Source organism: Mycobacterium sp. NGS67, assembly GCF_059812185.1.
The window spans coordinates 111,977-169,647 of the sequence record NZ_JCALCF010000008.1; the positions used below are offsets into that span (position 1 = coordinate 111,977).

At 66.1% G+C, this 57,671-nt stretch carries 51 protein-coding genes (1 of these 51 cut by a window edge); 29 read left to right on the plus strand and 22 right to left on the minus strand.

The genetic code is table 11. The features are described 5' to 3' along the window. Window positions 1-8: 8 nt before the first annotated feature. Window positions 9-866 carry a proline iminopeptidase-family hydrolase gene (locus tag AC5Y4D_RS09745; RefSeq protein WP_500037043.1) on the minus strand — a complete coding sequence of 286 codons (858 nt, stop codon included), beginning with the start codon at window positions 864-866 and terminating at the stop codon, window positions 9-11. A 163-nt stretch (window positions 867-1,029) separates the two neighbouring features. Between AC5Y4D_RS09745 and meaB the strand changes: the two genes are divergently transcribed. Continuing rightward, complete coding sequence (meaB, locus tag AC5Y4D_RS09750) at window positions 1,030-1,902, plus strand: methylmalonyl Co-A mutase-associated GTPase MeaB (protein ID WP_500037044.1); 873 nt, start codon at window positions 1,030-1,032, stop codon at window positions 1,900-1,902. 7 nt (window positions 1,903-1,909) lie between these two features. Here meaB and AC5Y4D_RS09755 read toward each other — a convergent pair whose 3' ends face one another. Beyond that, window positions 1,910-3,529, minus strand: a complete 1,620-nt coding sequence (locus AC5Y4D_RS09755) for an FAD-dependent oxidoreductase (RefSeq protein ID WP_500037045.1) — start codon at window positions 3,527-3,529, stop codon at window positions 1,910-1,912. A gap of 13 nt (window positions 3,530-3,542) precedes the next feature. Further along, window positions 3,543-4,208: an IclR family transcriptional regulator gene (locus AC5Y4D_RS09760; RefSeq protein ID WP_500037046.1), complete on the minus strand. Its 666-nt coding sequence runs from the start codon at window positions 4,206-4,208 to the stop codon at window positions 3,543-3,545. A gap of 91 nt (window positions 4,209-4,299) precedes the next feature. Here AC5Y4D_RS09760 and AC5Y4D_RS09765 point away from each other — a divergent pair, with 91 nt between their 5' ends. The 8 genes from AC5Y4D_RS09765 to AC5Y4D_RS09800 are packed head-to-tail and all read left to right on the plus strand — an operon-like array spanning window position 4,300 to window position 13,420. Then, window positions 4,300-5,163: an alpha/beta fold hydrolase gene (locus AC5Y4D_RS09765; protein ID WP_500037047.1), complete on the plus strand. Its 864-nt coding sequence runs from the start codon at window positions 4,300-4,302 to the stop codon at window positions 5,161-5,163. Then, window positions 5,163-6,875, plus strand: coding sequence for a bifunctional 3-(3-hydroxy-phenyl)propionate/3-hydroxycinnamic acid hydroxylase (locus AC5Y4D_RS09770; protein WP_500037048.1), 1,713 nt, complete (start codon window positions 5,163-5,165; stop codon window positions 6,873-6,875). The genes AC5Y4D_RS09765 and AC5Y4D_RS09770 overlap by 1 nt, the downstream gene beginning before the upstream one ends. Beyond that, on the plus strand, window positions 6,823-7,740 hold the full coding sequence (locus AC5Y4D_RS09775) for a 3-carboxyethylcatechol 2,3-dioxygenase (RefSeq protein WP_500037049.1): 918 nt from the start codon (window positions 6,823-6,825) through the stop codon (window positions 7,738-7,740). The genes AC5Y4D_RS09770 and AC5Y4D_RS09775 overlap by 53 nt, the downstream gene beginning before the upstream one ends. After that, window positions 7,737-9,476 (plus strand): FAD-binding protein, encoded by a 1,740-nt coding sequence (locus tag AC5Y4D_RS09780; RefSeq protein ID WP_500037050.1) that lies wholly within the window; start codon window positions 7,737-7,739, stop codon window positions 9,474-9,476. The genes AC5Y4D_RS09775 and AC5Y4D_RS09780 overlap by 4 nt, the downstream gene beginning before the upstream one ends. A 1-nt stretch (window position 9,477) precedes the next feature. Then, window positions 9,478-10,779, plus strand: coding sequence for an LLM class flavin-dependent oxidoreductase (locus tag AC5Y4D_RS09785; RefSeq protein ID WP_499943467.1), 1,302 nt, complete (start codon window positions 9,478-9,480; stop codon window positions 10,777-10,779). Window positions 10,780-10,788: 9 nt separating this feature from the next. Next, window positions 10,789-11,604, plus strand: a complete 816-nt coding sequence (locus AC5Y4D_RS09790; protein ID WP_500037051.1) for a coniferyl-alcohol dehydrogenase — start codon at window positions 10,789-10,791, stop codon at window positions 11,602-11,604. After that, on the plus strand, window positions 11,604-12,593 hold the full coding sequence (locus AC5Y4D_RS09795) for a cyclase family protein (RefSeq protein WP_500037052.1): 990 nt from the start codon (window positions 11,604-11,606) through the stop codon (window positions 12,591-12,593). Before AC5Y4D_RS09790 ends, AC5Y4D_RS09795 begins: the two co-directional genes overlap by 1 nt. Further along, window positions 12,593-13,420 carry an alpha/beta fold hydrolase gene (locus tag AC5Y4D_RS09800; RefSeq protein ID WP_500037053.1) on the plus strand — a complete coding sequence of 276 codons (828 nt, stop codon included), beginning with the start codon at window positions 12,593-12,595 and terminating at the stop codon, window positions 13,418-13,420. Before AC5Y4D_RS09795 ends, AC5Y4D_RS09800 begins: the two co-directional genes overlap by 1 nt. Here AC5Y4D_RS09800 and AC5Y4D_RS09805 read toward each other — a convergent pair. After that, window positions 13,408-15,012: a multicopper oxidase family protein gene (locus AC5Y4D_RS09805; RefSeq protein ID WP_500037054.1), complete on the minus strand. Its 1,605-nt coding sequence runs from the start codon at window positions 15,010-15,012 to the stop codon at window positions 13,408-13,410. The two genes, AC5Y4D_RS09800 and AC5Y4D_RS09805, sit on opposite strands and share 13 nt — an antisense overlap. Before the next feature lie 240 nt (window positions 15,013-15,252). Between AC5Y4D_RS09805 and AC5Y4D_RS09810 the strand changes: the two genes are divergently transcribed. Beyond that, a complete protein-coding gene (locus AC5Y4D_RS09810; protein ID WP_500037055.1) occupies window positions 15,253-16,635 on the plus strand; it encodes an HNH endonuclease signature motif containing protein in 1,383 nt (460 codons plus the stop codon). 16 nt (window positions 16,636-16,651) lie between these two features. Here the strand turns inward: AC5Y4D_RS09810 and AC5Y4D_RS09815 are convergent, their stop codons facing one another. Then, a complete protein-coding gene (locus tag AC5Y4D_RS09815) occupies window positions 16,652-17,845 on the minus strand; it encodes a serine hydrolase domain-containing protein (protein ID WP_500037056.1) in 1,194 nt (397 codons plus the stop codon). A gap of 156 nt (window positions 17,846-18,001) precedes the next feature. Here AC5Y4D_RS09815 and AC5Y4D_RS09820 point away from each other — a divergent pair, with 156 nt between their 5' ends. Beyond that, entirely contained in the window at window positions 18,002-21,295 is a 3,294-nt protein-coding gene (locus AC5Y4D_RS09820; protein WP_500037057.1) for a helix-turn-helix transcriptional regulator, read from the plus strand. A gap of 7 nt (window positions 21,296-21,302) precedes the next feature. On the opposite strand, the gene AC5Y4D_RS09825 is transcribed toward AC5Y4D_RS09820, so the two are convergent. Continuing rightward, window positions 21,303-22,058, minus strand: coding sequence for an SDR family oxidoreductase (locus AC5Y4D_RS09825; protein ID WP_500037058.1), 756 nt, complete (start codon window positions 22,056-22,058; stop codon window positions 21,303-21,305). A gap of 141 nt (window positions 22,059-22,199) precedes the next feature. On the opposite strand from AC5Y4D_RS09825, the gene AC5Y4D_RS09830 reads away from it, so the two are divergent. Beyond that, window positions 22,200-23,009 carry an SDR family oxidoreductase gene (locus tag AC5Y4D_RS09830; protein ID WP_500037059.1) on the plus strand — a complete coding sequence of 270 codons (810 nt, stop codon included), beginning with the start codon at window positions 22,200-22,202 and terminating at the stop codon, window positions 23,007-23,009. A gap of 30 nt (window positions 23,010-23,039) precedes the next feature. On the opposite strand, the gene AC5Y4D_RS09835 is transcribed toward AC5Y4D_RS09830, so the two are convergent. The 5 genes from AC5Y4D_RS09835 to AC5Y4D_RS09855 all read right to left on the minus strand — a co-directional run bounded on the left by AC5Y4D_RS09835 (window position 23,040) and on the right by AC5Y4D_RS09855 (window position 29,225). Next, window positions 23,040-25,163 carry a catalase gene (locus tag AC5Y4D_RS09835; RefSeq protein WP_500037060.1) on the minus strand — a complete coding sequence of 708 codons (2,124 nt, stop codon included), beginning with the start codon at window positions 25,161-25,163 and terminating at the stop codon, window positions 23,040-23,042. 67 nt (window positions 25,164-25,230) lie between these two features. Then, on the minus strand, window positions 25,231-26,076 hold the full coding sequence (locus tag AC5Y4D_RS09840; RefSeq protein ID WP_500037061.1) for a glycosyltransferase family 2 protein: 846 nt from the start codon (window positions 26,074-26,076) through the stop codon (window positions 25,231-25,233). Continuing rightward, the gene (locus tag AC5Y4D_RS09845) at window positions 26,073-26,960 is read right to left on the minus strand and encodes a glycosyltransferase (RefSeq protein WP_500037062.1); all 888 of its coding nucleotides are present in this window, start codon (window positions 26,958-26,960) and stop codon (window positions 26,073-26,075) included. The genes AC5Y4D_RS09840 and AC5Y4D_RS09845 overlap by 4 nt, the downstream gene beginning before the upstream one ends. Next, entirely contained in the window at window positions 26,944-28,182 is a 1,239-nt protein-coding gene (locus AC5Y4D_RS09850) for a glycosyltransferase family 4 protein (protein WP_500037063.1), read from the minus strand. The genes AC5Y4D_RS09845 and AC5Y4D_RS09850 overlap by 17 nt, the downstream gene beginning before the upstream one ends. Then, the gene (locus tag AC5Y4D_RS09855; protein ID WP_500037114.1) at window positions 28,179-29,225 is read right to left on the minus strand and encodes a glycosyltransferase family protein; all 1,047 of its coding nucleotides are present in this window, start codon (window positions 29,223-29,225) and stop codon (window positions 28,179-28,181) included. Before AC5Y4D_RS09855 ends, AC5Y4D_RS09850 begins: the two co-directional genes overlap by 4 nt. Before the next feature lie 265 nt (window positions 29,226-29,490). Here AC5Y4D_RS09855 and AC5Y4D_RS09860 point away from each other — a divergent pair, with 265 nt between their 5' ends. The 10 genes from AC5Y4D_RS09860 to AC5Y4D_RS09905 all read left to right on the plus strand — a co-directional run bounded on the left by AC5Y4D_RS09860 (window position 29,491) and on the right by AC5Y4D_RS09905 (window position 40,955). Beyond that, the gene (locus AC5Y4D_RS09860) at window positions 29,491-30,330 is read left to right on the plus strand and encodes a glucose 1-dehydrogenase (protein ID WP_499990174.1); all 840 of its coding nucleotides are present in this window, start codon (window positions 29,491-29,493) and stop codon (window positions 30,328-30,330) included. A gap of 46 nt (window positions 30,331-30,376) precedes the next feature. Further along, on the plus strand, window positions 30,377-31,885 hold the full coding sequence (locus tag AC5Y4D_RS09865; RefSeq protein ID WP_500037064.1) for an FAD-dependent oxidoreductase: 1,509 nt from the start codon (window positions 30,377-30,379) through the stop codon (window positions 31,883-31,885). Between the two features lie 75 nt (window positions 31,886-31,960). Beyond that, window positions 31,961-32,632 carry a TetR/AcrR family transcriptional regulator gene (locus tag AC5Y4D_RS09870; RefSeq protein WP_499943449.1) on the plus strand — a complete coding sequence of 224 codons (672 nt, stop codon included), beginning with the start codon at window positions 31,961-31,963 and terminating at the stop codon, window positions 32,630-32,632. Next, entirely contained in the window at window positions 32,629-32,823 is a 195-nt protein-coding gene (locus AC5Y4D_RS09875) for a ferredoxin (RefSeq protein WP_499943448.1), read from the plus strand. The genes AC5Y4D_RS09870 and AC5Y4D_RS09875 overlap by 4 nt, the downstream gene beginning before the upstream one ends. 2 nt (window positions 32,824-32,825) lie before the next feature. Further along, window positions 32,826-34,064 (plus strand): cytochrome P450, encoded by a 1,239-nt coding sequence (locus AC5Y4D_RS09880; protein ID WP_500037065.1) that lies wholly within the window; start codon window positions 32,826-32,828, stop codon window positions 34,062-34,064. A 29-nt stretch (window positions 34,065-34,093) separates the two neighbouring features. Beyond that, window positions 34,094-35,251, plus strand: coding sequence for an amidohydrolase family protein (locus tag AC5Y4D_RS09885; protein ID WP_499943446.1), 1,158 nt, complete (start codon window positions 34,094-34,096; stop codon window positions 35,249-35,251). Then, window positions 35,248-36,474 carry a M24 family metallopeptidase gene (locus AC5Y4D_RS09890; protein WP_500037066.1) on the plus strand — a complete coding sequence of 409 codons (1,227 nt, stop codon included), beginning with the start codon at window positions 35,248-35,250 and terminating at the stop codon, window positions 36,472-36,474. The genes AC5Y4D_RS09885 and AC5Y4D_RS09890 overlap by 4 nt, the downstream gene beginning before the upstream one ends. Then, window positions 36,464-37,582 carry a M24 family metallopeptidase gene (locus tag AC5Y4D_RS09895; protein ID WP_500037067.1) on the plus strand — a complete coding sequence of 373 codons (1,119 nt, stop codon included), beginning with the start codon at window positions 36,464-36,466 and terminating at the stop codon, window positions 37,580-37,582. Before AC5Y4D_RS09890 ends, AC5Y4D_RS09895 begins: the two co-directional genes overlap by 11 nt. Before the next feature lie 2 nt (window positions 37,583-37,584). Then, window positions 37,585-38,559, plus strand: a complete 975-nt coding sequence (locus AC5Y4D_RS09900) for an enoyl-CoA hydratase/isomerase family protein (RefSeq protein ID WP_500037068.1) — start codon at window positions 37,585-37,587, stop codon at window positions 38,557-38,559. Then, window positions 38,559-40,955, plus strand: coding sequence for a CaiB/BaiF CoA transferase family protein (locus AC5Y4D_RS09905; protein WP_500037069.1), 2,397 nt, complete (start codon window positions 38,559-38,561; stop codon window positions 40,953-40,955). The genes AC5Y4D_RS09900 and AC5Y4D_RS09905 overlap by 1 nt, the downstream gene beginning before the upstream one ends. Here the strand turns inward: AC5Y4D_RS09905 and AC5Y4D_RS09910 are convergent. The 4 genes from AC5Y4D_RS09910 to AC5Y4D_RS09925 form a co-directional block, all read right to left on the minus strand. Continuing rightward, window positions 40,952-41,797: an SDR family NAD(P)-dependent oxidoreductase gene (locus AC5Y4D_RS09910; protein ID WP_500037070.1), complete on the minus strand. Its 846-nt coding sequence runs from the start codon at window positions 41,795-41,797 to the stop codon at window positions 40,952-40,954. The two genes, AC5Y4D_RS09905 and AC5Y4D_RS09910, sit on opposite strands and share 4 nt — an antisense overlap. A gap of 11 nt (window positions 41,798-41,808) precedes the next feature. Further along, window positions 41,809-42,648: a mycofactocin-coupled SDR family oxidoreductase gene (locus AC5Y4D_RS09915; protein ID WP_499943440.1), complete on the minus strand. Its 840-nt coding sequence runs from the start codon at window positions 42,646-42,648 to the stop codon at window positions 41,809-41,811. A 29-nt stretch (window positions 42,649-42,677) separates the two neighbouring features. Next, entirely contained in the window at window positions 42,678-43,892 is a 1,215-nt protein-coding gene (locus tag AC5Y4D_RS09920; RefSeq protein WP_500037071.1) for a cytochrome P450, read from the minus strand. 223 nt (window positions 43,893-44,115) lie between these two features. Beyond that, a complete protein-coding gene (locus tag AC5Y4D_RS09925) occupies window positions 44,116-44,769 on the minus strand; it encodes a TetR/AcrR family transcriptional regulator (protein WP_500037072.1) in 654 nt (217 codons plus the stop codon). Between the two features lie 212 nt (window positions 44,770-44,981). Between AC5Y4D_RS09925 and AC5Y4D_RS09930 the strand changes: the two genes are divergently transcribed. Beyond that, window positions 44,982-46,157: an acyl-CoA dehydrogenase family protein gene (locus AC5Y4D_RS09930; RefSeq protein ID WP_499990188.1), complete on the plus strand. Its 1,176-nt coding sequence runs from the start codon at window positions 44,982-44,984 to the stop codon at window positions 46,155-46,157. A gap of 72 nt (window positions 46,158-46,229) precedes the next feature. Here the strand turns inward: AC5Y4D_RS09930 and AC5Y4D_RS09935 are convergent, their stop codons facing one another. The 7 genes from AC5Y4D_RS09935 to AC5Y4D_RS09965 are packed head-to-tail and all read right to left on the minus strand — an operon-like array spanning window position 46,230 to window position 51,888. Next, the gene (locus AC5Y4D_RS09935) at window positions 46,230-46,997 is read right to left on the minus strand and encodes an acyl-CoA dehydrogenase family protein (RefSeq protein WP_499943670.1); all 768 of its coding nucleotides are present in this window, start codon (window positions 46,995-46,997) and stop codon (window positions 46,230-46,232) included. 28 nt (window positions 46,998-47,025) lie between these two features. Beyond that, complete coding sequence (locus AC5Y4D_RS09940) at window positions 47,026-48,129, minus strand: acyl-CoA dehydrogenase family protein (RefSeq protein ID WP_499943435.1); 1,104 nt, start codon at window positions 48,127-48,129, stop codon at window positions 47,026-47,028. After that, the gene (locus AC5Y4D_RS09945; RefSeq protein ID WP_499943434.1) at window positions 48,126-48,548 is read right to left on the minus strand and encodes a nuclear transport factor 2 family protein; all 423 of its coding nucleotides are present in this window, start codon (window positions 48,546-48,548) and stop codon (window positions 48,126-48,128) included. Before AC5Y4D_RS09945 ends, AC5Y4D_RS09940 begins: the two co-directional genes overlap by 4 nt. Beyond that, the gene (locus tag AC5Y4D_RS09950; RefSeq protein WP_499943433.1) at window positions 48,532-49,746 is read right to left on the minus strand and encodes a metal-dependent hydrolase family protein; all 1,215 of its coding nucleotides are present in this window, start codon (window positions 49,744-49,746) and stop codon (window positions 48,532-48,534) included. Before AC5Y4D_RS09950 ends, AC5Y4D_RS09945 begins: the two co-directional genes overlap by 17 nt. Window positions 49,747-49,749: 3 nt before the next feature. Next, window positions 49,750-50,073, minus strand: coding sequence for a hypothetical protein (locus tag AC5Y4D_RS09955; protein ID WP_499943432.1), 324 nt, complete (start codon window positions 50,071-50,073; stop codon window positions 49,750-49,752). Beyond that, the gene (locus AC5Y4D_RS09960) at window positions 50,057-51,334 is read right to left on the minus strand and encodes an aromatic ring-hydroxylating oxygenase subunit alpha (RefSeq protein ID WP_499943431.1); all 1,278 of its coding nucleotides are present in this window, start codon (window positions 51,332-51,334) and stop codon (window positions 50,057-50,059) included. Before AC5Y4D_RS09960 ends, AC5Y4D_RS09955 begins: the two co-directional genes overlap by 17 nt. Before the next feature lie 2 nt (window positions 51,335-51,336). Next, entirely contained in the window at window positions 51,337-51,888 is a 552-nt protein-coding gene (locus tag AC5Y4D_RS09965; protein WP_499943669.1) for a carboxymuconolactone decarboxylase family protein, read from the minus strand. Window positions 51,889-52,260: 372 nt separating this feature from the next. Between AC5Y4D_RS09965 and AC5Y4D_RS09970 the strand changes: the two genes are divergently transcribed. From AC5Y4D_RS09970 to AC5Y4D_RS09995, 6 genes are all read left to right on the plus strand, one after another. Then, on the plus strand, window positions 52,261-53,559 hold the full coding sequence (locus AC5Y4D_RS09970) for an amidohydrolase family protein (protein ID WP_499943430.1): 1,299 nt from the start codon (window positions 52,261-52,263) through the stop codon (window positions 53,557-53,559). 102 nt (window positions 53,560-53,661) lie between these two features. After that, complete coding sequence (locus AC5Y4D_RS09975) at window positions 53,662-54,828, plus strand: acyl-CoA dehydrogenase family protein (protein WP_500037115.1); 1,167 nt, start codon at window positions 53,662-53,664, stop codon at window positions 54,826-54,828. Between the two features lie 92 nt (window positions 54,829-54,920). Further along, window positions 54,921-56,066: a thiolase family protein gene (locus AC5Y4D_RS09980; protein ID WP_500037073.1), complete on the plus strand. Its 1,146-nt coding sequence runs from the start codon at window positions 54,921-54,923 to the stop codon at window positions 56,064-56,066. Window positions 56,067-56,157: 91 nt separating this feature from the next. Continuing rightward, window positions 56,158-56,775, plus strand: coding sequence for a TetR/AcrR family transcriptional regulator (locus AC5Y4D_RS09985; protein ID WP_499946443.1), 618 nt, complete (start codon window positions 56,158-56,160; stop codon window positions 56,773-56,775). Continuing rightward, on the plus strand, window positions 56,772-57,278 hold the full coding sequence (locus tag AC5Y4D_RS09990; protein ID WP_499946442.1) for a hypothetical protein: 507 nt from the start codon (window positions 56,772-56,774) through the stop codon (window positions 57,276-57,278). Before AC5Y4D_RS09985 ends, AC5Y4D_RS09990 begins: the two co-directional genes overlap by 4 nt. A gap of 107 nt (window positions 57,279-57,385) precedes the next feature. Further along, window positions 57,386-57,671, plus strand: partial view of a cytochrome P450 gene (locus tag AC5Y4D_RS09995; protein ID WP_499946441.1) — the 5' end (the start) only. Its footprint extends 992 nt past the window's final position; the window shows 286 of its 1,278 coding nt (coding positions 1-286); its start codon is at window positions 57,386-57,388; the stop codon falls past the right edge of the window.

Sequence of the window (57,671 nt, forward strand, 5' to 3'; positions counted from 1 at the left end):
GGCGGCCGTCAACTGTCGTGCTGTCGCAGGAAATCGCGCATCACCGCATCGAAGCGGTCCGGCTCCTCGATGAAGGGCAGGTGCGCGCTGTGCTCGAAGAACTCGAAGCGCGATCCTGGAATGAGTCGGTGCATCTCACGCATGTGCTCCGGTGAACACTCGTCGAACCTGCCGGACAGGAGCAGGGTCGGCAACGTGATCTCGGTGAGCCGGTCGACGACGTCCCAGTCCCGGATGGTCCCGACGATGCGAAAGTCACTGGGTCCGAACATCGTTTCGAAGATCTCGGTTCCCATGTTCTGGAAAGCCTCGAACAGATCCTTCGGCCACGGCAGCTTGCGGCACAGGAATGTCTGGGTCCACGTCGTCACCGCGGCACGGTACTCGGCGGAATCCGTGGTGCCGGCGGCCTCGTGACGGTCGATCGCGTCCTGGGTGGCCTGATCCAATTCCGCCTTCAGGCGAATCACGTTGTCGGCGAACACCGGTATGGACGCGGCACTGTTGGAAATGGTGAAGCTGACCGCCGTGCACGGCACATCCAGCACGTACTGCTGCGCCAGCATCGCACCCCACGAGTTCCCGAAGAGATGGAAGCCGTCGAGTTCCAGAGCTGTGATGACGGCGTCCATTTCGGCTACCGACCGCTGCATGGTCCATAGTCCGGGGTTAGACGGGTGCTCGGAATTACCGCACCCGAGCTGATCCCAGAAGACGACTTCACGCTCGTCCGCCAGGCGCTCCAGCGAACTCAGGTAGTAATGCGGCAGTCCCGGGCCGCCGTGTACTACCAGCAGCGGCCGGCGCGTCCCGCTGCCCACCCGCTTGAACCAGACCCGGCCGCCCGGGACCTCTATCGTTTTCACGCTGCCACAATTGTCTCTTGCGCGAGCGGACGCAAAGCCGCCTTGCAACTACGGCTCTCCGGCTGAGAGAATGTGGTTCTCGTGCCAGTGCCGTGTGACCCGAAGTGGAGAAAGTTGTGCCTGCAGGCGTGATCTTCGAAGTGCCTACCGGGTAAGCGCCGCCGTGGACGTCACCGAGTTGATCACCAAGGCGCGCAGCGGTTCTCCGCGAGCCGCCGGCCGCCTGCTGAGCCTCGTCGAAAGTGAGCGGCGTGACGAGGTGCTGGCCGGCATCGGCCCGGTGGAACCGGTCCGGGTTGTCGGTATCACCGGTCCGCCGGGCGCAGGGAAGTCCACGACGATCGGTGCCCTGGTCGGCGCCTACCGGGAGCGCGGCAGCCGGGTGGCCGTGCTGGCCGTAGACCCGTCCTCGCCGTTCAGCGGCGGCGCACTGCTGGGTGATCGCATCCGAATGACGGCCCACATCAACGATTCCGACGTGCTGATTCGCTCGGTGGCCAGCCGGGGTCATCTCGGCGGGCTGGCCGCGGCGGTCCCGGCCGCCATCCGGTTGGTGGGCGCCATCGGCTACGACGTGGTGCTGCTGGAGACCGTCGGCGTCGGCCAGTCCGAGATTGAGATCGCCGCCGTCGCCGACCCGACCATCGTCATCCTCAACCCGGGAGCCGGTGACGCGGTGCAGGCCGCCAAGGCCGGTCTGCTGGAAGTCGCCGACATCGTGGTGGTGAACAAGGCCGACCGCGACGGCGCCGAGCAGACTGTGCGGGACCTGCGGGCCGAGACCAAGGCGCCGATCGTCAGCCTCGTCGCCGCCCGCGGCGACGGTCTCACCGACCTGGTGACCGCGATCGACGCACACCACCGGGCCGACAACCGCGCCCGCCGGTTGGCCCGGGCCCGCGCGCAGATCCTGTCGCTGGCGCAGACCCGGCTGCGGTCACGCACCGACTTGGATCGACTCGCGGAGTCCGTCGTCGACGGTCACGACGACCCCTACCGGGCGGCCGAGCGGCTGCTCGCACCGCCGCCGGACTGAGCCGCTTTCAAGCTTTGACGGATTCGCCCGTGGCCGCCGCGTAGCCGGCGCGGTAGCCGAAAACCATTGCCGGACCGATGGTTCCGCCCGCGCCGCCGTAGGCGCGTCCGGTCGCGCCGGCCATGGCGTTGCCCGCGGCGAACAGCCCGGCGATCGGTTGACCGTTGACGTGCAGCACCCGGCCGTCGGGGTCGGTGCGCGGGCCGCCCTTGGTGCCCATCGACCCGATACTGATCGGCACCGCGTAGAAGGGCGCGGTGTCGATGGGTCCCAACGTCTTTCCGGCCAGCGTCGTGGCGCGCTCGTCACCCCAGTAGCCGTCGTAGGCACTGGAACCGCGGCCGAAGTCGGGGTCCGCGCCCGCGGTCACATTGCGGTTCCACTGCTCGACGGTGGCCGCCAATCCAGCGGCGTCAATGCCGGTCTTGGCGCTCAGTTCGACGAGATCGGCCGACTCGCAGAACCAGTCCGGAACCGCTTCGCCCGGCGCGACACCGAGAAAACCATACTCGCGCAGGTGAATCGAGTCGAAGACCATCCAGGCCCGGTCATTGACATAGCCCTTACCCGGGTGCAGGTACTGGAACGCGCCGGCCATCGAGTTGTACTCACCGGCCTCGTTGACGAACCGCCGCCCCGCCCGGTTGACGATGATGCTGCGGGGGCGGGTCCGTTCCAGTCGCACGCTGCGGCTGCGTTGCCTGCCATCAATGGTGTCGTCGGGGATCTGCACGATCGGCACCCACCACGCCTCACCCATGTTCGCCAGGTCCGCGCCCAGTGTCATCGCCATCCGCAACCCGTCCCCGGTGTTGTTCGGCGGCGACACGGCGCCGTGCATCGGCCCACGCAGGAAAGCCTGCGCCAGCAACGGATCCCATTCGAAACCGCCGGTGCCCAGGATGATCCCGCGGCGGGCGCGAACGTCCATGGTCTGTTCTGGTCCGGAAACCCGCACGCCGACAACACCGTCGGCGTCGGTGATGAGTTCGGTGGCCCGCGCGCTGGTGCACGGTTCGACCCCCATCTCCAGCAGGCCCTTGAGCAGCCCGGCGATCAGCGCGGTCCCGGCCACACAGACCTCGCCCTGCGCGTCGACGTCGGCGTGCAGACGCGCCCGGGTTTCGGCGTCGAAACCCACATTCGACCAGTCGGCCGGGAAGGCGGTGATCCGGGTCGCCCAGTCCCCCAGCTGGCTGAGATCGAAGGGCGCCGCACCCAGCGAACGACCCCCGGTCGGCTGGCCGCCGGGCAGCTCGGGCTGGTAATCGGGAAATCCCGCCGCGACCTCGAAACGCAGAGCGCTGTGGGACTCGACGAAGTCCAGCATCGACGGACCGGTCCGCACGAACGTCTCCACCAGTTCGTCGTCCATCGAACCGAACGACTGAGCGTGCAGGTACTGCAATGCGTCCGCAATCGTCAATTCCCGGTCGGGACAACGGTTGTGCGCCGGGATCCACGCGATGCCACCGGACACCGCGGTGGTACCGCCGACGGTCGCCGCCTTCTCGAACACCTGCACCGAGGCGCCGGTGGCCGCCGCGGTCAACGCGGCCGTCAAGCCGGCGGCGCCGCTGCCGAGCACCACGACGTCGTACTCGTCGTCCCAATTGTGTTCTGGCATAACGCGTGTCCCTTCAGCTCAACAGCGTGGACAACTTCTGCGCGGCCCGGATCACCGCGTCCTTGCCACGCATCACCACTTCTTCGCGGTGCGAGATGAGGTTGATGCAGGTGGGCGGCGACGGCGCCGGCCGGTGCACTGCCACCGCGAGGCCGTAGGTGTTCGGTTCGATCTCCCCGTGAGTGGTCACCCAGCCGCGCCGACGTGCGCCGGTCACCAGCTCCCGTTCTCCCGGCCGGGGCGGCATGCTCGCGAGCAGCGCGATCCCCGCCGCGCCGCGGTCCAGCGGATACCGGCTGCCCTCGTGGAACGCCAGCTGATAGGGCACCTGGGTCGGCACGATCACCGCCAGCGCGACCTGCTCCTCGGCCTCGGCCACCAACAACGACACGGTGGTGCCCAGCTCGTCGGCCAACCCCCGCAGCGTCGGCAGGCACAGCTGACGCACGTTGTGGTCGAAAGATGCGCCGAGGGTGGCCAGACCCGCCGCGGGCCGATAGCGGCCGTCCTCCCCCTTGGTCACCAGCCGGAACTGCGCCAACGTGGCCAACAGCCGGTAGGCGATGGTCCGGTGCACACCGACCTGGTCGGCGACCTCCTGCATGGTCAGCCCGGTTGGCGACGCCGCGACCAACTGCAGCGCGGTGAGGCCCCTGGCCAGCGTCTGCGAACCCGTCACGGTCTTGACAGACCTTCGCAGGAAAGCCAAGCTCTATAAATAACGCACATTAGCGTGCTATATTAGCACATAGAATTCTGCGGAAGGAACCGTGGCCGAGTTCGAAAGCGTGTGGAGCGACCTGCAGGGCGTGCCCTTCGAGCAGGGGTACCTCGACGCCGAAGGGGTACGCACCCGCTATCTGCGGGCGGGCGACCCGAGCCAACCCGTGCTGATCCTGCTGCACGGCTCCGGTGGTCACGCCGAAGCCTATGTCCGGAATCTGGCCGCGCATGCCGAGCACTTCTGGACCTGGTCGATCGACATGCTGGGGCACGGATACACCGACAAACCGGGTCACCCGCTCGAAATCCCGCACTACGTCGAACATTTGATGACCGTGGTACGCACGATCGGTGCCGACCGGATCAGGCTCAGCGGCGAGTCGTTGGGCGGTTGGGTGGCCGCGCGCGCCGCGATCGACCACCCCGACGTCATCGAACGCCTGGTACTCAACACCGCGGGCGGTTCCCAGGCCGACCCGATGGTGATGAAGCGCATCATCACCCTGTCGATGGCCGCCGCCGAGGATCCCACCTGGGAGACCGTGCAGGCGCGGATCAAATGGTTGATGGCCGACAAGACCAGGGGTTACGACGACCTGGTCGCCAGCCGGCAACGCATCTACCGGCAACCGGGATTCGTGGCTGCCATGCGCGACATCATGGCGCTGCAGGATCCGGAGATCCGGGCTCGAAACCTGTTGGGGCCGAACGAATACGGCGCCATCACCGCGCCCACGTTGGTGCTGTGGACCAGCGACGACCCCACCGCCGACGTGCCCGAAGGCCGGCGCATCGCCTCGATGATCCCCGGTGCGCGCTTCGAGGTGATGCCAGGGTGCGGTCACTGGCCGCAGTACGAAGACGCCAAGACCTTCAACCAACTGCACATCGACTTCCTGCTGGGCCGCTGATGGATGGCACCGGACCGGCTCAGGACGGCGCCGAGAACTTCGACGTGCTGGTCGTGGGCGCCGGTCCGGTCGGTCTGACCCTGGCCAATATCCTTGGCTTGCAAGGTGTTCGCACACTGATCGTCGAGGAACGCGCGACCCTGATCGACTATCCCCGCGGCGTGGGGCTGGACGACGAAGCGCTGCGCACCTTCCAGTCGATCGGCCTGGTGGACCAGGTGCTTCCGCACACCGTGCCGAACCAGATCCTGCGGTTCTACGACCGCAAACGCCGGGTGCTCGCCGAAATGGCGCCACCGGACGCGCGATTCGGCTGGCCCAAGCGCAACGGCTTCGTGCAACCACTGGTCGACGCCGAATTGCTGGGCGGTCTGGCACGATTCGAACATGTGCAGGTGCGCTGGGGACACCCGATGATCTCTTGCGCGCAGACCGACGATTCGGTGACCGCCGAACTCGGCGGCGGGTCGATTGTGCAGGCACGCTATGTCGTCGGCTGCGACGGCGGGCGCAGCGCCACGCGCGGCATGATGGGTGTGTCCTTCGACGGCACCACGTCACCCACCCGTTGGCTGGTCGTCGACATCGCCAACGACCCGTTGGGCCACCCCAACAGCGAGGTCGGGGCCGACCCGGAACGTCCGTACGCGTCGATCTCGATCGCGCACGGAATCCGCCGGTTCGAGTTCCTGATCCACGCCCACGAAACCGACGAACAGGCGGAGGATCCGGCATTCCTGACCCGGATGCTGGCCCGCATGGTGCCCCACCCCGATCGGGTCGACGTGATCCGTCGCCGGGTCTACACCCACCACTCGCGCATCGCCGGCGCCTTCCGCAGCGGTCGCATGCTGCTGGCCGGGGACGCCGCGCACCTGATGCCGGTGTGGCAGGGACAGGGCTACAACAGCGGCATCCGGGACGCCGCCAACCTGGGCTGGAAACTCGCCGCCGTGGTCAACGGCCAAGCCGGCGAAGCGCTGTTGGACAGTTACGACGTGGAACGACGCAAGCACGCGCGGGCGATGATCGATTTGTCGACCATGGTGGGTCGCGTCATCTCGCCGACGAATCGCCGGGTCGCCACCGCGCGTGACGTGCTGATCCGATCGGCGTCGGTGGTGCCGACCCTCAAACGCTATGTACTGGAGATGCGCTTCAAGCCGATGCCGCGCTACGAACAGGGCGCGGTGGTGCATTCGAAGACCGTTGGGCAGCAGTTGGATTCGCCAGTGGGCACGTTGTTCATCCAACCTCGGGTGGATACCCGCACGCAGCAGAACGTCCTGCTCGACGATGTGCTGGGCTCCTGGTTCGCGGTGCTGTGCTGGAACAACAACCCGCGCAGCATCCTCGGCGAGCGCGCCTTCGCGGACTGGAAGGCGTTGGGCGCCCGCTTCGTAGCCTTGCGGCCGCAGACCCAGCTGCACTGGGCCGGGCACGACGACCCCGACGTGCTGGTGGTGGGGGACCGGTCCGGCGCCCTGAAAGCCTGGTTCGACGTGCACCAGGAATCGGTGGTCTTCTTGCGCCCGGACCGGTGCATCGCCGGGGCGTGCATCGCGCAACGCTCACCGGAGTTGAGTGCCGCCCTCGTCGACGCGCTCGCGCTGACACCGCGAGGAGGTGAAGTCGACAGTGCCACTGGCTCTTTGCTGTATGTCCCACAGCCCGCTGCTGAATCTACCGGGGCCGCCGCGGGATCTGCTTGACGAAGTCGAAGCCGCGATCGCGCAGGCACGGGACTTCGTCGCCGATTACGACCCCGAACTCGTCGTCGTCTTCGCCCCGGACCACTACAACGGCTTCTTCTACAAGGTGATGCCGCCGTTCTGTATCGGGCTGCAGGCCAACGGGATCGGTGACTACGGCACCCATTCTGGTCCGTTGGACGTCGCCGAGGACATCGCCGGTGAATGCGCGCGGGCCATCCTCGGTGCCGGGGTCGACATCGCGGTGTCGACCAGCATGGACGTCGACCACGGCACCGTCCAGCCGTTGGAGAAACTGTTGGGCAGCGCCACCGCCTGTCCCGTGATCCCGGTCTTCATCAACGCGATCGCGGTGCCGCTGGGACCGTTGCACCGGTGCCGCGCCTTGGGCACCGCGGTCGGCGATTTCGTTGCAACCCTGGACAAGAGGGTGTTGCTGGTCGGGTCCGGTGGGCTTTCCCACAGCCCGCCGGTGCCGACGTTGGCGACGGCCGCCCCGGCGGTGCTGCAACGGATCGTGCACGGCGAACCGATGACCACCGAACAGCGCCAGGCCCGGCAGACGCAGGTCATCGAAGCGGCCAAGAGCTTCGCCGGCGGAGACAGTGACCTGCAACCGCTCAATCCGGCGTGGGATCACCGCTTCCTGGACCTGTTGGACAGCGGACACCTGGCCGATCTGGACCAATGGTCGAACTCGTTCGTGACCCACGAGGGCGGCAGTTCGGCACACGAGATCCGCACCTGGATAACGGCTTTCGCAGCACTGGCGGCCGCGGGCCCCTATCGCACCTCGCTCCGCTACTACAAGCAGGCGGCCGATCTGATCGCCGGTTTCGCCATCCGCACGGCGGTGCCGGCGTGAACTCGGCTGCGGACGACTTCGACCACCAGGTGGACGTGCTGGTCGTGGGATCCGGCGGTGGCGGCATGACGGCCGCGCTCACCGCGCACGCGTCCGGACTGGACACGCTGGTCATCGAGAAGTCACCGCAATTCGGCGGATCGACCGCACTGTCCGGCGGAGGCATCTGGATCCCGGGGGCGCCCGCTCAACGCAGGGCGGGCTACTCGCCGACACCGGATGGCGTCGTGGAATACCTGCGCCGGATCACCGACGGACTGGTCAGCGACGCACGGCTGCGGCAGTACGTCGAGTCGGGGCCACGCATGCTGGAATTCCTGGAAGAACTCAGCCCGTGGCTCGAATTCGTCTGGAAGCCAGGGTATGCCGACTACTATCCGGAGCTGCCCGGCGGATCCGAGCTCGGCAGCACCATCAACGTGCCGCCCATCGACCTGCGGGAACTTGGTGAAGATGAGCAACGGCTGCTGACGCCGTTGGCGTTGGCGCCCAAAGGAATCTGGCTGGGGCCGAAGGAATTGCGGTCCTTCTACCGGATCCGGCAGTCCTGGGAGGGCAAAGGGGTACTGCTGAAGCTGATCTCGCGGATGGTCCGGGCCAGGGTCCTCGGCGAGCGGATGGCGGCGATCGGTCAGTCGCTGGCGGCCCGGTTGCGGCTGGCAATGAAGGACCGCGGCATCCCGCTGTGGCTGGACACACCGATGACCGAATTGCTCACCGACGCCGACGGATCGGTGATCGGTGCGGCCGTGGACCGCGACGGCGAGCGCTGGCGCATCGGGGCGCGCCGCGGAGTGATCCTGGCCTCGGGCGGCTTCGACCACGACATGGCCTGGCGCAAAGAGCATCAACCCGTCGTCGACCAGGACTGGAGTTTCGGTAACCCGGCCGCCACCGGCGACGGCATCCACGCCGGCCAGCAGGTGGGCGCGGCCGCCGATCTGCTCGACGAAGCCTGGTGGTTCCCGGCCATCCAATGGCCGGACGGGCGAATGCAATTCATGCTCAACGAACGGATGATGCCCGCACAGTTCATCGTCAACGGCGCCGGTGAGCGCTTCATCAACGAGGCGGCACCGTACATGGATTTCGGTCACGCGATGATCGAAGGCCAGAAATCCGGCGTGACGCACATCCCGTGCTGGTTGATCACCGACCACCGATCCTTCAACCGCTATGTGGTCGGCGGTCATCTGCCGATTCCGAAGGTGCCGGGAGCCCCGGTGCCCACCGGACGCAGGGTGCCCGCCGCCTGGCTGGAATCCGGCGTCGTCAAGGCCGCATCGTCCTGGGAGGATCTTGCCGACAAGATCGGTGTTCCGGCACAACGACTTCGGGCCACCGCCACCCGGTTCAACGAGTTGGCCCACCGGGGACATGACGACGATTTCAACCGTGGTGACAGCGTCTACGACAACTACTACGGCGACCCGACGCTGCCCAACCCGAACCTGTATCCGCTGGGCGAGCCGCCCTATTACGCGTTCCGCATCGTGCTCGGGGACCTGGGCACCTCGGGCGGACTGCGCACCGACGAGTTCGCCCGCGTGCTGCGCGCCGACGATACCTTGGTGCGCGGACTCTATGCCGTCGGGAACGTCTCCGCACCGGTGATGGGACGCAGTTACGCCGGCGCCGGCGCCACGATCGGACCCGCCATGACTTTCGGTTTCGTTGCGGCGAAACACGTTGCCGCACAAGCCTTATCTAATACCCCAAGATCCTATAGGAGGTAACATGAAAATTTCCCTGTTCTACGAGTTCGCCCTGCCGCGGCCGTGGGTGCCCGACGACGAGCGCCAGATGCTGCAGGACTGCCTGGACGAAGTCGAGGCCGCGGACAAGGCCGGGTTTTCCACCGTCTGGCTGACCGAGCACCACTTCCTCGAGGAGTACTGCCATTCCACCGCACCGGAGATGTTCTTGGCGGCGGCCAGTCAGCGCACCAAGGACATCCGGCTGGGATTCGGCATCATGCATCTGCCGCCGGCGGTGAACCATCCGGCCCGGGTGGCCGAGCGCATCGCCACCCTGGACCTGATCTCCAACGGGCGAGTCGAATTCGGCACCGGCGAGTCCTCGTCGGTGGGTGAACTCGGCGGCTTCAACATCGACCCCGCCGACAAACGCTCACAGTGGGAGGAGGCGCTCGAGGTCTCGATCCGCTGCATGGTCGAAGAGCCGTTCTCCGGGTTCAAGGGCGAGCACATCGAGATGCCCGCCCGCAACGTCATTCCCAAGCCGCTGCAGAAGCCGCACCCGCCGGTCTGGGTTGCCTGCACCCGGCCGGCAAGTGTGCAGATGGCGGCCCAGAAGTGCATCGGCGCACTGAGTTTCGCCTACACCGGCCCCGGGCCGCTGACCGAGCGGGTCAACGGCTACTACAAGGAGTTCGAGGAGAACGGGGTGCCGATCACCCCGCAGATCAACCCGAACATCCTGGCCATCGGCGGCGACCTGTCGATGATGGTCGCCAAGACCGACGAGCAGGCGCTCGAGCGGCTCGGCAAGGGCGGCGGGTTCTTCTCGTTCGGCATCATGCACTACTACATGACCGGTGTGCACACCCCGGGGCGTACCGGGGTCTGGGAACGCTATCTGGAAGAGGTCGAGAAGGACCCCACGCTGGCCTACGGTCCCGGCCGCGGTGCGATCGGCTCACCGGCCACCGTGCGCGAATTCCTGCGTGGCTACGAGGAAAGCGGCGTGGACGAGATCATCCTGCTGCTCAATCCACGCAGCCATGAGGGAACCATGGAGTCCATCGAGCTGATGGGCAAAGAGGTGCTGCCGGAGTTCATCGAACGTGACCGCAAGGCCGTGGCCGACAAGGCCACACGGCTGGCGCCGATCATCGAGAAGGTCGAGGCCCGACGGCCCGAATCCACCATCCCGCCATTCGACGAGCACTACTCGTTCGGCGGCCTGCCGACCGGACGGGGTGGAAAGTTCACCGCCAGTGAGATTCCCGAGGCGATGGCCGAGATCAACGAGGGCCGCGTCCAGGCGGCGCAACGGCTGAAGGAACAGGGCAAGTGAGCTGAGGAGTTGACCCGAATCGACGAGCTGTGGCGTTACGACGACCGTCACGCCGTGGTCACCGGGTGCGCGTCGGGCATCGGTGCGCATGTCGTGCACCAGCTCAGCGAACTCGGCGCCCGGGTCACCGGGCTGGACCGGCGACGGCCCGCTGCCGAGCTCGATGAGTTCCACGAAGTCGACCTGGCCGATCCCGCCTCGATCGACCAGGCCGTCGCGGCCATCCCCGGACCCGTCGACGCCCTGTTCAACGTCGCCGGTGTCTCATCGGGAATCGGTGACCCGCAACTGATCGTCACCGTCAACTTCCTCGGTCTGCGGCAGCTGACCGAAGCGCTGCTGCCCCGGATGCCCGCGGGGGCATCGATCGTGAGCGTGTCGTCGCTGGCCGCAGCGGGCTACCGCGAGCATCTGCGTGATGTCGCGCCGCTGTTGCGCACTCCCACGATGCAGGACGGCATCGATTGGTGCGCACGGCATCCCGACACGTTGGGGACCGGTTATCAACTGTCCAAGGAAGCGCTGATCCTGTACACCATGCGTAGCGCCGTGGAGCTCGGCGCGCGGGGCATCCGGATCAACTGCACCGGACCGGGTGTCACCGAGACTCCCATCCTCGACCAGCTCCGCACCGCCTACGGGCCGCAATTCCTCGACGACATCCCCAAGCCGCTGGGACGGGTCTCCGATCCGGCGGAACAGGCCGCGGTGCTGCTGTTCTTGAACAGCCGCGCGGCAAGCTATATTTCGGGCCAAGTCGTGTGGGTGGACGGCGGGAACATCGGCGCTGCCATCGCCCGTGAACTCGAGGAAGGACGACCTTGATGGCCACCATGGCCGAATTCCGCCGCGTTGCGGCCGATCTGAGCAATTGGGGCCGTTGGGGCGACGACGACGAGCTGGGCACCTTGAACTTCATCACCGCCGACAAAATCCGGCAGGCGGCCGGTCTCGTCCGGCACGGCAAGGTCTTTCCGCTCGGAGTCGACTTCGGGTCGTCGGGGCCGCAAGGAGCATTCGGGTTCCGGCACAACCCGATTCACGTGATGACCGTCGACGGGGGTGACGCGTATACCCTGACCCAATACGGTCCCGGCTGGAAACAGAACCCGACGGCCGATCAGCTGAGCAGCTACCTCGCCGACAATCCGTTCCGCTTCAACGACGACATGATCATCATGCCGCTGCAGGCCGCCACTCAGTGGGACGCGTTGTCTCACGTGTACTACGAGGACCAGCTGTACAACGGGTTTCCCGCCGGCTCGGTGACCAGTCTGGGGGCCTACCACTGCGGCATCGACAAGGTCGACGTCAAGGGCATTACGTCGCGCGGGGTGTTGCTCGATGTGGTGCGCCATCGCGGCGCGGAGGTGTTCCTCGAACACGGAAACCCCATCACGCCAGAGGAACTGGACGAGGTGGCCCGTGCGCAGGGCGTCACGATCCAGAGCGGCGACATCGTGCTGGTCCGAACCGGCTGGTGGACAAGGTTTCTGATGACCGGGGACAAGGTCGAGCCCTATTCGGGACTGGACTGGCGTTGTGCGCAGTGGCTGCACGACAACGAAGTTGCCGCCGTGGCCGCCGACAACCTTCAGGTCGAGGACCCGGTTTCCGGTGTCGACGGCCTGTTCCTGCCTTTTCATCTGTTGTGCCTGCGCGACATGGGGCTGATGCTCGGCGAGTATTGGGATCTCACCGCGCTGGCGGCCGACTGTGCCACCGACGGCGTCTACGAGTTTCAGCTCGTCGCTCCGCCTCTGAGATTCACCGGCGCCGTGGGATCTCCGGTCAACCCGATCGCGATCAAGTGATGGAGGTTCATCGCCGAACCGTCGAGGTCGACGGGCTCGTCACGAGTTATCTCGAGGCGGGACAGGGTGATCCGGTGCTGTTGCTGCACGGCGGTGAGTTCGGTGCCAGCGCCGAACTGGGTTGGGAGCGCAATATCCCCGCGCTGGCAGCAAGGTATCGAGTGCTGGCGCCCGACCAGCTCGGGTTCGGTCAGTCCGCGAAGGTCATCGACTTCGTCAACAGCCGGGCGATGCGCATCCGGCATGTGGCCCGGTTCTGCCAGGTGCTGGGGATCGATTCGGCGCATTTCGCCGGGAACTCCATGGGCGCAATCAATCTGCTCACCGACGCGACGTCGGAAACGCCGCTGCTGCCGGTGCGCAGCATGGCGATCATCTGCGGCGGCGGGGAGATCCAGCAGAACCACCACTTCGATGCGTTGCAGCAGTACGACGCGACGCTGCCGGCGATGCGCAACATCGTCGAGGCGCTGTTCTGCGACCCCGGGTATCCGGCCGACGAGGACTACGTGTGGCGACGCTACGCGTCGAGCACCGCGCCAGGGGCATGGGAGGCGGTGGCCGCGGCACGCTTTCGCCGGCCCAATGCCGCCCCGCCGGCCACGCCGTCGAGCGCGCGGGCCTATGAGCGCATTGGCGTGCCGGTATTGGTGGTCGAAGGCGGCGCCGACAAACTGCTGCCATCCGGTTGGGCCGCTGAGATCGCCGGGCAGATCACCGGCGCTTCATCGGTGATCGTCGACAACGCCGGTCATTGCCCGCAGATCGAGCAGTCGTCGGTGGTCAACGAATTGCTGCTGGACTTCTTCGACTGCTACGCGAGGTAGTCCAACCGCGTCATCATGCCCGCGTGCTGGTGATAGGTGTTGTGGCAGTGCAGGGCCCAGGTCCCGGGGTTGTCGGCGGCCAGGACGGCGCGCATCTTCTGCTTGGGCAGCACGATCACCGTGTCCTTGCGGGCGCCCAGTGTCCCGTCCGGCCGGACCACCTGAAAGGTGTGCCCGTGCAGGTGAATTGGGTGATACATCATGGTCGGGTTGTCGAACGTCAGGGTCGGCCGCTGCCCCTCTCGAATGTGCAGCGGTTCGGTCCTGCTGTAGGGCTCGCCGTTGATGGTCCAGTCGTACTTGGCCATCGTGCCGCCGAGTACCACCGGCAAGTCCAGGTTGCCATCGGGTCGGCCGAGGTTGACCGACGTTGCCGCAATGAACTTGTCGACGGTGCCGACCCGCCGGTCGAGTTCCTGCGGCCTGAACTGGGGGTCCGGCGGACCGCCCTTTCCGGTGGAAAGCAGCGCGCGAGCCACGGCGTTCTTGCCTTCGGCGGCCGCGACCAGCGGGAACACCCCGTCTGCTGCGGTCACGACGACGTCGTAGCGCTCGGCCATGCCGATCAGCAATGCGTCGACCTGCATCGGGATCACCGGATAGCCATCGGTGTGGGTGACCGTCATCGAATGTCCGGCGAGCGCCACGCGGAATGCGGTGTCGGACGCGGTGTTGATGAAGCGGATCCGGATTCGCTGGCGCGGCTTGGCGGTGAAAGTTGTTGCGGCTTCCGGAATTCTGCCGTTGATCAGATAGTAGGGGTAGGCGATGTCCCCGGCGTCGCCGCCGAGCAGGGTACTGCTGCCGACCGCTCCGGTGGCCGGCATTCCCGGCATCCCGCTGGTCGGACTGGCCGGACTGGACGAGGTCGTCGAGGTCGTCGCCCGTGTCGGGGTAGTCGTGGTGGGCGAACGGGTCGGTGTGGCCGAAGCCGACGGTGATGTGGTGGCGGGCGACGGTTGCGGCTGCATCGGCGGCTTGTTCGGGTCGGTCAACGCGTCGTAGAGCTGCTGCGGGGACTTGCCGACTCCGTCCGTCCAATCATCCAGGACGACAATCCATTCCGCGTCGTACTGGCCGCGCTCGGTTGGGTCGTCGACGATGAACGGCAAATAGAGGCCTTTGTCGGCGTCGAGACCGGTATGGGGATGGGCCCAGTAGGTACCCGAGTTCGGGACGGAAAAGCGGTAGGTGAAGTCTCGGCCGGCCGGGATGTTCGGGGTGGCGGGCTCGGCACCGTCCATGTCGTTGCGGATCGCGATGCCGTGCCAATGCACTGACGTCGGGCGGTCGAGTTTGTTGGCGACCGACACGACGACCTCGTCGCCGATGTTCGCCCGGATCAACGGGCCCGGAATGGTGTCGCCGTAGGCGAACGTGTCGACGATCTTCCCGCCGATATCGACCTTGGTCGCCTGCGGGGCCAAGGTCGCCGTCACCGTGCGTCCACTGTGCGGGCGGGCGGCCTCAGCTGCGGCGATGGCGTTCGACAGAGGCGAGCTTGCCGCCCTCGGCCGTCCGCAGGCCACTACCGCAAATCCTCCGGCGATACCGGCGGCGATGAACCCGCGCCTGGTCAGCGGTACCGGCATTGACAGCTCCTTGTCTGCGTCCACTCGAGTGGGGTTTTTCGAATGCGCCTTCCACCCTGCTCAGGTAGCGCGGACATCGCAACTTGGTCGGCGTCCTGCGGGTGCGGACCTCGATCGACCGCACGCACGGCTCCGGCGCATTCGGATGGTCGTGTTCGCCGTGAGCGAAACTGTCTGCGCCGCTTGAATTCTGCTTCGGCCGCGCCCGGAGTTGTCGGTGCCCCTCAATAGAATCATGGCATGCCGGTCAGCACGTACGCGGAGATCGAGGAGGTCCTCGTCGCGTATGGTGATGTTTTGGATCGGTTGTGTGAGTTGAGTTTTGATGCGCAGGACAATTCGCGGCGGATGGAGATCATGGACCGCATCGAGCGGGGGATCCGTCGGGCGCGGGTGCCTCAGCACGCGTTGATCAATCAACTCGGTGCCGAAGCCACCGCGCAGGAGCTGGGGGGTTCGTTGCGCGAGGCGTTGGCGAACCGGTTGCGGATCACCAAGGCCGAGGCCGCTCAGCGCATCGCCCACGCCGCGGATCTGGGTCCGCGCCGCGCGCTCACGGGGGAGCCGCTGGAGCCGGTGTTGCCGGCGGTGGCCGCCGCCGAGCGCGAGGGGCTGCTCGGCAGCGAGCAGGTGGGGATCGTCCAGAAGTTCTTCAAGAAGCTCCCTGAGGCGGTCGACGCGCCCACCCGTGCTGATGCCGAAGCCAAGCTGGTGTTGGTGGGCACCGGGTTTCGCCCCGATGAGCTGGCCGAATACGCCCGGGTCCTCAAGGACTGTCTCAAACCCGACGGCGACTTCGTGCCCGACGAAGCCGACGAGGCCGAGCGGGCCCGCAGCAGACGCGGCATCACCATCGGGCGCCAGCAGGCTGATGGGATGTCCAAGATCAGCGGGCTGATCTCCCCGCAGTTTCGGGCCACCCTGGAGCCGGTGTTGGCCAAACTGGGCGCCCCGGGCATGTGTAACCCCGCAGATGAAAACCCGACGGTCGACGGGCGCGCCCCGCAGGAGGCGGTGCAGCGTGATGCCCGCAGTGCTGAGCAACGCAACCATGACGGGCTGCTGGCCGCGCTGCGCGCGCTGCTGATGTCGAAAAAGTTAGGCCGCCATCACGGGTTGCCGACCTGCATCGTGATCACCACCACCCTGGCCGAACTCGAAGCCGGCGCCGGACACGGGCTGACCGCCGGAGGCACCCTGTTACCGATGGCCGATGTGCTCGCCCAAGCCAGCCATGCCTACCAATATTTGGCGGTGTTCGACAAGGACAAAACCAAAGCCCTCTATCACGGCAAGCGCATCGCTTCGCCCGAGCAGCGGCTGGTGCTGCTGTCCAAGGAGCGCGGGTGCACCTGCCCGGGTTGTACGGTCAAGGGCTACTGGACCCAGGTCCATCATCTGGAGGGCTGGTTCGCCAAGCGCCGCACCCACATCGACGAGCTGACCCTGGCCTGCGGACCGCATAACCGCATGGTCGAACTACGCAAATACACCACCTGCAAGAACGCCCACGGCCAAACCGAATGGATCCCGCCCAAACATCTCGACCACGGCCGCCCCTACGTCAACTGCATGCACCACGCCGAAACACCGCTCAAACCCGACGACGACGAACCCGAATGACCCGTGCTCAAAGTGGTTACACGGCAGACCCGTTCAGCGCCCGGTACACCAGGCGGGTGTATTTCTCGGTGCGGTCGGAGCCGGCCGATGTGACCTGCCCCATCTTGTTCATCACGTAGGCGAACGTCATCCGACGATCCAGATCCATCACTACGGTCGAACCGCCCCAGCCGCCCCAATAGCAGATCCTGCCGTCCGGGATGTCCGGCACTGCTTCCTTCTTGGGCAGAGCAAAGCCGATACCCCACCGGGCCGGCATACCAAGCACCAGGTCAACTCCATTGGCCTGTTCATCGAAGATCAGATCGACAGTTTCCGGCCGAAGCACATGGCGGCCATCGACGTTGCCGCCCAACGAGATCGCCCGCAGCGACTGCACCAACGAACGGGCGTTGCCGTGTCCATTAGCCGCGCCGATATCCGCACGCCGCCATGCGGTCGTCTGGGCCAGCAACGCAGCCTCGGAGTTCGGCGCAAGCATGCCGAACGTCTTGCGCATCGGATGGTGCTCCGGCACCGCGTCCAGCGGCACGTCGAGTGGTGGGGGAGGAATCAGCTCGGCGATGCGCGCGTCGTCCTCGGGTCGCGCTCCGATCTGGATATCAGCTCGCAGGGGTGCCGCGATCTCCTGACGCACGAATTCTTTCAAGGTCAGACCAGAGATTCGCCGGATGACCTCCCCGATCAGATGGCCGCTGGTCACCGCGTGATACCCGGACGCGGTGCCGGGTGTCCACCACGGCGCCTGAGCGGCCAGTTGTGCGGTGGACTTTTTCCAGTCGTAGACCTCTTCGATGCTGAACGGGAGCTCCCATCCCGAGACTCCGGAGGTATGGCTGAGTAAGTGGCGAACCTGGACGTCCTGCTTTCCGTTTGCGGCGAATTCCGGCCAGTACCGGGCGACGGGAGCGTACGGGTCCAGGCTGCCGCGGTCGATGAGCAGCAGTGCCGCCAACGCCGTGACGTTCTTGGTACTGGAGAAGACGTTGACGATGGTGTCCCGGTCCCATTGGCGGGTCCTGGCCTGATCGGCATATCCGCCCCAGACATCGACGATCATCTCGCCGTCGATGTCGACCGCTATGGCCGCGCCGAGCTCACCGCCGGTGCTGAGTTCGTCGGCCAGAGCCATGACGAGGTCGCTGAACCGGCGGTCGTAGTGCCCCGCCACTACGGTGTCGATTGCGGTCTGACAGAACTGTTGGGTCATTTTGAATCTCCTTGAAGTCCGGATATCCCGACTATCGGGCGCGATCCGGCGAACAGCATTGGTCGGATCGCGTAAATCCGCACCGTCCACGCGAGCGCGTTTTCTACGCATTTGTGCTGATGTGGTGACACGTCGGCACGGGGCATGCTGGCTAACATGAGTGGGACCCCGGTGAAGTGGAGCGAGTTGGGCGTGCACGAACTTCCGACCGGAACGGTGACGTTGCTGCTGGCCGACATCGAAGGATCCACGGGCCTGTGGCAAGACCGCCCGGCCGAGATGACCGACGCGGTGACGCGCCTGGACGAGACGTTGTCACGACTGGTCGACGTCCATCACGGGGTGCGCCCGGTCGAACAGGGCGAAGGCGATAGCTTCGTGATCGCGTTCACCCGGGCAAGTGACGCGATCGCGTGCGCCTTGGATATCCAGCGCGCGCCGCTCGCGCCGCTGCGCCTGCGCATCGGCCTGCACACCGGAGAGATCCAGCTGCGCGATGCGGCGAATTACATCGGCTCCACCATCAATCGGGCCGCCCGGGTGCGCGACCTGGCCCACGGTGGCCAGACGGTGCTCACCGCAGCGACCGAGCAACTGGTGATCGATCACTTGCCTGCCGGAGTGTGGTTGACCTACCTGGGCAGTCATCAGCTACGTGACATCGCGCGCGCGGAACGCATCGCTCAGATGTGCCATCCGGACCTACGCGTCGAGTTTCCGCCGTTGCGATCCTCGAAAAGCGGTGCAGCACAATCGTTGCCGGTACCACCGACCAGCTTCGTCGGGCGGCAACGCGAAATCGCGGAATTGAGGACTCTTTTCGAAGAGCACCGATTGGTGACGTTGACCGGTTCGGGCGGTGTCGGCAAGACGCGTCTCGCCATCCAGTTGGCGGCGCAGTTCGGCGACGAGGTCGGCGCGTCATGCTATTTCGTGGACCTCGCTCCCATTACCGACCCCGACCTCATCGAGGCAGCCGTCGCGCAAGCCGTTGGTCTGCACAACCAACCGGGACGGTCGATCGTCGAGACCCTCGCCACCCGAGTCGCGGACCGTAAGACACTGATCGTCCTGGACAACTGCGAGCACGTGTTGGAAGGCGCCGCCGCGCTCGTCGTCGCCCTCCTGAGCAGTTGCCCTTCCGTTCGGTTGTTGACCACCAGTCGCGAATCGCTGCGCGCCGCAGGGGAGGTGAATTGGCAGGTACCGTCGCTGCGCTTGATGGACGAGGCAGTGGAGTTGTTCAGCGCGCGAGCCCGTAGTGTCCGGCCTGATTTCGCTGTCACCGTTGACAATTCGGAGACCATCGCAGAGATCTGTCGCCGTCTGGACGGCATGCCGCTGGCGCTCGAGCTCGCGGCCGCGCGCATGCGGGCACTGTCGGCCCGCGACATCCGCGACAGTCTCAACGACCGATTCGAGTTGCTGACCGGCGCACACCACGCCGCGGTGCGACGCCAACAGACGCTGCGCGCCTCGGTGGACTGGTCGCACTCGATGCTCACCGACGGCGAGAGCGTTCTGTTCCGACGACTCGGGGCGTTTGCCGGAGGTTTCGACCTGGACGCCGCGGTAGCGGTGTGCGGCGGGACCGGTGCCCAGCGCTACCAGGTGCTCGACCAATTGACCCTGTTGGTGGACAAGTCGCTGGTCCACGCCGACGACATCGCCGGCCGTGCGCGATACCGGATGCTGGAGACCATCCGTGCCTACGCGGTCGAAAAGCTCGACGAGTCCGGTGAGGCCGGCGCGGTGCGCGGTCGTCATCGCGATCACTACGCCGCGCTGGCTGCCGAACTGGACGCGCCCTCGCGCAATACCTTCCGGCGCAGCATCGGACGCGTCGAGGCCGAAATCGACAATGTGCGAGCAGCATTCGACTACTGCTGCGAGATCGGGGAGAACGCGACCGCCCTGCAGCTTGCGTCGTCGTTGCAGCCGCTGTGGCAGGGGCGCGGACGTCTGCCCGAGGGACGGGCCTGGTTTGCCGCGGTCCTCGATGGCGACGGCTTCGACCCGGACGGTATGGACCCGGCGGTACATGCTCGCGCCATCGCCGACCGGACCGTGCTGGATTCCCTCACCATCGTCACCGGAAACTGGGACGAGGCTCGCCGGTCGGTCGAGATTGCCCGCCAACTGGGCGACCCCGCACTGCTGGCCCGGACACTCACCGCATGCGGCTGCATCGCCGGACTCGACTTCGACACCGCGGCACCGTATCTGACCGAAGCCATTCAGCTGTGCCGGTCGACCGGTGACGACTGGAGGCTCAGTCAGATCCTGGGTAGGCGGGCATATCTGGCCGCCATGGCCGGTGATCCGGTGGCGGCGTTGACGCTGGGCACCGAGGGGGCAGACCTTGCCGACGCGCTCGAGGATTCGTCGAACGCGCAGATGTGTCGTTGGGCGACCGGCATGGCCCAGATGTTGTGCGCGGACTTGGAGGGCGCCATCGACACTTTCCGGTCGGTTGCTGCCGAATGCGAAGCCGACGGCGATGCCCTGGTCGCGTTCCTGTGTCTGGTCAGCCAGGGCTGCGCACTGACCTATCACGGCCAGATCGCCGCGGCCCGACGGGTCGGTCGCGCGGCGATGACTGCAGGAGCAGAACTCGGCGGCGTGGTGCTGGAGCGGGCGGCGACCACCGTCATGGCCATGGCGGCGGTGGCCGACGGCGATGTCGTCTCGGCACGCGAGTTGCGTGCCAGGGTCTGGGAATTGCCGGCCGTGCAGCGCGGATCCGTTGCCATCACCTCGATGGCCCAGTGCGCGCATCTCGAGGGTGATCCGACCAAGGCGCAAGCGGTGGCTGACGAGGCCGTCGCCACAATGGCCGGCTGGCACAAGATGTTCGCGTTGAGCATCCGCGCCGCCATCGCGGTGGATCGCGGCGACAACGACCAGGCCCGGCGTGACGCCAACCAGGCGCTGTCGATGGCCCTGGACAATCAGGGGCGTCTGCAGGTTCCGGCGATCCTGGAGGTACTGGCCAGACTGGCTGTCGACGCGGGAAATCACCTCGATGCCGCAAGGTTGCTGGCGGCGGCGGCGGTGATCCGTGACCGCACCGGCGAGTTCCGGTTGCCCATGTTCGACGACGCCTACGTCATGGCGGTCGAGTCGTGCCGTAACACTCTGGGAGACAGTCCTTTCCAGGAAGCCTGGGGCGAAGGCGCGGCCATGTCGGCCGATGACGCGATCAACTATGCGTTGCGTGGACGTGGCGAACGCAAGCGACCCGCCAGCGGGTGGGCGGCATTGACGCGGACCGAACTCGACGTGGCGCGTCTGGTCAGCCAGGGGCTGGCGAACAAAGACATCGCAGAACGACTTTTCGTCTCGCCGCGCACCGTGCAGGCGCATCTGACGCACATGTACACCAAACTCGGCTATACCTCCCGGGTGCAGCTTGCTCAGGAGGCTGTGCGGCAGACTCAGTTGCCGTAGCCCGCCATCACTGTTGGGAGCCGGCCCAATCCTCGAAGCGTGTCTCGCAGATGGTCACGTCCTCACCCTCGACCGGCACGATGCTGCGGCCGTCGAGCACGGCACCGAAGTAGGTAGCCGTCGGGTCCGTCACCACTTCGCGCGGATCGCCGTGAGCCGCAAGGCCGATGCGCACGAATTCGTCCATGCCGTATCGCTGCGGACCCGCGATGTTGGTGATCCGGTTGAGCGGCGGGTTCACAGCCGCGCGGGCGACGGCGGCCGCGACGTCTTGCGCGGCGATCGGCTGGATGGCCGCGTCGTGCGACAGTCGCACCGTGTTCCCGTCGGATGTGGAGTCGGCGATGCCCTTGACGAACTCGAAGAACTGGGTGGCCCGCACGATGGAGTAGGGCGCGCCGGACTCGGTGATCAGCCGCTCTTGAGCGGCCTTGGCGCGCAGGTAGCCGCTTTGCGGCACCCGGTCGGTGCCCACGATCGACAGGGCGACGTGATTCTTCACTCCGGCTGCCCGTTCGGCCTCCAGCAGATTCGCCGTCGAGGTGGTGAAGAAGCTCAGCACGTCGTCGTCGGCGAACGACGGCGAATTGGCCACGTCGACAACGACATCCACGCCCGACATCGCATCCGCGACGCCCTCGCCGGTCACGGCGTTGACTCCCGAACGCGGCGATGCCGCGACGGCCTCGTGTCCCAGTTCGCTGAGGTTCGCGACGACCTGCGAGCCGATGAGCCCGGTGCCACCGATGACCAAAACCTTCATTGCCATGCCCTTCCCACCGCCCGAGTAGATAGCCCGTCCAGCATGGCGCAACGGTCCGCCGAGACCAAAGGCGACCCGGAGAGACCGTCATCTTAAATCAACTGCTTGACTTAATGCCGGTCGCGCCGATTAACTCGACGGGTGGTCAATGAATTGGCGGACAAGGTAGCCCTCGTCACCGGCGGCGCTTCGGGCATCGGCCGCGGCATCGTGCAGCGATTCGCAGCCGAGGGCGCGCGCGTCGTGATCGCCGACGTGCAACAGGAATCCGGCGAGCAGCTGGCGCGCGACCTGGGCGACTCCACGCTGTTCCACCGCACCGACGTCTCCGATCCCGAACAGGTCGGCGCGGCCGTGACGACCGCTGTCGAGAAGTTCGGCGGACTGCACGTCATGGTGAACAACGCGGGGATCTCCAGTCCGCTCGGGCGGTTGCTCGACGACGACTTCGCGCATTTCCATCGCGTGATGGCGGTCAACGTCCTTGGGGTGATGGTGGGCACCCGAGACGCGGCCCGGCACATGGTGGCCAACGGTGGCGGCTCCATCATCAACGTGAGCTCGATCGGTGGCATCCTGGCCGGCGGCGGTGTCGCGACCTACCGCGCGTCCAAAGCCGCGGTCATCCAATTCACCAAGTCTGCGGCAATCGAGCTGGCGCACTACGAAATTCGAGTCAACGCCATCGCTCCGGGCAACATACCCACGCCGATCCTGGCGTCGTCCACCCAGGGCATGGATGCCGAGCAACTGGAGCGTTTCGAGGCGTCGATCCGCCAGACCATGCGCGATGACAGGCCGCTCAAGCGGGAGGGCACGCCCGACGACGTCGCAGAGGCGGCGCTGTACTTCGCCACCGACCGGTCCCGCTATGTCACCGGTACCGTGTTACCGGTGGACGGCGGGACGGTCGCCGGCAAGGTGATCCGGTCGCGCAAACGCGAGACATGACATGGTACGCATCGTCGGCAGCGGCCAGCGTCACTTCTTCTTGTTCTTGCCCGGCGGGACCGCCGACGCCAGCACCTTCGGCTCGCGCGCCCACACCCGGTGCATCCCGAGCGCGGCCAAGAGAGCGGCGGTGGCCTTTTGATCGACGTCGTCGGAGACCAGCACCCCGGGGTCGTCGGGTGAGATTCCCGCCTGCGCCAGGACAGCGACGCCGTCTCCCCAGGCGCCCACCGGCTTGCAGTGCCGGAAAGCCTCCTGCAGCAACGTCACCAACTTGATGTCCCCGCTGGGCTGGGTGCCCGCGGCGACGATCACGGCATCGAACTCGACGGACCGCGCGGTCAGCAACGTACGCTCGACGATCTCGACCCGTCGTCCCGACTTGAGTTTCCCGCCCACCGGCGCGGTGAGCATCGGAACCGCGCCGGCGGCCAGCACCGCCTTGATCAATTTCGACACACCCGCGAGATCGGAACCCGCATCGGCGATGATGCCGACCTTGCGGCCGTCGACCGGACCCGGCTCGGCATAGACCTGGGACAACGCCGCCGACGTCTGCACCTCTTTGGGTGGATTGCCTTTGGGCGCAGGCAAACCCAGACCGGCCGCGACCTGTTCGCATAGGTCGGTGTCGACGTTGGCCAGTACCTCCAGCTCACGTTCCTTGATCGCCTGCTCGTAGCACTTGCCGAGTTCGAAGGTGAACGCCTCGATGACGTGCAGTTGTTCGACCCGGCTCAGGCTGCGGTAGAACATCGCCGGTTGGGTGAAGTGGTCCTCGAACGAAGTCGGATTCTCCCGAACGGCCGGGCCGTTGATGGCGCGCGGCGTCTGGACATACCCACCGTTCCCGGCATCGGCCACCTCGGGTTCGCCGTCGTCGATGCTGTTGGGACGGTAGGGCGCGATGCCTTCGTGGATCGCCGTCTGGTGCATCCCGTCGCGCAACATGTCGTTGACCGGGCAATGCGGGCGGTTGATCGGCAACTGGGCGAAGTTGGGTCCACCCAGCCGGGTCAGCTGCGTGTCCAGGTAGGAGAACAGCCGCGCCTGCATCAGCGGGTCGTTGGTGGGTTCGATGCCGGGAACCAGGTTGCCGGTGTGGAAGGCCACCTGCTCGGTCTCGGCGAAGTAGTTGGTGGGATTGCGATTGAGCGTCAGCTTGCCGATGAGCGTGACCGGAACCAGTTCCTCCGGAACGATTTTCGTCGGATCCAGCAGGTCGATCCCCTCGTAGGTCTCGGTTCCGTCGTCGGGCATCACCTGGATGCCGAGCTCGTATTCGAAGAAGGCACCCGCGTCGATGGCGTCGGCCATGTCGCGGCGGTGGAAGTCCGGGTCGCAGCCCGCGGTGATCTGCGCTTCTTCCCACACCTGGGAATGGACTCCCGCCACCGGCTTCCAATGGAACTTGGCGAGGCTGGTCTTGCCCTTCCGGTTCGTCAGCCGGAAGGTGTGCACACCGAACCCCTCCATGGTGCGATACGAGCGGGGGATGCCGCGGTCGCTCATGTTCCAGAACACGTGGTGGGTGGCTTCGGTGTGCAGCGACACGAAGTCCCAGAACGTGTCGTGGGCGGATTGCGCCTGCGGGATCTCGCGATCCGGATGGGGCTTGGCGGCGTGCACGACGTCCGGGAACTTGATGCCGTCCTGGATGAAGAACACCGGCATGTTGTTGCCCACCAGGTCGAAATTGCCTTCGTCGGTGTAGAACTTCACCGCGAAGCCGCGGGTGTCGCGGACGGTGTCCGCCGAACCGCGTGACCCCAGCACCGTGGAGAACCGGCAGAACACCTCGGTCTTCCTGCCCTTGCGGGCCAGGAAGCCGGCCCGGGTGTAGTCCGACGCGGTGCCGTAGGCCTCGAACACGCCGTGCGCGGCCGCGCCCCGCGCGTGCACCACCCGCTCGGGGATGCGTTCGTGGTCGAAATGCGTGATCTTCTCGCGCAGGTGGAAATCCTCCAGCAGGCTGGGGCCACGGTTGCCGGCCTTCAGCGAGTGGTCGGTGTCCGGCAGGCGCACCCCTTGAGCGGTGGTGAGGTACTTGCCTTGCTGGCTACGCGGGTCGGCGTCGCTGTCGGCGTTGCTGGTTGCGCCGGTCGCGCTGGCGCGACGGGGGGCGGATTGCGAGGGCTTACGGGCAGGTGGCATGTTTCAACTCCCGGGCTGTCGTTCGGTGATACCGCGCGGATTACCCAATTAATTGCCAAGACACTCGTCAACGCCCGATCGGTGAACGGACGCCGACGCGCACGGGTCGCCCGTCGGCCTCGCGGCGGATGGCACCACGGGCCGCGAAGGAGGACAACCAGCCTTCCATCGGCCACCAGCCCCACCTCCGGTAGAAGATCGCGGCGTTGCGCAGGATGTCGTCGAGGTGCTCGAAGGGTGGATCGGCAACCGGGTGGTATTGGTGAAAGGCGTGCGCTCCGCCCACCCAACGCATCGGCACTGCCTTGGCGGCGGCGCACTGCGCGAAGTCGGTGTCCTCGCCGCCGTAGCCGCGGTAGAGCTCACAGAATCCGCCGATGCGTTGCCAGGTAACGGTTTTCAGTGCGAAGGACAGTGACCAGAACAGGGTGTAATCCGTGGTGTCCAGCACGGACCCGTCGGGCGGCGCCGGGCGGGCGGGATGCGGATCAGGGTGGGCCCGGATCTCGGATAGGACGTAGCCGGATGGCGGCGGCGGCTGCAGATAGGTGACCGGTCCACAGAGCATGGCGTTGGCATGCTCGGGCCGGCTCGCGACGGCATGGTAGCGCTCGATCAGTTCGGTGCCGGGAACACAGTCGACGTCCAGAAAGATCAGCAGCTCGGCATCTTCGCGGATCGCGGTTTGCGCACCCAGGTTGCGTCCCAACGCAACCGGCAGCGGTTTGCCGGCCGCGCAGTCCACGACGAGGGAGGGCCCGTCCGCCTCGGCCACGATTGCGCTGACCTCCGGATCGTCGAGCGCCACCACGACGTGGACGTCCGCGGCTTGAGTGCCGCTGGCCAATCCCTCGAGCTGTCTGCGCAGATGTGCACTCCTGCCGTGCACGGTGGTGACGACCGCGGTTTTCATGCCGCCCCCCGCCTGCATCGTTGCGCGGTGGACTCGATGGCCGCGGCGGCGCGCGCCGCAGCCCCGTCGACCTGCCACCGGCACCAGCGCGCCGGGTCACCGGCACTGGCGTGTGCGAGCAGGGCCGGCCAGGCCCGCTGGTCCGGAGAATCGTGGGCGACGACGGCCAGCCGGTGCCGCCTCAGTATCTTCGCGGTGGCCTGCTGCTCGTCGAACGGGCGCGGCTCGGGGACTACGACCGCAAGCCGTTGCGCCGCCGCGATATCGGCGATGGCGCCCTGACCCGCATGGCTGACCACGACGTCGGCGGCGCAGATCGCCGGCCACGGGTCCTCGTGCCACACACCGCTCTTGCCGCCCAGCGCGGTCCAGCTGAACTCGGGATACGTTGCGGCACAGTGCTCCAAAGCCGCACCGAAGCTGTCATCGGCGCCACCCAAGACCAGCACCCGCATGTCCTCGACCGACACCGCGGTGCGGGGCGCACCGTCGGGACCGGAACAAGCGCGTCCCTCGAAACGGCTGATCCCACCGACGTAGCTGGTCTTGTCTTCGTATGGGCGCAGCCAGGAAGGCACGCACAACGCCTTGGGCCAGGCAGCCACGATGTGGTCGGCGATGCGGTGCACCAACAGGTGCGGAGCGTCAATCCGCTTGCCGGGCAACGCCATCACGACAACGGGCACACCGAGCAGCCGGACGAAGGTTGCCGCTTCGACCGACACATCGACGACGACGGCCTGCGGCCGCGCGTCGGCGACCCAGCGGGCGATCTGGTCCATCCGGGCGGTGAATCCCAGATCGTGTTGCGGCGCCCAATGCAGGGCACCGTGGGCTGTGGGTTCGCGCACCTGCTCGGCATCGTCGTCACGCGATAGCTTCACGATTGCCGAAAAGGGCTGCGGCCCGGTGATATCGAGTGAGGTCAACGCGGTCACCGGAATCTGCATCCGCTCGCAGATACTGACGGCTCGCGCCAGGTGCCCGAAACCTTGATGGTGGATGTAGTAGCCGATCATCTGCCTCACCTGTCGACTCGTCGATCATCTCGCGATACAGACCGCAGTAGGCGCCGACCATCACCGTCGACGAGCAGTGCCGTATGGCATGCTCGCGCACCCGATCTCGGGGCAGCCGAACCACTTCGGAGATGGCCCCGGCCATCGCGTTCACGTCGCCGGCGTCGACGAGTCGGCCCGAGTCCTCGCTGATGAGTTCGGGGATCCCGCCCCGGGCGAAGGCCACGACCGGCGTCCCGCACGCCATCGCCTCGGCGACCACCAGCCCGTAGGGTTCGTCCCAGGTCGGCGTTACCAGGGCCGCCGCGGCCCGCCCGACCAGCTGGGCCAGCCGATCGTGGTCCAGGTGACCCGCATATCGGATACCGCAGCGCAGGTGGGGTGCCACCTGTTCGGCGAAGTACCGCTCGTCGCAGATGGGCCCGGCGAGGGTCAACGGCCAGCCGCTGCGCCGGGCGACGGCGATCGCCAGATGCGGTGCCTTCTCGGGAGTTATCCGCCCAGACCACAACAGGTTTGGCCCACCGGGACCGAGCGGCCATTGCCGGGTGTCGATGCCGTTGGGTACCACGGTGACCGGGCCTGCGACATCATGCCACGACGCTGCGGTGTGCCGCGAAACGGCCGCGAAGCGTGCCTGCGTTCCGCTGGACGCGTCGATCGCCGACTCCAGCCAGGGTGTCGGCGGGGTGTGCACGGTGGTCAGCATCGGGGTCGACAATGCCGACGCCATCGCCACCGGCAGATAGTGCAGGCTGTGGTTGTGGATGACGTCGAACTCGGCGCGACCGGGGCCGGCCAGCCACAGCATCAGGGACAGGTAGGCATGGTGGTCGGCCATGAACGTGCCCGAGGGCATCGACACGTCACGTCGCGCCGCCTCGGACAAACCCAGCGGACGCACGTCCAGCGTCTGGCAATCCAGCGCCGGGTCCGAGTCGGGCGCGGCGAACAACGACACCTGACAACCCCGCGCCGCCAGTCCGCGGGCCAACTGGAAGACGTGTGCCTCCAGCCCGCCGGCGAAGGGTTGGCGGATCGGAAATCGGTTCGAGGCGATCAGCGCGACGCGCAACGGTGCGGTCATAACTGCACGTCCTGATAGATCTGACGGTGCGCGCGGGCGAGTTCGCGCCGTTCGGCGAGCCTTTCGGTCCATGTCGCGCGCGGCGCGGCGTCACCGGCCGCCCATCTCCGGTGCGCGTCGAGGATCGCCCGATGCAGCGACGCTTCATCGAAAGTGCTTTCATCGCAATGGAACACGCCACACGCGCGCTGCTGGTCGTAGTACCCGCAACTGGGCGCAACGACCGCGGTGCCCAGGTCGTAGCAGGCTTCCAGCCACCCCGAATGGGTGCCGAAGCGATACGGCAGCACCGAAACCGTCAGCGCGGCAAGATATTCCCAGAGTTCGTCGTCGGAGAAGTAGGGATGCACCCGCACGTCGACCTGCGGATGGTGGCGGTACTCCAGCAGGGCGAAACCGAATTCGGGGGCGAACCAATGATTGGCGGGATCGAAGATCTCGTCGTGCACGTCGATCTGCAACACCGCGTCGGGAAGGTCCGAGACGACCCGCGTAAGGGCTTCCACCACCGCCAACGGATCCATGTTGGCACGCACGCTCTTGGCGTGCACCCCGATCACGAAGCGCTCCTGGTGTCCCCGAGGCTGCTCGATATGGTCCCTGTCCAGCACATGCGGGTGGGGCAGCACCCGGGCGCGACGTTCCCAGCGCCGCCAAATCTGCTGCGCGGCACCAGTTGTCAGCGTGATCAGCTCATCAGCGGCGGCGATCAGCACATCCTGTTGCTCGGCATGGGCTGCCGGATCGGGATGGTGCGGGTTACGCAGATCGTGGACGGTGTAGACCAGGGGCTTGCGGTGCATCTTGAGTTCCTGGACGACCTCGGTCAGCACCTCGGGGCCGACGGCGTCGAAGCCGAAGTGGACGTGGAAGACGTCGAACCGCTCGTGGTTGTCACTGACCCAGCCCGGTTCCAGCATCAGCGGCGGCCACCAGCCGCCCGGAACCTTGCGACCGTCGGACGGGACGGGATCGTCGAGCCTGGTCACGTCGGCGGTGGTGGGGTCGGCGAGATGACGCACGTAGATGTGCGAAGCCGGCACCGACGCGACGCGTAACACCACGTTCCTTCCAGGGCAACGACTACAGACAGCCCGAGCGGGCCGCTGAAATGAAGCGGAGTCAGTTCCTGCTGGCTGAAGAACAGTGCCGTCGGACATACCCGCGAATTGAGCCGTCAAACGCAATACCGGGACGGCAACAGAACCACTCGCCGCCGGCTGTCATGGACGGGTTTATCCGGTCCGGGAGCGGCTACTACTGGGCCAGTGTCAGGGGGAGTCGAACGAACTTGAGAAGGGTTGAGCGATGGGTTTTCCCGAACAACAGCAAGAGGTGCCGGGCAGCCAGGCGCAGATGGATCCGGTGCCGGATTGCGGGGAGAACAGCTATACCGGCTCGGGCAAGTTGACCGGCAAGGCGGCCATCATCACCGGAGGTGACAGCGGCATCGGCCGCGCCGTCGCCATCGCCTATGCCCGCGAGGGCGCCGACGTGCTGATCGCCTACCTGAACGAAGACGAGGACGCCCGGGACGTCGCGCGCTATGTCGAGGACGCCGGGCGGAAGTGCGTGCTGGTTCCGGGAGATCTGTCCGACCCGCAGCATTGCCGGGCCGTCGTCGACCGGGCGGTTGCGGAGTTCGGCCGCATCGACGTGCTGGTGAACAATGCCGCGTACCAGATGACACACGAGAGCCTGGACGAGATCAGTGACGAGGAATGGGACCACACCTTCAAGCTGAATGTGGGTGCCTACTTCTACCTGACCAAGGCGGCGTTGCCGCACATGAGTTCCGGCGCGTCGATCATCGGCAGCTCCTCGGTGAACTCCGACTCTCCCAGCCCGACCTTGGCGCCGTACGCGGCAACCAAGGCCGCGATCGCCAATCTGTCCGCCAGCCTTGCGCAACTGCTTGGGCCGCAAGGCATCCGGGTCAACAGCGTGGCGCCGGGACCGATATGGACGCCGTTGATCCCGGCCACCATGCCCACCGAGAAGGTCGCGTCGTTCGGGGACGACGTGCCGCTCGGACGGGCCGGACAGCCCGCGGAACTGGCCCCGGTCTACGTGCTGTTGGCCTCCGACGAGGCCAGTTATGTGTCCGGCGCTCGGGTGGCAGTCACCGGCGGGAGGCCGATCCTGTGACCCGATAGGTCGTTTGTCGAGGGCGATTGCGGGTAACAAAATCCCCGTGACTTCTCTGTGGCTTGCCGATCGAACGACATCCTGGACTGCAAGCCGGCTCGATGACGGCCCGTTGTCGGCCGACGTCATCGTGGTCGGTGCCGGCATCACCGGGTTGACCACCGCCGTGCTGCTGGCGCGCGCCGGCAAAGACGTGCTGGTGCTGGAAGCCCGGACGGTGGGCGCCTGCACGACGGGGAACACGACCGCCAAGATCAGCCTGTTGCAGTCCACGCACCTGTCGAAGATCCTGCCCCGGCACGGCCGGGACACCGCCCGTGCCTATGTGGACGGCAACCGGGAAGGCATGGAGTGGGTGCTGGAGTACTGCCGACGGCGCGGTGTCGCGGTGCAGCGGGAGGACGCCTACACCTATGCCCAGTCGGCCAAGGGCGTCCCCTCGGTACGCGCCGAGTTCAAAGCGTGCCAAACGGCGGGTCTGCCGGTCACCTGGGAGGACGACGCCGGCGTGCCGTTCCCGTACCACGGTGGCGTCCGACTGCCCGAGCAGGCGCAGTTCGATCCGATGGAGTTCTCGGACGCGCTGGTGACCGAACTGCTCGAGCACGGCGGGCGCCTGGTGGAGCGCACCCGGGTGCGCAGCGTGTCCACCCGCGGCGACGGTGTGCGACTGCGCGTCAACGACGAGTCGCGACAGGACGTCGACGTGCGCGCCGAGCAGTTGGTGCTGGCCACCGGGATGCCGATTCTGGACCGCGGCGGCTACTTCGCGCGGGTCAAGCCGCAGCGCTCCTATTGCATGGCCTACCAGGTGCCGGGCACCATCACTCGGCCGATGATGATCTCCGCCGACTCACCGACCCGCTCGGTGCGGTATGCGCCGGTCAAGGACGGCGAGTTGCTGATCGTCGGCGGTGCGGGGCACACGGTGGGCCGGGAGAAAAGCCCGACCAAGGCTTTGGAAGAACTGTCGTCATGGACCCGCCAGCATTATCCGGGCGCGAAGCAGACGCATTTCTGGTCGGCCCAGGACTACAGCCCGATCGACGAATTGCCCTATGTCGGGCCGATCTTGCCGAACTCCGAAACCATCTACATCGCAACAGGATTCAACAAGTGGGGGATGACCAACGGTCCTGCCGCGGCGCTGGCGCTGTCGAGTCGGATCCTCGGTGGCCGGATGGACTGGGCCAGCGCGTTCGCCAGCTGGAGCCGGCACGAGCTCGCCGGGTTGACGACGGCTCTGCAGGCCAACCTCGAGGTCGGCTTCAACCTGGGTAAGGGCTGGGTCACCCCGGCGACGCGGTGGCACAACCGCAGCCCCGACAGCGACGAAGGCGGCGTGGTCAGCGGGCCGCCCTGGCATCTCGAGGCCCGGTCCCGGGTCGACGGTGTCGAACACGTCGTCTCCCCGGTATGCCCGCACCTGGGCGGCATCGTCAATTGGAACGACGCCGATCGGGCCTGGGAATGCCCGCTGCACGGGTCCCGGTTCGCGCCCGACGGGACGCTGCTGGAGGGGCCGGCCACCACCGACCTGACCGCATCGAGCTGATCGCCGTTCCGCGGGCGCCGATCTTTTAAATCAATCGCTTGACTTAACCGCACCGGGCGGGGTTGACTGGGCGGCATGACCACCGTCGGCCGGCCCGTGCGCAGTGACCGGGCCAGCTCCACCCAGGAGGCGATCCTGGTCGCCGCCGAGCGACTGTTCGCCGAGCACGGGGTGTTCGCGGTGTCCAACCGTCAGGTCAGCGAGGCCGCCGGGCAGGGCAACAACGCCGCCGTGGGCTACCACTTCGGCACCAAGGCCGACCTGGTGCGCGCGATTGAGCAGAAACACCGCGGGCCGGTCGAGGAGTTGCGCGAGCAGATGGTGGCCGGCCTGCCGGATTCCGCGGGGATGCGTGACTGGGTGGCCTGTCTGGTCTGCCCCCTCACCGAGCACCTGGAGGACCTGGGCAATCCCACCTGGTATGCCCGGTTCGCCGCCCAGGCCATGACCGATCCCGCCTACCACAACATCGTCGTCAAGGACGCGCTGAGCTCGTCGTCGCTGGTCCAGGTGATCGACGGCATCAACAGCTGCCTGCCGGACCTGCCGGTGGCGGTGCGGTTCGAGCGAAACATCATGGCGCGCAACCTGTTGATGCACACCTGCGCGGATCTCGAACGCGCACTCGCCGAAGGCACTTCGATGCCCCGCCCGTCCTGGCGGGCGGCCGCGACCGGTCTCATCGACGCGATCGTGGGCCTGTGGCTGGCTCCCGTGACCCCGGAAAGCGAAGCACCGAAGATATGAAAATCACTGTCGATCAAGACATCTGCGCATCGTCGGGCAATTGCGTGATGAACGCACCCGAGGTTTTCGACCAGCGCGACGAGGACGGCGTCGTCGTCCTGCTCGACCCCACTCCACCCGCCGAGCAGTTCGAGGGTGCCCGCAAAGCCGCCGCCTTCTGCCCGGCGCTGGCAATTCAGATCGAGGAGTGACCGTGTCCGACACACTCACGGATAACAGCACTGACACCGGTATTCCCGAATATCCGATGGCACGCGCCGCTGGGTGCCCGTTCGCCCCACCGCCGGATGTCATGTCGTTAGCTGACGCGAAACCGCTTTCCCGGGTGCGGATCTGGGACGGCAGCACGCCCTGGCTGATCACCGGTTACGAACAGTGCCGAGAGCTCTTCTCGGATTCGCGGGTCAGCGTGGACGACCGGATACCTGGCTTTCCGCACTGGAACGAACGCATGCTGTCCACGGTGCACAAGCGACCCCGGTCGGTCTTCACCTCCGACGGCGAAGAACACACCCGATTCCGGCGAATGTTGTCCAAGCCCTTCACCTTTCGGCGAGTGGAAGGTCTTCGCACGGCAATTCAGCAGATCACCGACGACCACATCGACAAGATGTTGGCGGGACCGCAGCCGGCCGACCTCGTCTCCGCGATCGCCTTGCCGATCCCGTCGCTGGTGATCAGTCAGTTGTTGGGGGTGCCCTACGAGGACGCCGAGATGTTCCAGGAGCACGCCAACGTCGGACTTGCTCGCTATGCGACCAGCGAGGACACCGTCAAGGGTGCGATGAGTCTGTACAAGTACCTGTCCAAACTGGTCGAGGCCAAGATGGACAACCCAGCTGAGGACGCAGTTTCCGATCTGGCCGAACGGGTCAAGGCCGGCGATCTCAGCCTCAAAGAGGCCACGCAGTTGAGTAGTGGCTTGCTGATGGCCGGCCACGAGACCACCGCCAACATGATCGGGATCGGTGTGCTTGCGCTGCTGGAAAATCCCGACCAGCTGCCGGCCATCCGGGATGCCGAAGACCCGAAGATCGTCGCCAATGCGGTGGAGGAATTGCTGCGCTACCTCAGCATCATCCAGAACGGTCAGCGCCGCGTCGCAAGCGAGGACATCCAGATCGCCGGCGAGGTCATCCGCGCCGGCGAGGGCATCATCATCGATCTGGCCCCGGCGAATTGGGACGCCGAAGCGTTCACCGAACCGGACCGGCTGTACCTGCACCGCTCGAACGCGGACCGCCATGTGGCCTTCGGTTACGGCCGGCACCAGTGCGTGGGACAACAGTTGGCGCGCGCGGAACTGCAGATCGTCTTCCGCAGCCTGTTCCAGCGAATTCCCACCATGGCGTTGGCTGTCCCGTTCGAGGGGATCCCGTTCAAACACGACCGGCTCACCTACGGCGTGCACGAACTGCCGATCACCTGGTAAGCCCTTTCACAGCCCAAGAGAGGTCAATGATGACAAGCACGCTCTACCCACCGAAAGGCTTTGGCGCACCGAAGGATCGCAAAGGCCACGCCATCGGCAGCAACGTGGGTCTGCCCGCCGGAACGGAGGTCTTCTCCGCCGACAATCACATCTCGCTGGCCGCCGACATCTTCTACGAGCGCTTTCCGGAAGACCTGAAGGACAAGGCACCCCGTATTTGGTACGAGGACGGCGCGTATCAGGTGGGCCGTAAGGGCCAGTCGTTCCTGCCCGGTGACTTCAGTGCCGTGCTGATGCAATACGACGACCTGCCCGGGGCGGCCAGCACCAACATCGAAGCGCGCATTCAGGAGTTACGCGAAGACGGCGTCGACAAGGAACTCGCGTTTCCCAACGCGGTTCTGGCGTTGTTCCACTACCCGGACAAGAAGCTCCGCGAGATCACCTTCCGCATCTACAACGAGTACATCGCGGAGTTGCAGGAACGCTCCAACGGTCACTTCTACGGCGCCGGGTTGATCAACTGGTGGGACCCGGAGGGCACCCGCAAGACACTGGCCGAGTTGAAGTCGTTGGGGCTCAAGACATTCCTGTTACCGCTGAACCCGGGCAAGGACGACGACGGAAACATCATCGATTACGGCAGCACCGCGATGAAGCCGGTGTGGGACGAGATCGAAGCCGCCGGGCTGCCGGTTACGCATCACATCGGTGAGACCCCGCCGAAAACGCCGTGTCAGTTCAACAGCGTCGTCGTCGGGATGATGATCAATATCGACGGCTTCCGGGAGCAGTTCGCGAAGTACCTCTTCTCCGGAATCCTCGACGATCATCCCAGTCTGCGGATCGGCTGGTTCGAAGGTGGAATCGCTTGGGTACCTTGGGCTTTGCAAGACGCGGAGCATTTGGTGGCGTCCTATCAGCACATGTTCAACCGGCCGCTGGAACACGATGTCCGCTACTACTGGGACACCCATATGAGCGCTTCGTTCATGGTGGACCCGCTGGGCCTGGAGCTGATCGACCGGATCGGGGTCGACAAAGTCATGTGGTCCAGTGACTACCCGCACAACGAAAGCACCTACGGCTATTCGGAGAAGTCGCTGGCGGCCGTCGTCGAAGCCGTCGGGCCGGAACGCGCCACCCGCATCGTCAGCGGCAACATCACGGAATTCCTGGGCCTGTGACGACTTTTGCGGCCGACGGTCTGACCATCCCGGAGACCCCGGACCTGTCCCGGCTGCGCCGCGAGACGGGAGCGCGGTTGCGCACCGCGATGGCCGAGCGCGGCGTCGATGCCCTGGTGCTGCTGGGCAACAACGCCGTGGTCTATGCCACCGGGACGAGTTGGCCGCTGGGCGATGCCGGAATTTCCTACGTCGAGCGCCCGGTGGCGGTGGTCCTCGTCGACGACCCGTGGCCGCACCTGTTCCTGCCGTTCCGCGAAGGTGCCGCGCACGAGTCGGAACTTCCCACCGACCACCTGCACGGACCGGTCTACCTCGAATTCGACGAGGGCGTAACCGATTTCGCCCGCCGCCTGGCCGAGCTGATCCCGGCCGGCTCGACCGTGGCCGTCGACGAGTTGACCGGTGCGATGTCGCGTGCCCGGAAGTCGTTGTTCCCGGGCGGCGCTCCCGTCGACGCGGCCGCCGTGGTCAGCGCCGCCAAAGTGGTCAAGACGCCCGACGAACTCGCCTGCATCCGCACCGCGGTCCGGATCACCGACGAGGCGATGGTCGAGGTCCACCAGGCGTTGGCCCCCGGCATCCGCCAGGTCGACCTGTCCGGACGGTTCCTGCGCCGCGCCTTCGAACTCGGAGCGATGGCCAGCATGCTGGAACCGATCTGGCAGGTGATGCCGAACAGCAGGGCCGAGGGGGTGTGGACCACCCACGGTGACCTCGCGCTGCCGTTGCTGAGCACCGAACGCGAGCTGGCCAAGGGCGACGTGCTGTGGACCGACGTCAGCATCACCTACCAGGGCTACTGCTCGGACTTCGGACGTACCTGGATCGTCGGACAGGATCCGTCGCCACGCCAGCAGGCCCAGTTCGACAAATGGCGACAGATCATGGACGCGGTGCTGGGCGTGGCCCGTGCCGGAGTCACCGCCGCCGACTTGGGCCGCGCCGCCATCGCGGCCAACGACGGCACCCGGCCGTGGCTCCCGCACTTCTACCTGGGCCACGGCATCGGCGTCAACGCGGCCGAAATGCCCATGATCGGAACGGATCTGGGCAACGAGTTCGACGAGAACTTCGTCCTGCAATCGGGCATGGTGCTGGTGGTCGAGCCGGTGGTGTGGGAGGACGGCACCGGCGGCTACCGCAGTGAAGAGGTCCTGGTGATCACCGAGGAGGGCTCGACCATATTGACCGACTACCCCTATGACCCCTATGGCCACTGAAGTCCTGGCCGACGACCGGGCGCTGCGCCTGGGCCGTCGGGAACGCGCGCTGGCCCAGATGGCCGAGTACGACCTCGACGTGCTGGTCCTGGGTCGGCAGGCCAACGTCCGATACGTCACCGGCGCACCGCAACTGTGGGTGGCCGGCACGCGCCCGTTCGGGCCCACCTGCGTACTGGTGCGCGCCACCGGTGCCATCCACCTGCTCAGCACCTGGGACGAAGGGGTGCCCGAGGACATCCCGCACGAGAACCTGTACGGCATCTCGTGGAACCCGGTGAACACCATCGCGGCGCTGCAGCGCATCGAGGGCGCCGCCGATGCGCGTCGGGTCGGAACCGACGCGCTGTCACCGGTTTTCGCCCAGTTGCTGCCGACGGCGTTCCCCAACGCCGAGCTGTTGGACGGTGAACTCGCGATGCGCGCGGCCCGGCGCATCAAGACCGACGACGAAATCGCCGCTCTGCGTGAGTCCGTCGCGGTGGCCGACCGGGGTTTGGCCGCCGCGGTCTCCGAGCTGCGGGCCGGGGTCACCGAGCAGACGCTGGCCGGGGTGTTGCTGGAGGCACTGGCCGCCGGTGGGGTGAGCACCCCGGCGAATCAGGATGTGGCGTGGGTGACTTCGCGTGAGCACTCCTGGCGGCGCGCCCACAGTGACGGCCGGATCCAGACCGGCGACCTGGTCGCCTTCTCGGCCGGAGTCGTGGCGGGCGGTTACATCGGCGAGGTCGGCAGGACGTGGCCGGTCGGGTCGGTACCGGGGGCAGCGGCGGCCTTCGCGCGATGGGACCGGTTGTGGGACAAGCTGATCACGGCCTGTCGGCCGGGCGCCGGTGCCGGCGAACTGCTGGCGGCCTACCAGGCGGCGGGGGAGTCGGCGCCGCCGATGCCGGTGGCGCGCGGTCTTGGCATGGGTTTCGACCCGCCGGTCATCTCCGCTCAGCTGCCACGCACGGCCGGTGACGAGCGACTGGAACCGGGAATGGTGTTGGCCGTCACGGGCTATGTCTGGGAACCCGGTGTCGGCGCGGTGTTCGGACGCGAAGCGGTGCTGATCACCCGCGACGGCCCGGAAGTGCTGAGCAGCAGTCCGTCCTGGCACGGTTGAACATGGGCGACAAGGCGGACCGCAAGGCCGCCAAGATCATCCGGTATGACAAAGACGTCGAGACCCGTGTCGCCACCATCACCTTCGATCGGCCCGACTACCTGAACGCACCGACGATCGCTGCCCGGCGGCGCTACGCCGACCTGCTGCACCGCGCCGGTGTCGACGACGACGTGAAGGTGGTGGTGATCCGCGGCGAGGGCGCCGACCTGGGATCCGGAGCCGACCTCGAGGAGTTCATGGCAGCCAAGGAGTCGGCGGATCCGGCGGCGCTGCTCGCCGAATTCGGTATCGGGGCAGGCGAAGTCACCTACCCGCCGAAGGGGTCGTTCCGCCACGGCGGCACCATCGGACAGTGGTATGCGAATCCGAACTCCGGTATCCGCGGGCTGCAGGATTTCAAGAAGATCAGCATCGTCGAAGCCAAAGGCTACTGCTACGGCTGGCACTTCTATCAGGCCGCCGACGCCGACCTGGTGATCGCCAGCGACGATGCGCTGTTCGGGCATCCGTCCTTCCGGTATTACGGCTGGGGACCGCGGATGTGGTGGTGGGCGCAGACCATGGGCATCCGCAAGTTCCAGGAAATGGTGTTCACTGGCCGGGCTTTCACCGCCGCGGAGATGTACGACTGCAATTTCCTGAACAGTGTGGTGCCGCGCGGGCAACTCGAAGCCGAGGTCGCCAAATACGCCTTGGCGTGTGCCCGTAACCGGCCCACTGACACCGTGTTCATGCAGAAGACGTTCTTCGAGATCATGAAGCAGTTCCAGGGTGAATACCTGGGCAGTGTGCTCGGCGGGTTCTTCGAGTCGGCCGGCGGTGCTGCCCGGGCCGACACCGGCGACTTCTCCCTCGATGCGGCCATCGAGCGGGGTCTCGGCGGCGCGGTCAAAGACAATGACGACAAGTTTCCGCCCGACTGGCGGTTGAGCAAGAAGGCACGCAAGGGCCAGGGCCGAAAGAAGAAGCGGTAGTGGTCGATTCGCCGTTGACCGGTTTCACGGTGGTCGACCTGTCCACCGGGATTGCGGGCGGCTATTGCACCAAACTGCTGGCCGACGGCGGCGCCGACGTCATCAAAATTGAACCGCCCGAGGGTGATCCGCTGCGATCCTGGTCGGCGTCGGGCGCGGACGTCGGAAAGGACGGCGCAACCGACGGGGCGTTGTTCAGCTTCCTGGCCGGATCGAAGTCCAGCATCGTCGCCGACCCAGCGAGCACGGACGACATCGACCTGGTCGACCGGCTGCTGTCCGCCGCGGACGCGGTCGTCTGGTCGCCGGGATCGGCCGTGGCCGAAGCCTTTGCGCCCGAACAGATCCGGGAACGTCATCCGCATCTGGTGGTCACTTCGATCACGCCGTTCGGCCGACGGGGTCCGTGGCAGGACCGCGCCGCCACCGAGTTCACCCTGCAGGCCTGGTCCGGGGGAATCATCGGGCTGGGTCGTGGTGTGGCCGACCGTGCGCCGGTGTTCGTCGGCGGGCAGGTCGGGGAGTACCTGGCCGGCGCCTACGCCAGCGCGGCCATCCTGGCCTCGCGCTACCAGCGCGACACCGACGGCCAACTCATCGACCTGTCCATGCTGGAAACCCAGATCCTCGGCCTCACTTACTATCCGGTCACCTACTTCGAGATGCTGGGGCGGCCGTGGCGCGTTGCGCGGCGGCCCACAGTGCCGGGCGTGGCCGCCGCGGCGGACGGTCTGGTCGACCTCGGCTGCGGGACCGCGCAACAGTGGTTCGATCTGTGTGCCATGGTCGGGCACCCGGAGTGGATCGACGAGAACTCACCGCTGACCATCACCGAGCAGGCCAATATCCATGCCGACGAGATCTACGCCTGGGTACGCAGCCAGCGGGTGGACGACATCCGCGAACTCGCCACCGCCTTCCGGATCCCGAATGCACCGGTAGCCAACGGCGCCAACGTCACGTCGCTGGACCACTTCGTCGAGCGGGGCACGTTCACCCGCAATCCGCGCGACGGGTTCTTCCAGCCCGGTCATCCCTACCGGATGCGACCCGCGCAGCTTCGGCCGCCGGGACCCGCACCCCGGCTGGGTGAGCACACCGCTCGCTACCGGGAAATCGACCCGGTGGCCCGCCCTTCTCTCCGGCCCCGAAAACCGCTGCCGCTGAGTGGACTTCGCGTGCTGGACCTGACGACGTTCTGGGCGGGACCGTCGTGCACACATTTCCTGGCCATGCTCGGCGCCGAGGTGATCCACGTCGAATCCACCCGCCGGCCCGACGGCACCCGACTGATCGCCGGCATACCCGTCACCGAAGAGTTGTGGTGGGAGAAGTCACCCATCTTCGCCGCCCTCAACACCAACAAGAAGGGCATCACCCTGGACCTGCAGCACCCGCGCGGACGGGAACTGCTGCACCTTCTGATCGTCGGCTGCGATGTGATCGCCGAGAACTTCACGCCCCGGGTCCTCGATCAGATAGGCCTGGATTTCGCTGCGGTGCAGTCGCTTCGGGCCGACGCGGTGCTGATGCGGATGCCCGGCTTCGGCCTCGACGGACCCTGGCGCGACAACCCGGCATTCGCCTACGTCATCGAATCGGCGTCGGGGGTGAGCTGGTTGACCGGCTACCCCGATCGCACCCCGTTCGAGCCGTATTCGGTCGGCGACCCCAACGCCGGCGTGCACGCGCTCAACGCGCTGCTGCTGGCCCTGGAACACCGCCGCCGCACGGGTCAAGGAGTGTTGGTCGAAGCGGCCATGGTGGATGCGGCCCTCAACATCGCCGCCGAGCAACTCATCGAATACTCCGCCTACGGCGCACTGCTGCAACGGTCGGGCAACCGGGGGCCGACCGCCGCCCCGCAGAACCTGTACCTGACCAAAGACGTCGACGAGTTCGGTCGTCTGGACAGCTGGGTGGCGATCGCGGTGGCCACCGACCAGCAATGGAACCAGCTGTGCGCGGCGCTCGAATCACCCTCGTGGACAACCGATCCCGCACTGGCCACCGCGGCGGGGCGACGTGAGCAGCACGACTACCTCGACAAGCAGCTGGCGCGCTGGTGTGAGACCCGCACCGGTGACGAGATCGTCGACCGGCTGTGGGAAGCCGGGGTGCCGGTGGCCAAGGTCATGCAGCCGCACCGCCAGACGGAACTGGCTCAGCTGGCCGCGCGCGACTTCTTCGAGGTCGTCGACCATCCGGTGTGCGGCCCGGCCAGGCTCAGCACCGTGCCCATGCGACTATCCGAGGGACCGCAGCGGTTTCACACCCGGCCCGCACCGCTGCTGGGACAGCACAATCACGAACTGCTGACCGAGCTGGGATTGACCGACACCGAGATCGCCGAACTGGAAGCCGACGGTGTGATCGGCCGGGCGCCCGCACGCTAGTGGCGCCAGCCCTCGGCGGCCTGCTCGTCGAAGGTCCGGTCGATGCGCTCGAAGCGTCGGCGGATGGAGGCCCGGGACGCCTCGTGCGGTAGCACGTAGAGGCGGTTGGCCGCGATGGCGTCGGCGGTCAGACGGGCGAAGTTGTCGACGTTGACGGTCTCGTCCTGTGCCGGCAGCGCACCCAGGTCGTTGGCCGAGTCCGGCGACGAGTCCAGTGCCTGACCCGCACCGCGGATACGCTCCGAGTTGGACACCAGCTTGGTCTCGATCACCATGGGGCACAAGACGGAAACTCCGATGTCGTTGGGCTTGAGCTCGCGAGCCAGCACTTCGGCGAGAGCGACGACTCCGTACTTGGCAACTCCGTAAACTCCGAGGCCAGCGTTCGGCACCAGACCGGCGAAGGACGCGGTGAAGGCGATGTGGCCCCCCGCCCCTTGCTCGATCAACCTCGGCAGAAATGCTTCGACGGCGTGAATGGCGCCCCACAGGTCGATGTCGATCACCAGGCGCCAGTCCTCGTGCGTCATCTGCGCGATCGGGCCGCCGATGCCGATACCGGCGTTGCTGAACAGCACATCGACCTGCCCGAGCAACCGGAAAGACTCATCGGCCAGGTTCACGACCTCGTCGAGATGCCGGACGTCGCACACCACGCCGTGCGCCTCGAAACCTTCGCCGCGCAGCCGCGCGACGGCCTGTTCCAGACCGGTTCCGTCGATGTCGGCCAGGACAAGCTTGGCGCCGCGGCGCGCGAACTCCGTCGCGGTGGCCAAGCCGATGCCGCTGGCACCGCCGGTGACGACCGCCCCGCGGCCTTCGTAGCTAGAAATTCCGCCCATAGGGACGGACCCTATTTCAGGCAGCTACCCGCATCGACAGGCAGGGTGACACCGGTGACGTAGCGGGACTCGTCGGAGGCGAAGAACAGCACCGCGTTGCTGATGTCCACGGCATCCACCCACGGAACCGGCAGCGTGTGGAACATCTGGCAGATCGGGGCCATGTCGTCGGGACCGGGGTTCTCCAGGTCCGGCCGGAACAGCTTCCACGTGCCCTCGTTCATGATCATCCCGGTGCTGACGTGGGTGGGATGCACCGTGTTGACCCGAATCATGTGGTGTCCCAACTCGACTGCGAACGAACGCATGATGCCGACCACACCGTGCTTGGCCGCCACGTAGTTGCCGCAGTGCGGGTACGCCTTCAGTCCGCCGACCGAGCTGGTCAAAATGATCGAACCGCCGTTGCCGCCCTTGATGAGATGCGGCACACCGGCTTTCACTGTCTTCCACACGCCGGACAGGTTCACGTCGATCATTTCCTGCCAGTCGTGCTCGCTGCACTGGTCCAGGGTGTCGCCGCCATTGCCGATCCCGGCGTTGGCGACGATGATGTCCAGCCGGCCCAACTCGTCGACGCCGGCATCCACCGCCGCCTTCAGTCCGTCGTAGTCCCGCACGTCCACTTCGGCGGTGAAGATCCGCCGGTTGAGACCTTTGACCAGATCGGCGGTCTCGGCCAGGTCCTCCGGGGTGGCCGCCGGGATGGGACTGGTCTCCACGACCCGCTTACAGACGTCGATGGCGATGATGTCGGCGCCTTCCTGCGCCAACCGCACCGCGTGGCTGCGTCCCTGACCAAGTGCCGCCCCGGTGACGAAGGCGACTTTGCCTTCTACACGTCCAGACATGTTTCTCTCCTTAGTTGGCTCGACCGGTCTCAGCCGAGCACGGCCGGCATGGATTCCCAACCCCGAACCGTCGACGTCGGGGAAAGTTTTGCTTCGGTGAGGTCGACCTCCCACTCGGGGAAACGCTTCAGGATCTCCTCGAGCGCGATCCGGCCTTCCAGACGCGCGAGCGCCGACCCGAGGCAGTAGTGCGTGCCGACACTGAACGTCAGGTGTTGGTGCGGCTCACGCCGAATGTCGAAAACGTCTCCGTCAGGCGGGAATTGGCGGTGGTCGCGGTTGGCCGCTCCGATGAGCATCATCATGACGCTGCCTTCGGGCACCTTTTGGCCGTGGTACTCCACGTCCCGCGTGACGTAGCGGGCCACGTGCGGAGCCGGCGGTTCGTAGCGCAGCAATTCCTCGACGGCGGCCGGGATCAACGCCGGATTCTCCGCCAGCGCACGGCGTTGATCCGGATGCTCGGAGAGCACCTTGCCCGCCCAGCCGATCAGCCGGGTGGTGGTCTCGTTGCCCGCACCGGATACGACCGTGATGTAGGTGAGCAGTTCGTCGCGGCGCATGCGGCGTACGACGCCGTTCTCGTCCTCGAATTCCGCGTTGAGCAGTTCGGTGGTCAGATCGGTGGAGGGGTGCTCCGCGCGCCAGTCGATGTACTGCCCGAAGAACTCGCCGCTCAGCATGGCTTCGGCCGAGAACTCCATCGGCTTGCCGGCTTCGGTACGCATCTGCGCGTTGGCGAAATCGCGTGCGGCCTCTTGATCTTCCTCGGGCACACCCAGCAGCATCCCGATCACCCGCATCGGCATCTGCGCGCCCAGATCGTTGACGAAGTCGAAACGTCCGGTACCGATCAGCGGATCCAAACTGCGGGCGCAGAATTCGCGGATCTTGGGTTCCAGGTCGTTGATCTTGCGCGGAGTGAACATGCGGGACAACAACTTGCGGTGGATGTCGTGCACCGGCGGGTCTTCGAAGATGAGCACACCCGGCGGCATCTCGATGTTGGCGCGGATGAGTTCGAGGATGGCGCCTCTGGCCGAACTGAACGTCTGATAGTCGACGAGCGCATCGTTGACGTCGGCGAAGCGGCTCAGAGCGTAGAAGTCGTGCTGCTCGTTGTAGTAGAGCGGCACCTCCTCACGCAGGCGCCGAAACATCGGGTAGGGGTCGGCGTTGAGCTCGACGTCGTAGGGGTCGAAGTAGACATCGTTGAGTGCGCTGTTGGGTGCGCTGACTGTCACGGGTAACTGCCCTCTCGCCGGAACCGCGCCCGCTCCCGGGGGGAGCGCGGTCATGCCGCCTGTAGAACTCTGTCATCACTCACCAACGAGTGTCAACGTGGAATCCGTTTTGGCTATTTACGATTCTTGATATCAGAGAATATCGTTCTCGTCCATTTGACAACGTGCGATATTCGCTCATTGGCGAAATGGGCTCGTGGAATTCCGGCCCCGCGACGGGGAATTATTTGCCGGCGAATCCCCGTGAGCAGAAGTCCCACACCTCGTCGGCGGTGATGGGATGGGCCGTATCTTCGTCGGCGCCGCCGCTGGACTGCGCGATGAACATCACGGTCTGCATGGTCATGGCGGCGGCCCGCTTGGGATTGACGTCGGCGCGCAATTTGCCGGCCTCCGCGGCGGCTTCGGTCAACTCGGTGAGCAAAGCCAGCAGCGGTGCATGCGCGACCTTGACCTCGGTCGGATGCGTGACCAGCAAACGAGGCGCGAAGTCGGTGAACAGCGGTCGTCTGGCCATGGGGTCGGGCCGGGAGGCTTCGTAGAGCAACTCCACGGCGACCTTGAGGCGCTCCAGTGCGTCGGTGTGACCCTCGGTCGCGGCGCGGATCTGGTCCGCGGAGCGGCTCAGAGCGTCCTCGAACAGGGCGAGCAGCAACTCGTGCTTGCCGTCGAACTGCAGGTAGAAGCTGCGCAACGACTGGCGCGACCGGTCGACGACCTCTTGGACGGTGAAGTCCGTGCTCCCCTTTTCGATGATGATGGCCTGCGCGGCGTCCAGGAAGCGCTGCACGCGCTGCGCCGCCCGCAATTTCGCGGTCTTGATGGAGCGTTCGACGGCGCGCTGTTTCCAGGCCGGCTCTTCACTGGGGTTTGTCACGGGCGGCTCAGATGATTGCCGCGCTGGGAGAACATGGTTGGACTGTACCGGAGAACGCCGCGCCATCGCTGTGCTCAACCTCCTCGCGGACGGTGACCAGGAGATTGTAACTTCCTCACGACGAGAATACTATTCTCTTTGACGCGTGTTTGGGAAGCAGATTTCCGAGAACAGGGGCTCGGGAGAGCTCCGGACAGCTAGGAGCGAGCGCCGTGCAGCTGAGTTTCGACGCCGACATCGAGGCATTCCGCGCCGAATTCATTGCGTTTCTCGACGAGCACCTGCCGGACGGGGCCGAGGGAATCGAGCGGCCGCTCTCGTGCTCGCACCTGCCGGAGTGGGCGGTGCGCTGGCAACGCCGGATGTTCGACCACGGCTGGCTACTACCCGGGAATCCGCCGGAATTCGGCGGCCGCAACGCCACTTTGCTGCAGCAGTACGTGTGCGCCGAGGAGTTGGCCCGGCGGCGGATCTACCGCAGCTTCAATCCCCAAGGTGTGGGGATCATCGCCGCGTCGCTGCTGTCGTTCGGCACCGACGAGCAGAAGCGGCGCTGGGCGGTACCGATCCTGCGGGCCGAGATCACCGCCTCGCTGGGCATGAGCGAGCCCGGCGCGGGGTCGGACCTGGCGTCGCTGAAGACCAAGGCGGTGCTCGACGGAGACCATTTCGTGGTCAACGGTCAGAAGGTCTGGACTTCCGGCGCCCACCACGCCGACGTGTTGCTGACGTTCGTGCGCACCGATCCCGACGCGCCGAAACACAAGGGCATCAGTGCCCTGATGATTCCGACGGATACACCCGGCGTGGTGCGGCGACCGTTTCCGTCGGTGTGTGACCACGACGACGTCGAGTTCAACGAGGTGTTCTTCACCGATGCGCGGGTGCCGGCCGAGAATCTGGTGGGCGCCCTCAACGGCGGTTGGCGGGTGGCGACCGGTTCGCTGGGCCACGAACGCGCCATGCTGTGGATGGATTACGCCAACCTGTTGGACCAGATGACGGTCGACTACACGCCGTCCGGGGTGCTGGAACGGGATCGTTACGCGACGCTGGTGATGGATGCCCGGGCGATGCATCTGCTGGGGTCGGCGGCGACGGCCCGTGCCGCCCGCGGCGAGGAGGACGTGCCCGCCCAGTCGGTGCTCAAGCTGCTGGGATCCGAAGCCCTGCAACGCGCTTCGGAGGAGGCGTTGCACGCCACCGGCGCCGACGGCCTGGTACATCCTGCGGTCACTGCGCAGTTCGCGCCGCTGGACCTCGACGCCCACAGCGGCAGCTGGTTCGACCGGTACGCGCGCAGCTTCGCCGGCACCATCGCAGGTGGCACTTCGGAGATCCAGCGCAACATCATCGCCGAGCGGATACTGGGACTGCCGCGCAATTAGTTATCAGCCTGCGCGAGTGTGAATCTCACGACGGGCCGACGGCGTGTCACGTCGTGGGATTCACACTCGGCGTTAGAGGTGGGCCAGGCGGGGCGCCGAACCCCGCTGCCGCAGTACCGCCCCCGCCTCGCGGGTCAGTTCGCGGGAGCTGCCGAGCAGCCCGTCGAACAGCAACGCCCGCTTGACGTGACGATGCAACCGGTGTTCGGCGGTGAAGCCGATGCCACCGAGCACCTGCTGGCAATGCCGTGCTGCGGTCAGCGCCGCCTGACCGGCAGCGGCTTTGGCCAGCAGGCTGGCCAGTTCGTCGTCATGGTCCGCGGCAACCTGCAGGGTGGCCTCGGCGCCCTCGATCGCGACCAGCGTTTCGGCGAGCCGGTGCCGCACGGCCTGGAAAGAGGCGATGGGACGGCCGAACTGGACACGGTCGAGGGCGTGCTGACGGGCCAGCGCCAGCATGGCCCGGCTGGTGCCGACCAGCCACCAGCCCAGCGCCCGTCGACCCGCGGCCAGCACCGAGGGCGTCAGGGGCTCTCCGGTGGGCACCCGGTGTATCGGAATGTCGTCGTCCAAGGCTGACGTGTCCTGGTCGGTGCGTTCCCAGACCACCCAGGACCCGCCGGCGTAGGGCAGCGGCACCGGCTCGCCACCCGGCTGCCCTACGACGTCGTTCAGAACCGAGGCGTGCGCGCCGGTTTCGCCGAGCAATCCGAAGACCAAAGGTATTGCCGTGTCGGGGATCTCGTCCAGCATGTCGAGCCAGCCCAACTCTGCCAGCGCGGAGTCGAGTCGCGAACCGGAATGCGCATTCATCGCGGTCCGCAGCGAATCGGCGATCATGCGCAGTTCTTCGGGATCGGTCACACCGTCACTCCTTCCCGAGATCCAACAGCCGGCGGGCGATGATGTTGCGCTGGATCTCGGCGGTGCCGCCATAGATGGTGGCCGCGCGGGAGTACAGGTACTCGGGCCGCCACGGCGTGTCGTCGAGTTCCAGCGCGCCTGGCAGCAGGTCGTGCACGGTGTCGTAGAGCTTCTGCTCGGCGCCGGCCAGCAGCACCTTGTCGATGGAGGTGTCCGGGCCCAATCTGGCCCCGTCGGCCAGCCGGTGCTGGGTGGCGCGGGACCGGCAGCGCAGCGTATGCAACGCGAGATAGGCTGCGCCCAAAGCGGATTCGTCAGCGGCAGTCACTTCGGATATGAGTGCGTCGAAACGTGAGTACAGATAGGCGATCCGCTGCCAGAAACAGGTCGAGCGTTCATAGGGCAACAGATCCATCGCCAGGCGCCAGCCGTCTCCCGGCTTGCCGAGCATCCGGCTGGACGGGACCACCACGTCGTCGTAATAGACCTCGCAGAATTCGTCGACGCCGTGCATGGTGTGCAGCGGCCGGACGGTGATGCCCGGTGTGTCCATGTCGACGAAGAACGCGGTGATGCCGTCATGGCCGGGCGCGGTGCGGGTGAGCAGGACGCACCGGGTGGAGTACTGCGCGAAACTGGTCCAGACCTTCTGCCCGTTGACGATCCAGTTGTCCCCGTCCTGGGCGGCGCGCGTGGTCAGCGAGGCCAGATCGCTTCCCGACCCCGGTTCGGAGAACCCCTGACACCACTGCTCGCGCCCGCTGAGCAGCAACGGCACCATTTCGGCAGCGAGTTCGGTTGGCGCATAATCGATCATCGTCGGGGCGAGGACCTCCAGCATCGAGTAAGGGCCGGGCTCGGCCAACCGCCGGCCGACCACCTCCTCGCCGACGATCGCGCGCAGCAGAGCGGGCCCACCCAGCCCGCCGACTTCGACCGGCCAGCCGTAACGCATCCAACCCGCGTCGTACAGTGCCTCGCTGACTCGGGCGAATTGCCGCATATGACCCTGCAGCGAATGGTCGGGCCCAGGCGTTAGGTCATGGTCGTCGAGCCACGCGCACAAATCGGCCCGGAACTGCTCGACCGTGACGGTGCCAGAATTCACGGCGTAGGGCGACCGACGGCGTGCGGGCGCCCCGAGTCGTGCACCCCGCTACGTCGAATGAATGTCATGGCACGGGTTTTCAGCCGCCAGCCATCGGCGGTCCGCAGATAGGTGTCGCGGTAGTAACCGATGCGCATGTCGTGTGCCGAGTGCTCGATGAAGCACAGCGGCTGGGTGCCGGTTGCCGTGTCGCCATCGAGATTCTCGACCAACGAGGTGCCGGTCATGAACAGGCCCTTGGGTGCGGCGGCCACCAGTTCCGGGAACCGGTCCAGGGTGTAGGTGTCGCCGAACGCGCTGTAGGTCCCGTCCGGGGTGAAGACGCCGACGAGTCCGTCGATGTCACCCTGGGTGATGGTTACCGCGTATCGAGCCAGTAGCTGCTGGATCTCGACCAAATCGTCAGTTCTGGTTGGCATAGACCTTGCCGCCTTTCATGACAAAGCTGACGTTACGGGTAACGGTGATGTCTTCCAACGGGTTTCCCGGCACCGCGATGACGTCGGCGAGCATGCCTTCGGCCAGCCTGCCCAGGTCTTTGGAATTGATCAGATCCGCTGCCGTCACGGTAGCGGCGCGCAGCACCGCCAACGGCGGCAGGCCCCAATCCACCAGGGTGACGAGTTCGTCGGCGTTCTTGCCGTGCGGTATCGCCGGCGCGTCGGTGCCGACCGCGATCTTCACCCCGGCCTCGTAGGCGGCCTTGATCGACGTCTTGGCCTTCGGAAACATCTCGGCGGCCTTGTCCTGCAACTCTTTCGGGGCGTGCGACACGTCCATCGCCTCGGCGAGCCGACGGGTGGTCACCAGGAACCGGTCGTTGTCGACCAGCATCTGGATCGCCTCGTCGTCCATCAGGAAGCCGTGTTCGATGCAGTCGATACCGCAGGCAACGGCGTGCTTGACCGCTTCCGCTCCGTGCGTGTGCGCGGCGACGCGCAGCCCGCGCCGGTGCGCCTCGTCGACGATGGCGCGCAACTCTTCGTCCGAATAGTGTTGTGCGCCGGCCTCACCGGTCAACGACATCACGCCGCCGGAAACGCAGACTTTGATCAGCTGCGCGCCGTGCTTGATCTGGTAGCGCACCGCTTTGCGGATCTCGTCGACCCCGTTGGCGATGCCCTCCTCCACCGTCAGCTCCAGCGCGTGCGGCGCAAACGCGGCGAACATCGTCGGGTCCAGATGCCCACCCGTCGGCGTAATCGCATGTCCGGCAGGCACAATCCGTGGACCCTCGATCCAGCCCGCGTCGATCGCCTTGCCGAGTGCCACATCCAGCAGGTAGCCGCCGGTCTTGACGAACAGCCCGAGGTTGCGCACCGTGGTGAACCCGGCACGCAGCGTGCGCCGGGCGTTGCCGACCGCACGCAGCACCCGGGTCGGCGGGTCGTCTTGAACCTGAGACAGTCCCGGCCGCTCGCCGCGACCACCCATCAGCAGGTTCACCTCCATGTCCATCAGCCCCGGCAGCAGGATCTGATCCCCGAGATCTATTGTGTCGCCCTCGGGTTCACCTCCGACGCCGACGATCCGGTCACCGTCGATCCGCAGGATGCCGGGCCGGACGATATCTCCGGCGTCGACGTCGAGCAGCCCGGCGGCCTTGAGCGTCAGCACCGGTTAAATCACCGGTTCGCGAAGGACTTCAACCCACGCCGCGCCGCTGTCGGGCACCCGGGGCTGCTTCCAGGCCTCGATCGGGAACGACACCATCACCAGCGACTGCATGATGTGCATCAGGGTCTTGGCATCGTCGGGCAAGTCGTCGATCGGGAACTTGTCGCAGTACGCGATCACGTCGTTGAGCAACGGGAACGCGACGTCGTAGAAGTCCTGCATCTCCGACATCGACGAGGCCAACCGCTTGGCGTAACGCTCGGGCTCGGTGGCCAGATCCCAATCCAAATACGGCTCCAGGGCCGCGAATTCAGACGGTAGCGACATTGCGCTGGTGCTCCTTGACGTAGTTGGCGGTGGTGTGGTGCAGATGGCGGATCAGCACTTCCTGGTCGCACAGCAGGAATTCCTTGACCGCCCGGGTGCCGATCATGGTCTGGGTGGCTTCCAGGGTGTTGGCGTCCTGCAACGCGTACTCCTTGAATGTCACGGCGGCCAGCTCCTGGGCCAGGCGTTCCCGCGCATTGCGCGGCGGCACGAAGTACAGCGACGATTCGAAGATGTGTTTGTCCACCGCGGTCGGCCAGTAGTGGTAAGTCAGGTACCAGCCCGGCTCCCAGATCAGCAGCATGAAGTTCGGATAGAACAGCCACGAGTCGATGCCCCACTGCGGCACCCGCTTCACGTTGACACCCGGTGGTAATTCCAGGTTTTCGATGATCTCCGGCTTGTCCCACGGGCCGAACAGACCGCTGCGCAGCACCTGGTCCATCGGCTTGACCATGGACATGTCCGACGGCGGCGCCTGACCACCCCACGTCGACTGCAGGTTGTGCGGTCCGGCCAGTTCGTAGTGCAGCGCCTCGTAGCCGAACTTCTGGATCTTGGCAGCTTCTTCCTTGGTGTACTGCCCCTGGTGCAGGATCGGCGCGTGGTAGAACTCGACGAACGCGTCGATGAACAGCTTCCAGTTGCTGCCGACCTCGGCCCGGTAGGAGTAGGTCTCGGTCATCTCGCCGAAGGGATAGCCTTCGATGCTCTTGGCCAGCGGTCCGAGGTAGTCGGTCAGCGGCGCGGCATTGTCGTCGAAGTTGATGAAGATGAAGCCTTCCCACACTTCGCAACGGACCGGCGCCAGGCCGAACTGGCTCTTGTCGAGGTTGAAGAACTCGTCTTCCTGTTGGACGAAGGTCAGATCGCCGTCGAGGCTGTAGCGCCAGGCGTGGTACTTGCAGGTGAACTGCCGGCAGGTGCCGGAGGTCTCCTCCTGCGGAAAGTCGTTCCACACCAACTTGTTTCCGCGGTGCCGGCACACGTTGTGGTAGGCCTTGACGGTGCCGTCCTTGGTCTTGGTGATGATCACCGAAGTGCCTTTGCCGGCTGACGGCAGCTCCCTGGTGAAGTAGCTGCCGGTGCGCGGGAGGCGTTCGACCCTGCCGACGTTGAGCCAGGTCTTGCGGAACACCGCGTCGCGTTCGGCCTCGAAGAACGCCGGGTCGATCGAGTCGGTGTAGTCGACTGGTTCGGTTCCCAGTTCGGGATAGTTCTCTGTCCAGCTGCCGGCGGCTGGCTTGGGGAAGTGGGCCACTTCTACCTTCCTTCGTGGTCGTTTTCGAGCTGTACGCCAAAAGTGTTGAGGGCCATGGCCAGCATGGTGTAGGAGCCGACCGTGAAGACATAGTCCATCCGCTGGCGGTCGTCGAAGCGCTCGCCGAGCGCTGCCCAGGTTTCGTCGGACAACTCAGAGCGCTCGTCGAGTTCGTCCACACCGGCCAGTACCACGCGCTCGAAAGCGTCCAGATCGGTGGCGGTCACGTCGGGTGCGCGCGACGCCTCGATCTCGGCGTCGGTCACGCCCTCCCGTTTGGCCAGATCGACGTGGTGGGTCCATTCGTAGGCGCACTTGCGCCGGTGGGCGACGCGCAGGATGGCCAGTTCGCGGATGCGTGGCGGCAGGGTGGAGGAGAACAGCAGATGGACGTTGAACTTGAGGAACGCCTTGGTCAGGACCGGGTGGTTGACCAGGGTCGCCAGGATGTTGGAGGCGTCGCGCGGATTGCGCCGTTCGGCGGGCAGCATGACGGCCAGCGCCCCTTCGACAGCCTCGTCCCACCGGTCGGCGGGCAGTGGCGGCAGACGCATCGCGGCGACGGTCCTCTCGGTGTTCTTCTCACTGAGCGAGAATCCTATTCTCATTTCCAACCAATAGACTTGCACGGATCGGTCGGTTGGTCAATCCTGGCGCGAGCGGATCGGTGCCGTCGGCGCATGGTCATCCGGATTCGACGGGATCGTCGCCGCTGCCCGGGGTCGATTCGCCCCCGTCGTCAGGTGCGCGAAGCCGCGGAGCCGTGTCCCGCCGACTATGCTGGATGTTGATTCTCGCTGCATGAGAAGCTAGTTTTCATCCTATAAAGAGCTTGGCTTATGTGCGGCTCGTCGATTCCAGCCTGGGGGCCGCCCGTTCCAGACCCGAGCACTCAGAACGATCTATTCGAGAATGTCGAGGGAGCCATGAACAAAGAAGACATGATTCTGATCAGCGTCGACGACCACACCGTCGAGCCGCCGGACATGTTCAAGAATCATCTATCCAAGAAGTACATCGACGACGCTCCGCGGCTGGTGCACAACGCCGACGGCTCGGACATGTGGAAGTTCCGCGACACGGTGATCCCGAACGTCGCCCTCAACGCCGTCGCCGGCCGGCCCAAGGAGGAGTACGGCATCGAGCCGACCGGGCTCGACGAGATCCGGCCCGGTTGCTACAACGTGGACGAACGGGTCAAGGACATGAATGCCGGCGGCATCCTGGCCTCGATCTGTTTCCCGTCGTTCCCCGGCTTTGCGGGCCGGCTGTTCGCCACTGACGACCACGACTTCTCGATCGCGCTGGTGCAGGCCTACAACGACTGGCACATCGACGAGTGGTGCGGCGCGTACCCGGCTCGGTTCATCCCGATGGCGATCCCGGTGATCTGGGATGCCGAGGCGTGTGCCGCCGAGGTGCGCCGGGTGTCGAAGAAGGGCGTGCACGCACTGACCTTCACCGAGAACCCGGCCGCGATGGGCTACCCCAGCTTCCACGACGAGTACTGGAACCCGCTGTGGAAAGCCTTGGTGGACACCGACACCGTGATGAACGTGCACATCGGTTCCTCGGGCCGGTTGGCGATCACCGCGCCGGATGCCCCGATGGACGTGATGATCACGCTGCAGCCGATGAACATCGTGCAGGCCGCCGCCGATCTGCTGTGGTCGCGGCCGATCAAGGAGTACCCCGACCTGAAGATCGCTTTGTCGGAGGGCGGCACCGGTTGGATTCCGTACTTCCTGGAGCGCGCCGACCGCACCTACGAGATGCACTCCGCCTGGACGCACCAGGACTTCAAGGGCAAGCTGCCCAGCGAAGTCTTCCGTGACCACTTCCTGACCTGCTTCATCAGCGACAAGGTCGGGGTGGCGCTGCGCAACATGATCGGCATCGACAACATCTGCTGGGAAGCCGACTACCCGCACAGCGACTCGATGTGGCCGGGCGCGCCCGAAGAGTTGTGGGATGTGTTGTCCCTCAACAATGTTCCCGACGACGAGATCAACAAGATGACCCACGAGAACGCCATGCGGTGGTACTCGTTCGACCCGTTCACCCACATCTCGCGTGAACAGGCGACCGTCGGTGCGCTGCGCAAAGCCGCCGAGGGGCACGACGTGTCCATCAAGGCGCAGGGCCACGACAAGGACAGCCGAGGCGGTTCGTCCTTCGCGGACTTCGCGGCCAACGCGAAAGCTCTTACCGGCAACAAGGACTGAGAGGTCCCGTTTTCCCGCGAGCAGACGCAAAAGCCCCTCGAAATGCCCCATTTTGGGGGCTTTTGCGTCTGCTCGCGCCAATAGGAGGTGCCCGTGGCGGGGATGAATTTCGAGCTGACCGAGGACCAGGAACTGATCCGGCGATCGGTCGCCGAGCTGGCGTCGAAGTTCGACGACCACTACTGGATGGAGAAGGACCAGGCGCATGAATTCCCGACGGAGTTCTACCGCGCCATAGCCGACGGCGGCTGGCTCGGGATGACCATCCCCACCGAGTACGGCGGGCACGGTCTGGGCATCACCGAAGCGACCATCCTGCTCGAGGAGGTCGCCAAATCCGGCGGCGCGATGAACGCCGCCAGCTCCATCCACCTGTCGATCTTCGGCATGCAGCCCGTCGTCGTGCACGGTTCCGAGGAGCAGAAGCAGCGCATGTTGCCGGCGGTCGCCACCGGCGAGGTGCACGTCTGCTTCGGCGTCACCGAACCCGGTGCCGGCCTGGACACCTCGCGCATCACCACCTTCGCCAAGCGCGACGGTGACAAGTACGTGGTCAACGGCCGCAAGGTCTGGATCTCCAAAGCGATGGAATCCGACAAGATCCTGCTGCTGACCCGCACCCAGAGCTATGACGAGGTCACCAAGAAGACCGACGGCATGACGCTGTTCCTGACCGACCTGGACCGCAGCCGCGTCGACGTCCGCCCGATCAAGAAGATGGGCCGCAACGCCGTCAGCTCCAACGAATTGTTCATCGACAACTTGGAGATCCCCGTCGAAGACCGAATCGGCGAGGAGGGCAAGGGTTTTCAGTACATCCTGGACGGCCTGAACCCGGAGCGGATGCTGATCGCGGCCGAGGCGCTCGGCATCGGTCGCGTCGCGCTGGACAAGGCGGTCAAGTACGGCAACGAGCGCGAGGTCTTCGGCCGGCCGATCGGGATGAACCAGGGTCTGCAGTTCCCGCTCGCCGATTCGCTGGCCCGCCTTGACGCCGCCGAACTGATGCTGCGCAAGGCCACCTGGCTCTACGACCACGGCAAACCCTGTGGGCGAGAAGCCAATACAGCCAAATATCTGTGTGCGGACGCCGGCTTCGCCGCCGCCGACCGGGCGCTGCAAACCCACGGCGGGATGGGTTACGCGGAGGAGTATCACGTCACCCGGTACTTCCGCGAGGCGCGGTTGATGAAGATCGCGCCGGTCAGCCAGGAGATGATCCTGAACTTCCTGGGTTCTCATGTCCTGAAGCTGCCGCGCAGCTACTAGGCTCGCGTCGAACGTGTAGCCACTGCGAATTCTTCGCACTTTTTTCGCAGTCAGTACACGCTCGGCGAGCTGTCGGGCGAGGGGAGCGGAACATGCGTGAAACGGTCATCGTCGAAGCGGTGCGCACCGCGGTCGGAAAGCGCAACGGCGGCTTGTCCGGCATGCACGCCGCGGACCTGTCCGCCGTCGTGCTGACCGAACTGCTGGAGCGCGCAGGTATCAGCCCGGAACTGATCGACGACGTGATCTGGGGCTGTGTGTCCCAGGTCGGCGACCAGTCCAGCAACATCGGCCGCTACGCCGTGCTGGCCGCGGGCTGGCCGGAAACCATCCCCGGCACCACGGTCAACCGGGCCTGCGGATCCAGCCAGCAAGCCCTGGACTTCGCGGTGCAGGCGGTGATGTCGGGCCAGCAGGATGTGGTGGTCGCCGGCGGCGTCGAGGTGATGAGTCGCGTGCCGCTCGGTTCGGCCCGGGCGACGGGCATGCCGTACGGACCGAAAGTGCTTTCCCGCTATGACGATTTCTCGTTCAACCAGGGACTGTCGGCGGAGATGATCGCCGAAAAATGGGGCTTCTCGCGAACCCGGCTCGACGAGTATTCGGCACTGTCCCACGAACGCGCCGCGGCGGCGCAGGACGGCAACGCGTTCACCGAACAGATCGTGCCGGTGTTCACCGATGACTCCGTGGTGCACCAGGACGAGGGGATCCGGCGGGGGACCACCGTGGAGAAACTGGCGGCCCTCAAACCCGCGTTCGCCGAGGACGGGGTCATCCACGCGGGCAACTCCTCGCAGATTTCCGACGGTGCGGCCGCGCTGTTGATCACCACCTCCGACCTGGCCCTGGAGCTGGGGCTCACCCCGATCGTGCGGTACCGCGCCGGCGCGGTCACCGGAGCCGACCCGGTGCTGATGCTGACCGGCCCGATCCCGGCCACCGAGAAGGTGCTCGCCAAGTCCGGCGTCCGGATCGGCGACATCGGGGTCTTCGAGGTCAACGAGGCCTTCGCGCCGGTGCCGCTGGCCTGGCTCGCCGAAACCGGCGCGGATCCCGACCGGCTGAATCCGCTGGGCGGCGCGATCGCGCTGGGGCACCCACTGGGCGCGTCCGGTGCGGTATTGATGACGCGCATGGTGCATCACATGCGCGACAACGGGATTCGCTTCGGCCTGCAGACCATGTGCGAAGGTGGCGGCACGGCCAACGCGACGATCGTCGAACTGGTCGGCTGAATCCAGCGGAAAAAGAGCCCTTGCCAGCGTCGGCAAACCAACCTACTGTGTGTTCAGTAGGTTTTGCAGACAGCCCATCTGTAGGAGCGCGGTGTCCGACGCACGCCCATACGACTCCCTGCTGGCCAAGGGGGAGGACCGTAAACAACGGATCCTCGCCGTGGCGCAGCGACTGGTCTCGCGCAACGGGTGGCGCAACACCACGCTGGCCCAGATCGCCCGGGAAGCCGGGGTGACCCCGGCGGGACTGCTGCACCACTTCGAGTCCAAGGAACAACTCCTGCACGCCGTGCTCGACGCCCGGGACCTGGACGACGACATGCACTCCGACCGCTTCGGAGATCTCCTCGGCGAGATCGCACAGGTCGCCGACCGCTTCAACCGGGCGCCCGATCTGGTCGGCACGTTCACGGTCTTGCTGGGCGAGAACATCGACCCCGACGCCCCCCTGCACGACCGTCTGGTCGCCCGGCAGCGGGACGCGACCGAGATCGTCGCCGCCGGCATCCGCCGAGGTCAGGCCGCCGGCCGATTCCGCGCCGACATAGACCCCGCCGTCAAGGCAGTAGAAATTCTGGCGTTCATCCACGGAATGGAAATGACATGGTTGCTCGATCCTTCGATACCGCTGACCGAAGTGTTCAAGGAGTACGCGGAGACACTGGCGCGCGACTTCGCCCCGTCCAGGACGACGGAGAACCCGACATGAGATACCGCCTGGACGTCGTCGCCTCTAGCGTCGCCGACGTGGTGACGTTCGCGGGCGGCTGGCTCTTCGACCGGTCGATGGCGGGCTGGGACGTCACCGTGCTGCTCACCGACCACCCCGACGATCGGCCGCTGCACATCCTGGGCGCCAAGACTCTCGACCTGGAATCCGCGCTGGCGGCGGTGGCTACCCGTCCCCGCCCGCAAGCGCTGGCGGCCGCGGCCGATCTGCTCGGCTCCGATCCGCGGGTGCGGTCCGGGGTGCTGCAAGCCCTCGACCACGGCGTCACCGAGGTCACCCTGTGGGGCAAGACCTGGCCGGCCGAGTTGGACGACAGTGTCGGCGTAGTCGAGCACCGGCTGAGCATGGCGGCGCAGATCTTCAAGGCGCGCGCGCTGGCGGCGGCCGGAGTCATCGAGACCGCATCCGTTGCGGCCGAGCGGTTCCGCAGCGGCGTGATGTCCGTTCCGTCGGTCGCGGCCGACCTGGTTCCCGCGAGCTGATTCGACCCGCCGCAGCCCACGTTGACGGCGTCGTACCCCTATGGAAATGTAATGCTCAAGTGTGAGAGGCACGTTCTCGCTTGCCGAGATTGAGATGGGATATGGAGATGGTGAACGACTTCACCGAATTGGATTTCTTCCGCGATAAGCAGCTCGTCGAGGATCCCTACCCGTATTACGAGGCCTTGCGCGAGCAGTGTCCCGTCACCCGGGAAAAGCATCACGGCGTCACCATGGTGACCGGATGGGAGGAAGCCTGCGCGGTGTTGAACGACGCCGGGACGTGGTCGTCCTGCATCTCGGTGACCGGACCGTTCCCCGGCTTCCCGGTGCCGGTCGAAGGCTCCGACGACATCACCGAGCTGATCGAACAGCACCGCGACAAGCTGCCGT

Bases quoted from the DNA above. Each gene is read 5' to 3' on its own strand.
- AC5Y4D_RS09800 (WP_500037053.1), top strand. From the start codon at position 12,593: ATGGAGGTTCATCGCCGAACCGTCGAGGTCGACGGGCTCGTCACGAGT.
- AC5Y4D_RS09990 (WP_499946442.1), top strand. From the start codon at position 56,772: ATGAGATACCGCCTGGACGTCGTCGCCTCTAGCGTCGCCGACGTGGTG.
- AC5Y4D_RS09875 (WP_499943448.1), top strand. From the start codon at position 32,629: ATGAAAATCACTGTCGATCAAGACATCTGCGCATCGTCGGGCAATTGC.
- AC5Y4D_RS09795 (WP_500037052.1), top strand. From the start codon at position 11,604: ATGGCCACCATGGCCGAATTCCGCCGCGTTGCGGCCGATCTGAGCAAT.
- AC5Y4D_RS09965 (WP_499943669.1), bottom strand. From the start codon at position 51,888: ATGCGTCTGCCGCCACTGCCCGCCGACCGGTGGGACGAGGCTGTCGAA.
- AC5Y4D_RS09815 (WP_500037056.1), bottom strand. From the start codon at position 17,845: ATGACCCAACAGTTCTGTCAGACCGCAATCGACACCGTAGTGGCGGGG.
- AC5Y4D_RS09870 (WP_499943449.1), top strand. From the start codon at position 31,961: ATGACCACCGTCGGCCGGCCCGTGCGCAGTGACCGGGCCAGCTCCACC.
- AC5Y4D_RS09975 (WP_500037115.1), top strand. From the start codon at position 53,662: ATGAATTTCGAGCTGACCGAGGACCAGGAACTGATCCGGCGATCGGTC.
- AC5Y4D_RS09915 (WP_499943440.1), bottom strand. From the start codon at position 42,648: ATGTCTGGACGTGTAGAAGGCAAAGTCGCCTTCGTCACCGGGGCGGCA.
- AC5Y4D_RS09770 (WP_500037048.1), top strand. From the start codon at position 5,163: ATGGATGGCACCGGACCGGCTCAGGACGGCGCCGAGAACTTCGACGTG.
- AC5Y4D_RS09945 (WP_499943434.1), bottom strand. From the start codon at position 48,548: ATGCCAACCAGAACTGACGATTTGGTCGAGATCCAGCAGCTACTGGCT.
- AC5Y4D_RS09850 (WP_500037063.1), bottom strand. From the start codon at position 28,182: ATGACCGCACCGTTGCGCGTCGCGCTGATCGCCTCGAACCGATTTCCG.
- AC5Y4D_RS09895 (WP_500037067.1), top strand. From the start codon at position 36,464: ATGGCCACTGAAGTCCTGGCCGACGACCGGGCGCTGCGCCTGGGCCGT.
- AC5Y4D_RS09955 (WP_499943432.1), bottom strand. From the start codon at position 50,073: ATGTCGCTACCGTCTGAATTCGCGGCCCTGGAGCCGTATTTGGATTGG.
- AC5Y4D_RS09885 (WP_499943446.1), top strand. From the start codon at position 34,094: ATGACAAGCACGCTCTACCCACCGAAAGGCTTTGGCGCACCGAAGGAT.
- AC5Y4D_RS09835 (WP_500037060.1), bottom strand. From the start codon at position 25,163: ATGCCACCTGCCCGTAAGCCCTCGCAATCCGCCCCCCGTCGCGCCAGC.
- AC5Y4D_RS09980 (WP_500037073.1), top strand. From the start codon at position 54,921: ATGCGTGAAACGGTCATCGTCGAAGCGGTGCGCACCGCGGTCGGAAAG.
- AC5Y4D_RS09840 (WP_500037061.1), bottom strand. From the start codon at position 26,076: ATGAAAACCGCGGTCGTCACCACCGTGCACGGCAGGAGTGCACATCTG.
- AC5Y4D_RS09820 (WP_500037057.1), top strand. From the start codon at position 18,002: ATGAGTGGGACCCCGGTGAAGTGGAGCGAGTTGGGCGTGCACGAACTT.
- AC5Y4D_RS09910 (WP_500037070.1), bottom strand. From the start codon at position 41,797: ATGGGCGGAATTTCTAGCTACGAAGGCCGCGGGGCGGTCGTCACCGGC.
- AC5Y4D_RS09785 (WP_499943467.1), top strand. From the start codon at position 9,478: ATGAAAATTTCCCTGTTCTACGAGTTCGCCCTGCCGCGGCCGTGGGTG.
- AC5Y4D_RS09825 (WP_500037058.1), bottom strand. From the start codon at position 22,058: ATGAAGGTTTTGGTCATCGGTGGCACCGGGCTCATCGGCTCGCAGGTC.
- AC5Y4D_RS09860 (WP_499990174.1), top strand. From the start codon at position 29,491: ATGGGTTTTCCCGAACAACAGCAAGAGGTGCCGGGCAGCCAGGCGCAG.
- AC5Y4D_RS09775 (WP_500037049.1), top strand. From the start codon at position 6,823: ATGTCCCACAGCCCGCTGCTGAATCTACCGGGGCCGCCGCGGGATCTG.
- AC5Y4D_RS09970 (WP_499943430.1), top strand. From the start codon at position 52,261: ATGAACAAAGAAGACATGATTCTGATCAGCGTCGACGACCACACCGTC.
- AC5Y4D_RS09755 (WP_500037045.1), bottom strand. From the start codon at position 3,529: ATGCCAGAACACAATTGGGACGACGAGTACGACGTCGTGGTGCTCGGC.
- AC5Y4D_RS09810 (WP_500037055.1), top strand. From the start codon at position 15,253: ATGCCGGTCAGCACGTACGCGGAGATCGAGGAGGTCCTCGTCGCGTAT.
- AC5Y4D_RS09900 (WP_500037068.1), top strand. From the start codon at position 37,585: ATGGGCGACAAGGCGGACCGCAAGGCCGCCAAGATCATCCGGTATGAC.
- AC5Y4D_RS09805 (WP_500037054.1), bottom strand. From the start codon at position 15,012: ATGCCGGTACCGCTGACCAGGCGCGGGTTCATCGCCGCCGGTATCGCC.
- AC5Y4D_RS09935 (WP_499943670.1), bottom strand. From the start codon at position 46,997: ATGATCGCCGATTCGCTGCGGACCGCGATGAATGCGCATTCCGGTTCG.